At 53.9% G+C, this 57,671-nt stretch carries 45 protein-coding genes; 36 read left to right on the plus strand and 9 right to left on the minus strand.

What is annotated here, in order from left to right; genetic code table 11:
- The first annotated feature begins 241 nt into the window (after positions 1-241).
- Positions 242-565 (plus strand): sel1 repeat family protein, encoded by a 324-nt coding sequence (locus tag QFW87_RS08795; protein WP_080931979.1) that lies wholly within the window; start codon positions 242-244, stop codon positions 563-565.
- Positions 566-740: 175 nt separating this feature from the next.
- Complete coding sequence (rmuC, locus tag QFW87_RS08800; RefSeq protein ID WP_283184536.1) at positions 741-2,105, plus strand: DNA recombination protein RmuC; 1,365 nt, start codon at positions 741-743, stop codon at positions 2,103-2,105.
- 129 nt (positions 2,106-2,234) lie between these two features.
- On the opposite strand, the gene QFW87_RS08805 is transcribed toward rmuC, so the two are convergent.
- Both QFW87_RS08805 and QFW87_RS08810 read right to left on the minus strand, forming a co-directional pair.
- Positions 2,235-5,705 (minus strand): NahK/ErcS family hybrid sensor histidine kinase/response regulator, encoded by a 3,471-nt coding sequence (locus QFW87_RS08805; protein WP_283190283.1) that lies wholly within the window; start codon positions 5,703-5,705, stop codon positions 2,235-2,237.
- A gap of 249 nt (positions 5,706-5,954) precedes the next feature.
- Positions 5,955-6,494 carry a TetR/AcrR family transcriptional regulator gene (locus QFW87_RS08810; protein ID WP_283190284.1) on the minus strand — a complete coding sequence of 180 codons (540 nt, stop codon included), beginning with the start codon at positions 6,492-6,494 and terminating at the stop codon, positions 5,955-5,957.
- A 91-nt stretch (positions 6,495-6,585) separates the two neighbouring features.
- On the opposite strand from QFW87_RS08810, the gene QFW87_RS08815 reads away from it, so the two are divergent.
- The 4 genes from QFW87_RS08815 (at position 6,586) to QFW87_RS08830 (ending at position 11,373) form a co-directional block, all read left to right on the plus strand.
- Positions 6,586-7,779: an MFS transporter gene (locus tag QFW87_RS08815; protein ID WP_283190285.1), complete on the plus strand. Its 1,194-nt coding sequence runs from the start codon at positions 6,586-6,588 to the stop codon at positions 7,777-7,779.
- Positions 7,780-7,821: 42 nt separating this feature from the next.
- The gene (locus tag QFW87_RS08820) at positions 7,822-8,133 is read left to right on the plus strand and encodes a cupin domain-containing protein (protein ID WP_140681821.1); all 312 of its coding nucleotides are present in this window, start codon (positions 7,822-7,824) and stop codon (positions 8,131-8,133) included.
- Positions 8,134-8,238: 105 nt separating this feature from the next.
- Complete coding sequence (locus QFW87_RS08825) at positions 8,239-9,390, plus strand: TDT family transporter (RefSeq protein WP_283190286.1); 1,152 nt, start codon at positions 8,239-8,241, stop codon at positions 9,388-9,390.
- A gap of 108 nt (positions 9,391-9,498) precedes the next feature.
- Positions 9,499-11,373 (plus strand): MFS transporter, encoded by a 1,875-nt coding sequence (locus QFW87_RS08830; protein WP_283190287.1) that lies wholly within the window; start codon positions 9,499-9,501, stop codon positions 11,371-11,373.
- Between the two features lie 46 nt (positions 11,374-11,419).
- Here QFW87_RS08830 and QFW87_RS08835 read toward each other — a convergent pair whose 3' ends face one another.
- The 5 genes from QFW87_RS08835 to QFW87_RS08855 form a co-directional block, all read right to left on the minus strand.
- Positions 11,420-12,346: a GGDEF domain-containing protein gene (locus tag QFW87_RS08835; RefSeq protein ID WP_283190288.1), complete on the minus strand. Its 927-nt coding sequence runs from the start codon at positions 12,344-12,346 to the stop codon at positions 11,420-11,422.
- A 374-nt stretch (positions 12,347-12,720) separates the two neighbouring features.
- Positions 12,721-13,461 (minus strand): YciK family oxidoreductase, encoded by a 741-nt coding sequence (locus tag QFW87_RS08840; protein ID WP_283190289.1) that lies wholly within the window; start codon positions 13,459-13,461, stop codon positions 12,721-12,723.
- 108 nt (positions 13,462-13,569) lie between these two features.
- Positions 13,570-14,241 (minus strand): N-acetylmuramic acid 6-phosphate phosphatase MupP, encoded by a 672-nt coding sequence (gene mupP / locus QFW87_RS08845; RefSeq protein ID WP_283183652.1) that lies wholly within the window; start codon positions 14,239-14,241, stop codon positions 13,570-13,572.
- 4 nt (positions 14,242-14,245) lie between these two features.
- Positions 14,246-14,944, minus strand: a complete 699-nt coding sequence (gene ubiG, locus QFW87_RS08850; protein ID WP_123364644.1) for a bifunctional 2-polyprenyl-6-hydroxyphenol methylase/3-demethylubiquinol 3-O-methyltransferase UbiG — start codon at positions 14,942-14,944, stop codon at positions 14,246-14,248.
- A gap of 56 nt (positions 14,945-15,000) precedes the next feature.
- Positions 15,001-16,335, minus strand: a complete 1,335-nt coding sequence (locus QFW87_RS08855) for a TRZ/ATZ family hydrolase (protein WP_283190290.1) — start codon at positions 16,333-16,335, stop codon at positions 15,001-15,003.
- Positions 16,336-16,443: 108 nt separating this feature from the next.
- Here QFW87_RS08855 and mtnA point away from each other — a divergent pair, with 108 nt between their 5' ends.
- The 30 genes from mtnA (at position 16,444) to QFW87_RS09005 (ending at position 54,034) form a co-directional block, all read left to right on the plus strand.
- Positions 16,444-17,520 (plus strand): S-methyl-5-thioribose-1-phosphate isomerase, encoded by a 1,077-nt coding sequence (mtnA, locus tag QFW87_RS08860; protein WP_283183654.1) that lies wholly within the window; start codon positions 16,444-16,446, stop codon positions 17,518-17,520.
- A 429-nt stretch (positions 17,521-17,949) separates the two neighbouring features.
- Positions 17,950-20,607 carry a DNA gyrase subunit A gene (gyrA, locus tag QFW87_RS08865; protein WP_283190291.1) on the plus strand — a complete coding sequence of 886 codons (2,658 nt, stop codon included), beginning with the start codon at positions 17,950-17,952 and terminating at the stop codon, positions 20,605-20,607.
- A 249-nt stretch (positions 20,608-20,856) separates the two neighbouring features.
- Complete coding sequence (gene serC / locus QFW87_RS08870; RefSeq protein ID WP_056744078.1) at positions 20,857-21,942, plus strand: 3-phosphoserine/phosphohydroxythreonine transaminase; 1,086 nt, start codon at positions 20,857-20,859, stop codon at positions 21,940-21,942.
- On the plus strand, positions 21,942-23,036 hold the full coding sequence (gene pheA, locus QFW87_RS08875) for a prephenate dehydratase (protein WP_283190292.1): 1,095 nt from the start codon (positions 21,942-21,944) through the stop codon (positions 23,034-23,036). Before serC ends, pheA begins: the two co-directional genes overlap by 1 nt.
- Positions 23,037-23,048: 12 nt before the next feature.
- Positions 23,049-24,161: a histidinol-phosphate transaminase gene (hisC, locus tag QFW87_RS08880; protein ID WP_283190293.1), complete on the plus strand. Its 1,113-nt coding sequence runs from the start codon at positions 23,049-23,051 to the stop codon at positions 24,159-24,161.
- A gap of 28 nt (positions 24,162-24,189) precedes the next feature.
- Positions 24,190-26,397 carry a bifunctional prephenate dehydrogenase/3-phosphoshikimate 1-carboxyvinyltransferase gene (locus tag QFW87_RS08885; RefSeq protein WP_283190891.1) on the plus strand — a complete coding sequence of 736 codons (2,208 nt, stop codon included), beginning with the start codon at positions 24,190-24,192 and terminating at the stop codon, positions 26,395-26,397.
- Positions 26,394-27,083 (plus strand): (d)CMP kinase, encoded by a 690-nt coding sequence (gene cmk, locus QFW87_RS08890; protein WP_008148720.1) that lies wholly within the window; start codon positions 26,394-26,396, stop codon positions 27,081-27,083. The genes QFW87_RS08885 and cmk overlap by 4 nt, the downstream gene beginning before the upstream one ends.
- 120 nt (positions 27,084-27,203) lie before the next feature.
- Positions 27,204-28,895 (plus strand): 30S ribosomal protein S1, encoded by a 1,692-nt coding sequence (gene rpsA, locus QFW87_RS08895; RefSeq protein WP_283183659.1) that lies wholly within the window; start codon positions 27,204-27,206, stop codon positions 28,893-28,895.
- Between the two features lie 217 nt (positions 28,896-29,112).
- Positions 29,113-29,391, plus strand: a complete 279-nt coding sequence (locus tag QFW87_RS08900) for a hypothetical protein (RefSeq protein ID WP_134422176.1) — start codon at positions 29,113-29,115, stop codon at positions 29,389-29,391.
- Positions 29,392-29,544: 153 nt separating this feature from the next.
- On the plus strand, positions 29,545-29,841 hold the full coding sequence (gene ihfB / locus QFW87_RS08905) for an integration host factor subunit beta (RefSeq protein ID WP_003369729.1): 297 nt from the start codon (positions 29,545-29,547) through the stop codon (positions 29,839-29,841).
- A gap of 27 nt (positions 29,842-29,868) precedes the next feature.
- Positions 29,869-30,108 (plus strand): LapA family protein, encoded by a 240-nt coding sequence (locus tag QFW87_RS08910; protein ID WP_283190294.1) that lies wholly within the window; start codon positions 29,869-29,871, stop codon positions 30,106-30,108.
- A gap of 230 nt (positions 30,109-30,338) precedes the next feature.
- The gene (rfbB, locus tag QFW87_RS08915) at positions 30,339-31,415 is read left to right on the plus strand and encodes a dTDP-glucose 4,6-dehydratase (protein WP_283190295.1); all 1,077 of its coding nucleotides are present in this window, start codon (positions 30,339-30,341) and stop codon (positions 31,413-31,415) included.
- Positions 31,412-32,305 (plus strand): dTDP-4-dehydrorhamnose reductase, encoded by an 894-nt coding sequence (rfbD, locus tag QFW87_RS08920; protein WP_283190296.1) that lies wholly within the window; start codon positions 31,412-31,414, stop codon positions 32,303-32,305. Before rfbB ends, rfbD begins: the two co-directional genes overlap by 4 nt.
- Entirely contained in the window at positions 32,302-33,201 is a 900-nt protein-coding gene (gene rfbA / locus QFW87_RS08925; protein WP_283190297.1) for a glucose-1-phosphate thymidylyltransferase RfbA, read from the plus strand. The genes rfbD and rfbA overlap by 4 nt, the downstream gene beginning before the upstream one ends.
- A gap of 106 nt (positions 33,202-33,307) precedes the next feature.
- Complete coding sequence (locus tag QFW87_RS08930; RefSeq protein ID WP_283190298.1) at positions 33,308-34,357, plus strand: Wzz/FepE/Etk N-terminal domain-containing protein; 1,050 nt, start codon at positions 33,308-33,310, stop codon at positions 34,355-34,357.
- Between the two features lie 385 nt (positions 34,358-34,742).
- Complete coding sequence (locus QFW87_RS08935; RefSeq protein WP_283190892.1) at positions 34,743-35,243, plus strand: transcriptional activator RfaH; 501 nt, start codon at positions 34,743-34,745, stop codon at positions 35,241-35,243.
- A 222-nt stretch (positions 35,244-35,465) separates the two neighbouring features.
- Positions 35,466-36,608: a UDP-N-acetylglucosamine 2-epimerase (non-hydrolyzing) gene (gene wecB / locus QFW87_RS08940; protein WP_283190299.1), complete on the plus strand. Its 1,143-nt coding sequence runs from the start codon at positions 35,466-35,468 to the stop codon at positions 36,606-36,608.
- Between the two features lie 46 nt (positions 36,609-36,654).
- Positions 36,655-37,923, plus strand: coding sequence for a UDP-N-acetyl-D-mannosamine dehydrogenase (wecC, locus tag QFW87_RS08945; RefSeq protein WP_283190893.1), 1,269 nt, complete (start codon positions 36,655-36,657; stop codon positions 37,921-37,923).
- 187 nt (positions 37,924-38,110) lie between these two features.
- Positions 38,111-39,376, plus strand: coding sequence for an oligosaccharide flippase family protein (locus QFW87_RS08950; RefSeq protein WP_283190300.1), 1,266 nt, complete (start codon positions 38,111-38,113; stop codon positions 39,374-39,376).
- A gap of 71 nt (positions 39,377-39,447) precedes the next feature.
- On the plus strand, positions 39,448-40,587 hold the full coding sequence (locus tag QFW87_RS08955) for an N-acetyl sugar amidotransferase (protein ID WP_283190301.1): 1,140 nt from the start codon (positions 39,448-39,450) through the stop codon (positions 40,585-40,587).
- Entirely contained in the window at positions 40,584-41,189 is a 606-nt protein-coding gene (gene hisH / locus QFW87_RS08960) for an imidazole glycerol phosphate synthase subunit HisH (protein ID WP_283190302.1), read from the plus strand. The genes QFW87_RS08955 and hisH overlap by 4 nt, the downstream gene beginning before the upstream one ends.
- A 3-nt stretch (positions 41,190-41,192) precedes the next feature.
- On the plus strand, positions 41,193-41,972 hold the full coding sequence (locus tag QFW87_RS08965; RefSeq protein ID WP_283190303.1) for an AglZ/HisF2 family acetamidino modification protein: 780 nt from the start codon (positions 41,193-41,195) through the stop codon (positions 41,970-41,972).
- 63 nt (positions 41,973-42,035) lie between these two features.
- Complete coding sequence (locus QFW87_RS08970) at positions 42,036-42,854, plus strand: glycosyltransferase (protein ID WP_283190304.1); 819 nt, start codon at positions 42,036-42,038, stop codon at positions 42,852-42,854.
- A gap of 10 nt (positions 42,855-42,864) precedes the next feature.
- The gene (locus tag QFW87_RS08975; protein ID WP_283190305.1) at positions 42,865-45,000 is read left to right on the plus strand and encodes a bi-domain-containing oxidoreductase; all 2,136 of its coding nucleotides are present in this window, start codon (positions 42,865-42,867) and stop codon (positions 44,998-45,000) included.
- The gene (locus QFW87_RS08980; protein WP_283190306.1) at positions 45,000-46,829 is read left to right on the plus strand and encodes an alginate lyase family protein; all 1,830 of its coding nucleotides are present in this window, start codon (positions 45,000-45,002) and stop codon (positions 46,827-46,829) included. Before QFW87_RS08975 ends, QFW87_RS08980 begins: the two co-directional genes overlap by 1 nt.
- Positions 46,826-48,043 carry a glycosyltransferase family 4 protein gene (locus QFW87_RS08985; protein WP_283190307.1) on the plus strand — a complete coding sequence of 406 codons (1,218 nt, stop codon included), beginning with the start codon at positions 46,826-46,828 and terminating at the stop codon, positions 48,041-48,043. The genes QFW87_RS08980 and QFW87_RS08985 overlap by 4 nt, the downstream gene beginning before the upstream one ends.
- Positions 48,040-48,633 (plus strand): sugar transferase, encoded by a 594-nt coding sequence (locus QFW87_RS08990; RefSeq protein WP_283190308.1) that lies wholly within the window; start codon positions 48,040-48,042, stop codon positions 48,631-48,633. Before QFW87_RS08985 ends, QFW87_RS08990 begins: the two co-directional genes overlap by 4 nt.
- A gap of 138 nt (positions 48,634-48,771) precedes the next feature.
- The gene (locus tag QFW87_RS08995) at positions 48,772-49,947 is read left to right on the plus strand and encodes a DegT/DnrJ/EryC1/StrS aminotransferase family protein (RefSeq protein WP_283190309.1); all 1,176 of its coding nucleotides are present in this window, start codon (positions 48,772-48,774) and stop codon (positions 49,945-49,947) included.
- Positions 49,948-50,087: 140 nt separating this feature from the next.
- The gene (locus tag QFW87_RS09000) at positions 50,088-52,097 is read left to right on the plus strand and encodes a nucleoside-diphosphate sugar epimerase/dehydratase (RefSeq protein WP_283190310.1); all 2,010 of its coding nucleotides are present in this window, start codon (positions 50,088-50,090) and stop codon (positions 52,095-52,097) included.
- A 191-nt stretch (positions 52,098-52,288) separates the two neighbouring features.
- On the plus strand, positions 52,289-54,034 hold the full coding sequence (locus QFW87_RS09005) for an alpha-L-rhamnosidase C-terminal domain-containing protein (protein ID WP_283190311.1): 1,746 nt from the start codon (positions 52,289-52,291) through the stop codon (positions 54,032-54,034).
- Between the two features lie 68 nt (positions 54,035-54,102).
- On the opposite strand, the gene QFW87_RS09010 is transcribed toward QFW87_RS09005, so the two are convergent.
- Together QFW87_RS09010 and QFW87_RS09015 are read right to left on the minus strand one after the other, a co-directional pair.
- On the minus strand, positions 54,103-55,452 hold the full coding sequence (locus QFW87_RS09010) for an O-antigen polymerase (RefSeq protein ID WP_283190312.1): 1,350 nt from the start codon (positions 55,450-55,452) through the stop codon (positions 54,103-54,105).
- A gap of 182 nt (positions 55,453-55,634) precedes the next feature.
- Positions 55,635-57,647 carry an acyltransferase family protein gene (locus QFW87_RS09015; RefSeq protein WP_283190313.1) on the minus strand — a complete coding sequence of 671 codons (2,013 nt, stop codon included), beginning with the start codon at positions 57,645-57,647 and terminating at the stop codon, positions 55,635-55,637.
- Between the last annotated feature and the right edge of the window lie 24 nt (positions 57,648-57,671).

The raw sequence follows: 57,671 nt of genomic DNA on the forward strand, positions 1-57,671 counted from the left end.
ATTTAAGTCAATGAAAAACATCGCTTTTTTTTACTGGTGAAAAAATCGTCAGTTTGACTGCGAGCCCCATTCCATACGGCTTTGCGAGAGTTCAAGGGCGGTTGTCCACTGAGTTATCCACAGCTTCTGTGGATTGTCCCGAGCGCTTGCTCTAGTACGGGCGTGCCGGGTTTTTTTAGGCTTTACCTGTAAGAAAAAAAGAGTAGAGTGGCGCGCCTTTCGATCTGCCCCACAGTGCTTTATGAAGTTTCGCTCAGTATCAGTCTCTGCAACCTCCACACCTCCCAGCGTTACCCCGCCCAAGCGCTTTTCGATGCGTGTGGCCGAGTGGCTGCTCGACAGCCCGCGTCTGGGCGAAAACCCCAACGTCAAACACTTCGCCGGACGTTTGCTCAAGCAGCCAGCCCGTGAAGGGGTCGTGGCCGCGCAAAGCCGTCTAGGTCAGCTGATGTGCCGTGAATGCGGGAATGCCCGGGATCGCCGTATCGGCCAGGACCTTTTGCGTTCGGCTGCGCGGGCAGGGGATCGGCGCGCTCAGCAGGAACTGGGTCTGATCGAAGACTGAGCTGTCCAAGACCTGACGCCTTGGTTAACCTTCAAGCTTTATTTCATTGGCAGGAGTGGCTATGGCTATGGACTTGACCAGCGCATTGCTCGGTCTGGCGGGCGCTGCGCTGCCTTTACTGGTACTGGCCTGGCAACTTCAGCGGCGAGCGAGCGCCACGCAGTCAGAGGTTGCACTGCTGGAAGAGCGTCTGGCCACGGCCCATCTGGCTCAGGATGGATTGAACGCGCAACTCGAAGCCTGTCGCGATGAAATGGGTGATCTGGGCCAGGCCAACGCCGCCAAACAAGCAGACCTGGCCGCCGTACGCCGTGAAGTCGAACTGCTGCAGATCGAACGTGACGACGCACGCGACGCCGCCCACGCCTGGAATCTGGAACGCGCCGGCAAAGAGGCTGAGTTGCGTCGTCTGGACGCCCAGGCCGCTTCGCTCAACGCCGAGCTGCGCGAGCAGCAGGAAAGCCATCAGCAGCGCCTTAACGACCTGCAGGGCTCGCGAGACGAGTTGCGAGCGCAGTTCGCGGAGCTGGCTGGCAAGATCTTCGACGAGCGCGAGCAGCGCTTTGCCGAAACCAGTCAACAACGCCTCGGTCAGTTGCTCGATCCGTTGAAAGAACGCATCCAGTCCTTCGAAAAACGCGTCGAGGAAAGCTATCAGGCTGAAGCCCGCGAACGTTTTTCCCTGGCCAAGGAACTGGAGCGGCTGCAACAGCTGAACCTGCGCCTGAGCGACGAAGCCACCAACCTGACCCGCGCCTTGAAAGGGCAGAAAACCCAAGGTAACTGGGGCGAGCTGATTCTTGAGCGAGTGCTTGAACACGCGGGTCTGGAGAAGGGGCGCGAGTACCAGACCCAGGTCAACCTCAAGGGGCCGGACGGTGAGCGTTTCCAGCCGGACGTGATCATTTATCTGCCGGGCGACAAACAGGTGGTGGTCGACTCCAAGGTCAGCCTCACGGCCTATCAGCAATACGTCGCGGCCGAAGACGATGCCATCGGCCAGATTGCCATCAAGCAGCACGTGCTGTCCTTGCGCACTCACGTCAAAGGGCTCGCCGGCAAGGATTACAAGCGTCTCGACGGTTTGCACAGCCTGGATTTCGTCCTGCTCTTCGTACCGATCGAAGCCGCGTTTTCCGCCGCATTGCAGGCTGAGCCGACGCTGTTCCAAGAGGCCTTCGACCGCAACATCGTGATCGTCAGCCCGACCACTTTGCTGGCGACCCTACGCGTCATCGACAGCCTGTGGAAGCAGGAGCGCCAAAGCCAGAATGCCCGAGAAATCGCCGAGCGGGCCGGGTGGCTGTACGACAAGTTCGTGTTGTTCATCCAGGATCTGGATGAAGTCGGCAATCGATTACAGCAACTGGATAAAGCCTACAGCTCGGCGCGTAATAAGCTGACGGAAGGCCGTGGCAACCTCGTCAGCCGCAGTGAGCAGCTCAAGTTGCTTGGCGCGCGGGCGAGCAAGAGCCTGCCCGCAGACTTGCTGGAGCGGGCAATGACGGATGTGGACGGGTTGGCGGAATTGCCGGAGTAAGCCGAAAAGCTTCGCGAGCAAGCCCGCTCACACATTGAACCGCATTCCATCTGGATGAACTCGGTCCAATGTGTGGGCTTGCTCGCGAAGGTGGCAGTTGCTCCACCACAAGACTCAAACGCTGCCGGGTTACAACGGCAAATGCCGACTCAGCAACGCCCGCAACGCCGCCGGTTTCACCGGTTTGGCCAGATAATCCAGCCCCGCCGCATGCACTTGGGCCACCGTCTCCGGCCGCCCATCGGCGCTGATCACTACCCCTGGCACTGGCTCACCCAATCGGGTGCGCAGCCATGCCATCAGTTCGGTCCCTGTCTCGCCATCGTCCAGGTGGTAATCCACCAGCGCCAATTGCGGTCGCATCCCATCGCTGAGCAGCGCCGCGCATTCATCGCGGTTGCGCGCGGTCCAGACCTGACAACCCCAGCGCGTGAGCAAGCTGTTCATGCCGATCAGGATGCTGTCTTCGTTGTCGATGCACAGTACTTGCGCGCCGCTCAGCAATTTGCCATTGAGTTCGACGACCTTGGTCGGGGTCGCGGACTGCGCCTGAGCCAACGGCACACTGACGCTGAACACGCTGCCGCGCCCCGGCCAGGAGCGTACGCGCAAGGTATGACCCAGCACGCGACACAGCCCGTCGGCGATTGCCAGGCCTAGCCCCAGGCCTTTCTCTGCGCGCGTCTGGTGGCTATCGAGGCGTTTGAATTCTTCGAAAATGACCTGCTGTTTATCCACAGGAATGCCCGGACCTCGGTCCCAGACTTCCAGGCACAGCTCGCCCTTGCGTCGGCGAACCCCCAGCAGCACCGGCCCTTTGGCGTAGCGGAAGGCATTGGTCAGGAAGTTCTGCAGGATACGTCGCAGCAGTTTGATGTCGCTGTCGACGCGCAACGTACTGCCCCTGACACGGAATTTCAGCCCTTGGTCGCAGGCCAGCGCCTTGAACTCGGCACCGAGGACATCGAACATCTCATTGAGCACGAACGGTTTGGGATCAGGGTTGATCTTGCCGTTTTCCAGACGGGAAATGTCCAGCAGGTCGCTGATCAAGTCCTCGGCCGAGCGCAGTGACGTGTCCAGATGATGGACCAGTTTCTGCGCCTCACCGGAGAGGCCGTCGTCTTGGTGGGAAAGGGCGGCCGAGAACAGTCGCGCAGCGTTCAACGGTTGCATCAAGTCGTGACTGACCGCCGCCAGGAAACGGGTTTTAGACTGGTTGGCCGACTCTGCGGTGCCCTTGGCTTCGGTCAGGGCGACGTTGAGTTGCGACAGTTCGTGGGTCCGCTCGGTGACCCGTCGCTCCAGGCCCTCGTTGGCTTCGGTCAGCGCTTGCTCAGCCTCGCGGAAGGCGCTGATGTCGGTGAAACTCATGACAAAACCGCCGCCCGGCATCGGGTTGCCGATCAGCTCGATCACACGGCCATTGGGGAAAAGTCTTTCAGAAGTATGGGCGCGGCCCTGACGCATCCAGTGCAAGCGCCGTGCGACGTGCACTTCAGCTTCGCCGGGACCACACAGGCCGCGCTCGGCGTTGTAGCGAATGATGTCGGCAATCGGGCGGCCAAGCCTGATCAGCCCATCCGGGTAGTTGAACAGCTCCAGATAGCGCCGGTTCCAGGCCACCAGTTTCAGCGACTGGTCGACCACACTGATGCCTTGGGTGATGTTCTCGATCGCACCTTGCAGCAGTGCGCGGTTGAATTGCAGCACTTCCGAGGCTTCGTCGGCGATTCGGACGACGTCTTCGAGTTGCATTTCCCGACCTTCGATGGCGGCTTTTACCACCGCCCGCGTCGAAGAAGCACCGAGCACACCGGCCAGCAAGCGTTCAGTGTGGGCGATCCATTCACCGTCGGCGTTCTGGTTCGGGTTGAAGCCTTTGCCCTGACGGTAGGCGAAGCGGATAAAGCTTTGACGGGCGCGTTCTTCGCCGACGAAGCGTGCGGCCAGCTGCAACAAATCGTCGATCTGCACCGACAGCATCGAACGGGCGCTGGGGCGGGCGCTGATTTCCTGACCGATGAAGCGACCCGCCTGCCAATGTTCCGAAACCCTTGTACGCGACAGCACCGACACCCAGGCGAACAGCGTGAAGTTGGCTGCAAGCGACAACACCACTCCTTGTGTCAACGGGGTGAGCGGCAATTTCAGCGGGTTGCTGTGCAACCAGGCCAGCCCCGGGGAACTGCTCAAGGACAAACCGAGGCTTTGGGCGGCAATCGGCAGGATCAAGGTGTAGAACCACAGGAACGTCCCGGCGGCGAGGCCGGCGAATACTCCCCGGCGATTGGCTTGTTTCCAGTACAGCGCGCCGAGCATGGCCGGGGCCAGCTGGGTCACGGCGGCGAAGGCGATCTGGCCGATGGTCGCCAGACTCGCCGTCGAGCCGAGCAGGCGATAACTGACGTAGGCCAACAGCAGAATCACCACAATGCTCACTCGGCGCACCGAGAGCATCCATTGGCGGAACACTTCGAACGGCCGCTCGGCGTTGTTGCGCCGCAGCAGCCATGGCAACAGCATGTCGTTGGAGACCATGGTCGACAACGCCACGCTGGCGACAATCACCATGCCGGTCGCCGCCGAGGCGCCCCCGATAAACGCCAGCATCGCCAACGCAGGATGGGATTGGGCCAGCGGCAGGCTGATGACAAACGAGTCCGGCAGCACCGAGCTCGGCAGCAGCATCTGGCCGGCGAGGGCGATGGGAACGACGAACAGCGCCGCCAGCGCCAGATAGGCTGGAAACACCCATTTGGCCAGGCGCAGATCCTGAGGATCGATGTTCTCCACCACGGTCACGTGGAACTGCCGGGGCAGGCAGATGATTGCCATCATTGCCACGCCGGTCTGCACCACCATCGACGGCCAGTTGATGGTTTCCTTCCAGTATTCTTCCAGACGCGGGGCGAGCATGGCCTGGTCGAACAGGTCTTCGAAACCGTCGTACAGGCCGTAGGTCACGAACGCGCCTACCGCGAGAAACGCGAACAACTTGACCAGCGATTCGAACGCAATCGCCAGCACCATACCGCGGTGGTGTTCCGTGGCGTCGAGGTTGCGGGTACCGAAGACGATGGTGAACAGCGCCAGCACCAGCGACACGATCAGCGCCGTGTCCTGGGCGCGCGTGCCCATGGCGTCGGCACCGGCGCCGATCAGCAAGTTCACCCCGAGCACGATGCCCTTCAGTTGCAACGCGATGTAGGGCAACACGCCGACCAGGCAGATCAGCGCCACCACCACCGCCAGCGACTGGGATTTGCCATAACGCGCGGCGATGAAGTCGGCAATCGAGGTGATGTTCTCCTGCTTGCTGATCATCACCATTTTTTGCAGGACCCACGGCGCGCACACCAGCAGCAGGATCGGTCCGAGGTAGATCGGCAGGAAAGACCAGAGTTGTTCGGCGGCCTGGCCCACGGCGCCAAAGAAGGTCCAGCTGGTGCAGTAGACGGCCAGCGACAGGCTGTACACCCAGGCACGCACTCGCGGCGGCAACGGCGTGCTGCGACGGTCGCCGTAGAAGGCGATGGCGAACAGGATGGCCATATAGGCCAGGGCGACGGCGGCGATCAGCCCGCTGGACAGCGACATGGGAACTCCAGACAAAAGACACCCGGGACTCCCGCCCGGACAGACAGTCTCGCACGATGGCAGGGGTTAGTCAGTGTCGACCAAGGTCGCGGCGCGGCGGGGTGTCGCAGGGCGCTTGTCAGTTGCATCTTGGGTGTTTTGCAGGCCCCTTCGCGAGCAGGCTCGCTCCCACATTGGATCTATGTTGGGCACAAATTACGTGTCCCCTGAAGATCACCTGTGGGAGTGAGCCTGCTCGCGATGGCGGTATCACTGACTCAACGCAATCTCGATCAACCGATGCAATTCCTCAACCTCCAGCGGCGCCGCTGAAAACAGGATACGAAACGCCGTCGGCGCCGCCACCAGGTTGATCAGCCGATCAACGTTCGGCTTCGGCTGATCGGGGTATCGATCCAGAATCGTCTGCAGCTGCCCGCCAATGATCGTCGCGCAAAGGGCTGGCGTGGTGCTGCATTGCACGTCGCGCAACATGTTGCGGCCGGGCTCGGAACTCATCTCGTCCAGATACTGCTCGGCCCAGGCGCGCACGTCACCGTGCAGGCTGCCGGTATGGGCCGGCTCGCTCTCGGGGCGCATGCGGGCGAGGGCGACATCCGCCAGCAACACCGACAGATCGCCCCAGCGCCGGTAGATGGTCGACGGCGTGACGCCGGCGCGCGCGGCGATTTGCGGGACGGTCACGGTGGTGCGGTCCTGCTCTTCGAGAAGATCGCGGACTGCCGAATGAACCGACTCTTGCACCCGGGCACTCCGGCCGCCAGGGCGTAAACCTTCTTTAATAGCCATGCATCGGACCTTAACACAAAGAATTTGCTTTAAGCGCCAGCCAGTAGCACACTCCGCAAAAGCAAAAAGTTAGCTTTTGCGGAGTGTATTTATGTCCAGTTCAACGTCTAATCGTTCAAGCCTGTGGTTTCTGGCAATCACCTTACTCAGTTTTCTTGCCGCTTCCACCGCGCCGACGCCGTTGTATCACTTGTACCAGGAACACCTGCAATTCTCGGCAGCGACCCTGACCCTGATTTTCGGCGTGTACGCCATCAGCTTGCTGGCGGCGTTGCTCACGGTCGGTTCGCTCTCGGATTACCTGGGTCGCAAGCCTGTAATTTTTACCGCTGTGATGTTGAACATGCTAGCGATGCTGCTGTTTATCAATGCAGACAGTGTCGCCTGGTTGATCAGCGCACGCGTGCTTCAAGGTTTTGCTACGGGGATGGCCACTGCCGTACTGAGTGCGGCGCTGCTGGACACCGATCGCCAGCAAGGGCCGCTGGTCAACAGTGTGGCGCCGTTGCTGGGCATGGCGTCGGGTGCCATGGGCTGCGGCTTGTTGGCTGAGTTCGCACCACTGCCATTGCAGTTGACCTATTGGGTGCTGTTCGCGCTGTTTGTGATGCAAGCGCTGTACGTTTGGCGTTTGCCGGAAAGCGTCAGTCCCCAACCGGGAGCCTGGGCCTCGCTGCGCCCGACACTGCATGTGCCAATCCAGGCGCGGCGTGCGTTGTGGCTGGTGCTGCCGATCAACATCGCGGTGTGGGCACTCGGTGGCTTTTACGCTTCTTTGGCGCCGTCTCTGGTGCGCACGGCCACCGGATCGACCTCAAATCTGATTGGCGGTGCGACGGTGGCTGTGTTGACGGTGACCGGCGCGTTGATGATCTACACCTTGCGCGATCGGCCGGCCGACCAGGTTTTGCGATTGGGCGGCAGTCTGCTGCCTGCCGGCGTCGCGCTGATTCTGATGGCGGTACACAGTGCCAGTCTTACGCTGTTTTTCGTCGGGACGCTGGTGGCCGGATGCGGTTTCGGCGCCGGTTTCCTTGGTGCATTGCGCAGCGTCGTGCCGCTGGCCTTACCCCATGAACGGGCAGGGTTGATGTCGGCTTACTACGTGCTCAGTTATCTGGCTTTCTGCTTGCCGTCGTTGCTGGCCGGAAACTTGACCCGGACCTTCGGGCTGGTGGCCACCACCGATGGTTACGGCGCGGTGCTGATTATTCTCTCGGTCGGCGCTCTGCTCGCGTTGATGCGTCAGCAGTCCATGAAAGTCTGTGGCGTCGATGTTCGATGACCGTTAGCCTTGGCGCCGCCATACATTTCGACGGGCCGACGCATGAAAATCATCCGCAGCAAATCCTTCACCGCTGACCGTGCCTGGGGCGCTTTGGATATCGCCAACATGAACGGCATCACCACGCGTTTGCACTGGACCGATCAGCCCTATAAATGGCACATCAATGATGGGCAAGAAGTGTTCGTGGTGTTGGATGGTCAAGTGCAGATGCGTTATCGCGAAGAAGGACAGGAGAAAGAAGTGATGTTGGGTGTAGGCGATATCTTCTATGCCGACGTCGGTACCGAACACGTTGCCCATCCGCAGGGTGCGGCAAGAATTCTGGTGATCGAGACTGAAGGCAGCGTTTGACGCTGTATCTGCAAAACAGATAACAGTTACAGATATTACCCGTTATATCGATATTCGATTCGGATCTACCATGAGCTCCACCTCAACAGAGGACAGGAGTTCACCATGACATGCCCCAACACTGCCCCAGCCGGTTTCAAACCCTTCAGTCATTTGCAGCACCCGCGTGAAGTCATCCGCCAGTTCACGCCGAACTGGTTCGCCGCCACCATGGGCACCGGTGTGCTGGCGTTGGCGCTGGCGCAGCTGCCGGGCGCAAATGCCGGTTTACACGCGATTGCCGAAGCCCTTTGGCTGTTCAATATTGTGCTGTTTGTTTTATTCACGGTTATGTATGCAGCGCGTTGGGCGCTGTTTTTCGATGAGGCGCGGCGGATTTTCGGTCACTCCACGGTCTCGATGTTTTTTGGCACCATCCCCATGGGCCTGGCGACCATCATTAATGGTTTCCTGGTGTTCGGTCTGCCGCGTTGGGGCGAGGGCGTGATTGATGTCGCCGAGGCGCTGTGGTGGCTGGACGTGGCGATGTCTGTGGCGTGCGGCGTGCTGATTCCCTACCTGATGTTCACCCGTCAGGAACACAGCATCGACCAGATGACCGCCGTCTGGCTGTTGCCGGTGGTGGCGGCGGAAGTGGCAGCCGCCAGCGGTGGTCTGCTGGCGCCGCACCTGGCCGATGCCCATTCGCAACTGGTGGTGCTGGTGACCAGCTACGTGCTCTGGGCCTTTTCCCTGCCGGTTGCGTTCAGCATTCTGACCATTCTGTTGCTGCGCATGGCACTGCATAAATTGCCCCACGAAAACATGGCCGCCTCCAGCTGGCTGGCGCTCGGCCCGATCGGCACCGGGGCGCTGGGCATGTTGCTGCTGGGAGCGGACGCGCCGGCGATCTTCGCGGACAACGGTCTGCCGGGCATCGGTGAAATCGCCGCAGGGCTGGGGTTGGTGGCCGGGATCACCCTGTGGGGTTTTGGTTTGTGGTGGATGCTGATCGCGGTGCTCATCACCCTGCGTTACCTGCGCGCCGGTATCCCTTTCAATCTCGGCTGGTGGGGTTTTACCTTCCCGTTGGGCGTCTATTCTCTGGCGACGTTGAAACTGGCCAGCACCTTGAACCTGACGTTTTTCAGTGCTTTCGGCTGTGTGCTGGTGGTGTTGCTGGCGGTGATGTGGCTGATCGTCGCCAAACGTACGGTGCAAGGGGCGTGGCGGGGCGAGTTATTTGTCTCGCCGTGCATAGCCGGATTGAAGAAATAACCGGCGAAGATAGGTAATGTGTGGCCTGGATCGTCGTTCGATATTCCAATAACGGTATCCACGCCACTCTCTACCCACTCTTTTATGCAAATCAGGGACACATGGAAGATGAGTCACCCCTCACAGTTCACCTTGCTTCGCACCCGGCGCTTCCTGCCATTCTTCGTCACACAGTCGCTCGGGGCATTCAACGACAACATCTTCAAGCAGTCGCTGATCCTCGCCATTCTCTACAAGTTGACCATCGACGGTGACCGCTCGATCTGGGTCAACCTGTGTGCGCTGCTGTTCATCCTGCCGTTCTTTCTGTTCTCGGCGCTGGCCGGGCAGTTCGGTGAAAAGTTCGCCAAGGACGCGTTGATTCGTCTGATCAAGCTCGGGGAGATCGCCATCATGGCGGTCGGCGCGGTCGGTTTCATGTTCGATCACCTGTCGCTGATGCTAATGGCGCTGTTTGCCATGGGCACTCACTCGGCGCTGTTCGGGCCGGTGAAATACTCGATCCTGCCCCAGGCCTTGCGTGATGAAGAGCTGGTGGGTGGCAACGGCCTGGTGGAAATGGGCACCTTCCTGGCGATCCTCGCCGGGACCATCGGTGCCGGGATCATGATGTCCTCCAGTCATTACGCGCCGATCGTCTCCACGGCGATCATCGGTGTTGCGGTGCTCGGCTATCTGGCCAGTCGCAGCATTCCACGGGCTGCGGCCGCCTCCCCGGAAATGCGCCTGAACTGGAACATTTTCAGCCAGTCCTGGGCCACATTGAAACTGGGCTTGGGGCAGACGCCAGCGGTGTCACGCTCGATTGTCGGCAACTCGTGGTTCTGGTTTGTCGGGGCGATTTATCTGACGCAGATCCCGGCCTATGCCAAGGAGTGGATGCACGGCGACGAAACCGTGGTGACGCTGATTCTTACGGTGTTCTCGGTCGGCATCGCGCTCGGTTCGATGCTTTGCGAGAAACTGTCCGGACGTAAAGTCGAGATCGGGCTGGTGCCGTTCGGCTCGTTTGGTCTGACCGTGTTTGGTTTACTGCTGTGGTGGCATTCCGGTGGAATTCCGGACAGCGTCACAGGTCATGGCTGGATCGAAGTCCTGAGTTTCGGCCACGCCTGGCTGGTGTTGATCGACATTCTGGGGCTTGGGGTTTTCGGCGGTTTCTATATCGTGCCGCTGTACGCGCTGATTCAGTCTCGTACCCCCGAGAATGAGCGGGCGCGGGTGATTGCCGCCAACAATATTCTCAACGCGCTGTTCATGGTGGTCTCGGCGATTGTCTCGATCGTCTTGCTGAGCATGGTCAAGCTATCGATCCCGCAGCTATTCCTGGTGGTGTCGCTGCTGAACATTGGCGTCAACGCCTACATCTTCAGCATCGTCCCCGAGTTCAGCATGCGCTTCATGATCTGGCTGCTCAGCCATTCCATGTACCGCGTGGAGCATCGCAATCTGCAGCTGATTCCCGATGAAGGCGCGGCGTTGCTGGTGTGCAATCACGTGTCCTTCGTCGACGCCTTGCTGATTGGCGGCGCGGTGCGTCGGCCGATTCGCTTTGTGATGTATTACAAGATCTACAACTTGCCGGTGCTGAACTTTATCTTTCGCACGGCCGGGACCATTCCGATCGCGGGGCGTCAGGAAGACATTCAGATCTACGAAAAAGCCTTCACGCACATTGCTCAGTATCTGAAGGACGGTGAATTGGTGTGCATCTTCCCTGAGGGCAAATTGACTGCCGATGGCGAGATCAACGAGTTCAAGGGCGGGCTGACGCGGATTCTCGAAGAGACGCCGGTGCCGGTGATTCCGTTGGCATTGCAGGGTTTGTGGGGGAGCTTCTTCAGCCGCGATCCGCAAAAGGGCGTGTTTCGCCGGTTGTGGTCACGGGTGACGCTGGTGGCAGGGCCAGCGGTATCGGTTGAGGTGGCAGAGCCAGCCAGGTTGCAAGGGATGGTAGGGGAATTGCGCGGCGCTGTGCGCTAATTCCTTTCGTTGCGGGCCGCTAACCAAGCGTGCCCGCTCCGGGCATTCAACCCGCCATCGCCAACCGGTTACGTCCCTCGCGCTTGGCCACATACAACGCACTGTCGGCCCGTCGCAACAGGCTCTCGGCGGACTCGCCGGGCAATAGCGTCGAGCAGCCAAGGCTGACCGTCAGCTCGATCGCATCGCCGTCGGCCGAATATTCCTCTGCCTGCACTGCAAATCGTAACCGTTCGCCAACCATGGCTGCCGCCTCACGACTCGTGTTGGAAAGCAGGATCAGGAACTCTTCGCCACCAAAGCGGAAGACCATGTCCACGTTGCGTAACTGGTTCTTGATCGAGGCTGCAACGGCCTTGAGCACGTCATCGCCGGCGCTGTGTCCGTGGTTGTCGTTGATGCGTTTGAAGTGATCGATGTCCAGCATCAGCAGCGACAAGGGTTGCAGATGCCGACGCGACATCTCTGTTTCCCGTTGCAGGGTCTGATCCATGGCGATGCGGTTGCCGGTGTCCGTGAGCGGATCGCGCAAGGCACTTTGGGTGGCGGCGCGGTAGAGCAGGGCATTGCGCATTGGATACAGCAATGCGGACAGCAGTGACTCGAGGTTGCCTTGTTCCTGCTCACTGAAGCGCTGATTGCGGCGGAATACCAGGTCGCCCAGGTGCTCGCCTTCATGGCTGAGGCTGTAGCTGATCGAATGATGGCCGCGCAGGCCGAACACCAGGCGCAAGTTGCTGGACGTGTGCTCGTACGTCAAGGCGTCAAGCGGTACAAGTCGCTGAATCTCGCGGAAGAAGAGCCCGAGAATGCGTTGCGGCTCAAGACTGGTTTGCAGCTGCAGGCTCAGTTGCTGGCGCAGTTGCGCAAGGCTGACGGACCTCTCGATGAGGGTAGGCTGCTGACCAAAGCCCAGGCGTTGCAATTTGGCGCTATCGAAGTCAATTGCGTTGGTCTGGGAAGGTGATTTCATATGGCGTGCGCCCCTAAGCAGTAAGGCTGTCTTACAGGCTGGGTGAGAGCGGCTTTGGGCTGCGCGTCATACTGGTCCATCAGTCCCGTAGGACATTTGGCGCAAGTTTAGTCCGCTTTGCCGACGATAAGTAACCTGTCGGCTCAGGCGTCCGCCCTGTCTGCTTTCACACTGCGTGTCTGAGCAAATTTAGAGCGAAAGTCGTGCCATTCAGTTCAGTCGGATAAAAATCGTTCTAAATCAAAGTATTGAAGCGTCGTTGAAGAGCGTTGTTGCGTTCGGTGACAGTTGTTTGACTTGTGGCGGGGGTGGTTGCGACGCACTTTGGGTGCCGCGACGGGAAGCCGTCGCGGCACAAAAGCGACGTGCGGACGTTACTGAGCGTTGAACGCCTGGCCGTTGATGCCGGTACTGTCTGGACCCATCAGGTAGAGGTAGACCGGCATGATCTCCTCGGGCGTCGGGTTGTTCAGCGGGTTTTCACCCGGGTAAGCCTGGGCGCGCATGCTGGTGCGGGTGGCGCCCGGGTTGATGCTGTTGGAGCGCACCGGTGCCACGGTGTCGACTTCGTCAGCGAGGGTTTGCATCAAGCCTTCGGTGGCGAATTTGGACACGCCATAAGCGCCCCAATACGCACGCCCCTTGCGGCCGACGCTGCTGGAGGTGAACACCACCGAAGCATCCTGCGACAGCTTGAGCAGCGGCAACAGGGTGCTGGTGAGCATGAACATGGCGTTGACGTTGACGTGCATGACCCGCATGAAGTTTTCGCCGGACAGCTGCTCGATTGGCGTACGCGGGCCAATGATCGACGCGTTGTGCAGCAAACCGTCGAGGTGGCCGAATTCGGTTTCGATCATCGCTGCCAGCTCATCGTATTGATGGGGCAGGGCGGTTTCCAGGTTGAACGGGATCACGGCCGGTTGTGGATGGCCGGCGGCTTCGATTTCGTCGTAGATCTGAGTCAGGTTGGCTTCGGTCTTGCCCAGCAACAGCACGGTGGCGCCGTGTGCAGCGAAGGTTTTTGCGGCGGCAGCACCGATGCCACGGCCAGCGCCGGTGACCAGGATGACCCGGTCCTTGAGCGATTCTGGGCGGGCGGAATAATCAAACATAAGAAACCTCAACAAATCAGAAAGCGGACCCTGTAGGAGCACGGCTTGCCTGCGATGGCGTTTTCAGAATCGCTATCGCCGGCAAGCCGTGCTCCTACGAAAAGCGGCTCAGCAACTACACAGCGCGCTATCGAGCACTTTGCGCAACTCCAGCGGATGGTCGACCACCACATCCGCGCCCCAATGCCGCGGGTTATCGTCCGGATGAATGTAGCCATAGGTCACGGCGGCCGTCTTGGTGCCGGCATCGCGACCGGATTCGATATCGCGCAGGTCATCACCCACAAACAGCACGCTGGCCGGGTCCAGGTCGAGCATCTTGCACGCCAGGATCAACGGCTCGGGGTCCGGTTTGCTGTTCTTCACATGGTCCGGGCAGATCAACAACGCCGAGCGCTCGGCCAGGCCAAGCTGCTGCATGATCGGCTCGGCGAACCGCAGCGGCTTGTTGGTGACCACGCCCCAGATCAGGTTGGCCTTCTCGATGTCGGCCAACAGTTCGCCCATGCCGTCGAAGAGTTTGCTGTGAACCGCGCAACCGGCGAGGTAACGCTCCAGGAACTCCAGGCGCAACGCCTCGAAACCCGGTGATTCCGGGTCCATGGAGAAGGTCACGGCGACCATTGCCTTGGCGCCGCCGGAGATCTCGTCGCGAATGTGTTTGTCGTTCATCGGCGGCAAGCCGCGATCGGCGCGCATCGCCTGACAAATCGCAATGAAGTCCGGCGCGGTGTCGAGCAGAGTGCCGTCCATGTCGAAAAGAACTGCTCTGATACGCATCGGCTTACTCCTCGCGCAGGGTCTGGATCATGTAGTTGACGTCCACGTCGGAGGCCAGCTTGTAGTGCTTGGTCAGCGGGTTGTAGGTCAGGCCGATGATGTCCTTGACGGTCAGGCCGGCCATGCGGCTCCAGGCACCCAGCTCGGACGGGCGGATGAATTTCTTGAAGTCGTGAGTGCCGCGCGGCAGCAGCTTCATGATGTATTCCGCGCCGACGATGGCGAACAGGTACGCCTTCGGGTTGCGGTTGATGGTGGAGAAGAACACCTGGCCGCCGGGTTTGACCATGCGGAAACAGGCGCGGATCACCGAGGACGGGTCCGGCACGTGTTCAAGCATTTCCAGGCAGGTGACCACGTCGAACTGCTCAGGCATTTCTTCGGCCAGCCCTTCGGCGGTGATCTGCCGGTATTCGACACTCACGCCGGATTCCAGCTGATGCAGTTGCGCGACCGCCAGCGGCGCTTCGCCCATGTCGATGCCCATGACGGTAGCGCCGCGCTGGGCCATGGCTTCGCTGAGAATGCCGCCGCCGCAACCGACGTCGAGGACTTTCTTGCCGGCCAGGTTGACCCGTTCGTCAATCCAGTTGACCCGCAGCGGGTTGATGTCGTGCAGCGGTTTGAACTCGCTTTCGCGGTCCCACCAGCGATGGGCCAGGGCTTCGAATTTGGCGATTTCGGCGTAGTCGACGTTGCTCATGTTAAGTCCTCTAAAACTTGAAAAATCCTGTTGCCCCGGTGGTAAGTCCGGGGTGCTTACGATTCGGTATGGCCGCTGATGCGCTGGCCCCAGGCCTTGGCGGTGGTGCAGAGCTGTTCTTCATCCAGGCGAGTCAGGCGACGGTCGTCGAGCAGTTGCTTGCCGGCGACCCAAAGGTGTTTCACGCAATCGCGGCCGGTGGCATATATAAGTTGCGAAACCGGGTCGTAGACCGGTTGCTGCGCCAGGCCGGAGAGGTCGAATGCGACGATGTCTGCTGCTTTGCCGACTTCCAGCGATCCCACTTCGGATTCAATGCCCAGCGCGCGGGCGCCGTTGAGCGTGGCCATGCGCAGGGCGCGATGGGCGTCCAGCGCGGTGGCCGAGCCGGCGACGGCTTTGGCCAGTAAAGCGGCGGTGCGGGTTTCGCCGAGCAGGTCCAGGTCGTTGTTGCTGGCCGCGCCATCGGTGCCGATCGCCACATTGACGCCAGCCTGCCACAAACGCTCCACCGGGCAGAACCCGCTGGCCAGCTTCAGGTTCGACTCCGGGCAATGAATCACGTTGGTGTTACTTTCTACCAGCAACACCAGGTCTTCGTCGCTGATCTGAGTCATGTGCACCGCCTGGAAGCGCGGCCCCAACAAACCCAGGCGCCCGAGTCGGGCCAGCGGGCGTTCACCGCGCTGCTCGACGGACTGCTGCACTTCATAAGCGGTTTCATGCACGTGCATATGGATCGAGGCGTCCAGTTCTTCGGCGATCACCCGGATTTTCTCCAGGTTCTCGTCGCCCACGGTGTAGGGTGCGTGGGGACCGAAGGTGACTTTGATGCGCTCGTGGTGCTTGAGATCGCCAAACAATTCGACGCCCTGACGAATGGCGTCGTCCGCCGTGCTGGCGCCCGGGATCGGGAAATCGAGGATCGGAATCACGATTTGCGCGCGAATGCCGCTGTTATGGACGCGCTCGCTGGCAACCTTCGGGAAGAAATACATGTCAGAGAAGCAGGTGATGCCACCTTTGATCTGTTCGGCGATTGCAAGGTCGGTGCCGTCACGTACGAAAGCTTCATCGACCCACTTGGCTTCGGCCGGCCAAATGTGGTCTTCCAGCCAGGTCATCAGGGGCAGATCATCGGCCAGGCCACGGAACAGCGTCATCGCCGCATGACCGTGGGCATTGATCAAGCCAGGGCAGAGCAACATGTCCGGCAGTTCGCGGACCTCGGTTGCATTAAGCTTGAGCGCAGCCGAACGTGGGCCGATGAATACGATGCGTCCGTCGCGGATACCCAGGGCGTGCTCTTTGAGGACAACGCCAGCGGGTTCGACGGGTACCAGCCAGGTCGGCAGCAATAGCAAGTCGAGCGCAGCGGCAGTGTTCGGCATCGAGAGTCGGTTCCAGAGCTTTTGTAAAGGATGGCGAAGTATACCCGAGCGTCTTCGCAGGGGGATCGCTATAATCGACGGCTTTTGTTCATGAGTACGGGGTGACGGATGCGCGATCGACTGTTGGCTGCGGAGAAGGTGAAGGCCATCGATTGGCGTGATGGCGCCCTTTGCCTGCTGGATCAGCGTATTTTGCCGTTCGAGGAAACCTGGATCGCCTACACAAGCGCTGCTGGCGTGGCCGAGGCCATTCGTTCGATGGTGGTGCGCGGTGCGCCGGCGATTGGCATCACTGCCGCGTATGCCATGGTCCTGTCAGCCCGGGCGCGAATTGCCGAGGGCGGTGACTGGCAGGCCGCATGGGAGGAGGATTACGCATTGTTGGCCGATTCTCGTCCAACGGCGGTGAATCTGTTCTGGGCCTTGAGTCGCATGCGTGACCGCCTGGATCGTCTCAAGGGTGATGCAGACCCTCTGGCGGCGCTGGAAGCCGAGGCCATCGCCATTCATGAAAGCGATCGCGAAGCCAACCTGACGATGGCGCAACTGGGCGTGGACCTGATCCGCAAGCACCAGGGCAACGCCCAGGCGATTCTGACCCACTGCAACACCGGCGCGCTGGCCACCGGCGGCTTTGGCACGGCGCTTGGCGTCATTCGTGGCGCTTTCATTGAAGGCATGGTCGAGCGCGTCTATGTCGACGAAACCCGTCCATGGCTGCAAGGTTCGCGGTTGACCGCATGGGAATTGGCCAACGAAGGCATTCCCGTCACGCTCAACGCGGATTCCGCCGCTGCCCACATCATGAAGACCAAAGGCATTACCTGGGTGATCGTCGGCGCTGACCGGATCACCGCCAATGGCGACGTGGCCAACAAGATCGGCACCTATCAGCTGGCGGTGAACGCCATGCACCATGGCGTGCGCTTCATGGTGGTGGCGCCGAGTTCGACCATCGACATGAACCTGGCCAGCGGTGATGACATCCCGATTGAAGAGCGCGATGGTCGCGAGTTGCTGGAAGTCGGCGGCAAGCGGGTCGGGGCGGATGTCGATGCGTTTAACCCGGTGTTCGACGTGACCCCGGCGGACTTGATCGACGCGATCGTTACCGAAAAAGGCATCGTCGAGCGCCCGGACACCGCGAAAATGGCGCAGTTGATGTGTCGTAAGCGTCTGCATTGATGATCTCTGTCGCCAGTTAGAAAGCCTTCGCGAGCAGGCTCGCTCCCACAGGGGATTTGTGGATGACGCACATCCAATGTGGGAGCGAGCCTGCTCGCGAAGGGGTCATAACAGTCACCGAACTCCCCCCATTCACCCCGTAATTCTTCATTCAAAAGGGCTCTAAGCCTCTCTCGTCCCCTTCAAGCCTGTCACCGGTCAACTAACTATGCTCCATGCGCATCAGGGGGATAGGTGCGTGGCGGCTCTTGTGATAACATCCGGCGGTTTCCAAGGTAGCCCGATGTGGCTGCCTTTACTGCGCAGATCCATGGCATAACTCGTTGATTTGTCGTAAGTCGGTGCATGGCACTCAGCCTGCAGCGGCGAGCTTCGTTCGTCCCATATGGATGTGACGAAGTTTCACCAGAAAAAGGAATCAGGCTTCTCATGGGCGAACTGGCCAAAGAAATCCTACCGGTCAATATCGAAGACGAGCTGAAGCAGTCCTACCTCGACTACGCGATGAGCGTAATTGTCGGGCGGGCACTGCCGGATGCGCGCGATGGCTTGAAGCCCGTGCACCGGCGTGTGCTGTTCGCGATGAGCGAGCTGGGCAACGACTTCAACAAGCCGTACAAGAAATCTGCCCGTGTTGTCGGTGACGTGATCGGTAAGTATCACCCTCACGGTGATACCGCGGTGTACGACACCATCGTTCGGATGGCGCAGCCATTCTCGCTGCGTTACCTGCTGGTAGACGGTCAAGGCAACTTCGGTTCCGTGGACGGCGACAACGCCGCCGCCATGCGATACACCGAAGTGCGCATGACCAAGCTGGCGCACGAGCTGCTGGCTGACCTGCACAAAGAAACCGTGGACTGGGTGCCGAACTACGACGGCACCGAAATGATCCCGGCGGTCATGCCGACCCGTATTCCCAACCTGTTGGTCAACGGCTCCAGCGGTATCGCCGTGGGCATGGCGACCAACATCCCGCCGCACAACCTCGGTGAAGTCATCGACGGTTGCCTGGCACTCATCGACAACCCTGAGTTGACCATCGATGAGCTGATGCAACACATCCCCGGTCCGGACTTCCCGACCGCCGCGATCATCAACGGTCGCGCCGGCATCATCGAAGCCTACCGCACCGGTCGTGGCCGCATTTACATGCGCGCCCGCTCGATGATCGAAGACATCGACAAGGTCGGTGGCCGTCAGCAGATCGTCATCACCGAACTCCCTTACCAGCTGAACAAGGCCCGTCTGATCGAGAAAATCGCCGAGCTGGTAAAAGAGAAGAAGCTTGAAGGCATCACCGAACTGCGCGACGAGTCCGACAAGGACGGTATGCGCGTCGTGATCGAACTGCGTCGCGGCGAAGTGCCTGAGGTGATCCTCAACAACCTCTACGCCCAGACCCAGCTGCAAGCGGTGTTCGGTATCAACATCGTCGCGCTGATCGACGGCCGTCCGCGGATCCTGAACCTCAAAGACCTGCTGGAAGCCTTCGTTCGTCACCGTCGCGAAGTTGTTACCCGCCGTACCGTATTCGAACTGCGTAAAGCCCGCGAACGTGGCCACATTCTGGAAGGTCAAGCGGTTGCCCTGTCGAACATCGACCCGGTCATCGCCCTGATCAAAGCCTCGCCAACGCCGTCGGAAGCCAAGGAAGCGCTGATCAAGACTGCGTGGGAATCTTCCGCCGTGGTCGCGATGGTTGAACGCGCTGGCGCTGACTCGTGCCGTCCAGAGACCCTGGACCCGCAATACGGTCTGCGCGAAGGCAAGTACTTCCTGTCGCCGGAACAGGCACAAGCGATTCTGGAACTGCGTCTGCACCGTCTGACCGGCCTGGAACACGAAAAGCTGCTGGCCGAGTATCAAGAGATCCTCAACCAGATCGGCGAACTGATCCGCATCCTCAGCAGCGCTACGCGTCTGATGGAAGTGATCCGCGAAGAGCTGGAAGTGATCCGCGCCGAATACGGCGACGTGCGCCGCACCGAGATTCTCGATGCCCGTCTCGACCTGACCCTGGGTGACATGATCCCGGAAGAAGAGCGCGTCGTGACCATTTCCCACGGTGGCTACGCCAAGACCCAGCCATTGGCTGCGTACCAGGCTCAGCGTCGTGGCGGTAAAGGCAAATCGGCTACTGGCGTGAAGGATGAGGATTACATCGCTCACCTGCTGGTCGCCAACAGCCACACCACGCTGCTGCTGTTCTCCAGCAAAGGCAAAGTGTACTGGCTCAAAACCTACGAAATCCCGGAGGCTTCCCGCGCTGCCCGTGGTCGTCCGCTGGTCAACCTGCTGCCGCTGGACAGTGATGAATACATCACCACCATGCTGCCGGTCGACGAATACACCGAAGGTCACTTCATCTTCATGGCCACTGCCAAAGGCACCGTGAAGAAGACCCCGCTGGAATCCTTCAGCCGTCAACGCAGCGTTGGCCTGATCGCGCTGGAACTGGATGAAGGTGACGTACTGATCTCTGCCGCCATTACCGATGGCGAGCGCGAAGTCATGCTGTTCTCCGACGGCGGCAAGGTCACTCGCTTCAAAGAAACCGACGTTCGCGCCATGGGTCGTACCGCTCGCGGTGTCCGCGGCATGCGTCTGCCGGAAGGTCAGAAGCTGATTTCGATGTTGATCCCGGAAGAAGGCAGCCAGATCCTGACCGCTTCGGCCCGTGGTTTCGGCAAGCGCACGGCGATCACCGAGTTCCCTGAGTACAAACGTGGTGGTCAGGGCGTTATCGCCATGGTCAGCAACGACCGTAACGGCCGTCTGGTCGGTGCAGTCCAGGTGCTCGACGGCGAGGAAATCATGCTGATTTCCGACCAGGGCACGCTGGTTCGTACTCGCGTCGACGAAGTCTCCAGTCTGGGTCGTAACACCCAGGGCGTGACCCTTATCAAACTGGCCAGCGATGAAACGCTGGTAGGTCTGGAGCGGGTTCAGGAGCCGTCGGAAGTCGAAGGTGAAGAGCTGGAAGAAGGTGAAGAGGGTGCAGTGTTCGACGGCGAAGTCGTAATCGACGACATTGTTGAAGATCAGCAACTCGACGCCGCAGCCGACGAAGAACCGCAGGAGTAAGCGGACAGACAGGGGGCGGATAAGAATTCGCCCCCTTGTTGTTTGTCCGTAATGAAATATCGACACCACTGGAGATCCCTTGTGGGAGCGAGCCTGCTCGCGATGCAGGCGCCGCGTTGCGTCTGATGTATCGCGGTGATGCAATCGCGAGCAGGCTCGCTCCCACTAATCTCTGTTTCAGCAGGGACCCGGTGTCGGCTGATAATGCGATTTACTGCGTGATACCACCAAATCAGAGCGAGATTGGATGTGAGCAAGAGAGCCTATAACTTCTGTGCCGGTCCTGCGGCACTTCCCGAAGCTGTCCTGCAGCGCGCCCAGGGTGAACTCCTTGATTGGCACGGCAAGGGCCTGTCGGTCATGGAAATGAGCCATCGCAGTGATGAGTTCGTGTCCATCGCCACCAAGGCCGAGCAGGATCTGCGTGATCTGCTGAATATCCCCTCGAACTATAAAGTGCTGTTTCTGCAAGGTGGCGCCAGCCAGCAATTTGCTCAGATTCCTCTGAACCTGTTACCGGAAAGCGGCACCGCCGACTATATCGACACCGGTATCTGGTCGCAGAAAGCCATCGAAGAAGCTTCGCGCTACGGAAACGTCAACGTTGCCGCTACCGCCAAGCCTTACGACTATTTCGCTATTCCCGGTCAGAACGAATGGAACCTGTCGAAAGACGCGGCCTACGTTCACTACGCGCCGAACGAAACCATCGGCGGTCTGGAATTCAACTGGGTCCCGGAAACCGGTGATGTCCCGCTGGTCGCCGACATGTCTTCCGACATTCTCTCGCGTCCGATCGATGTTTCGCGCTTCGGCATGATCTACGCCGGCGCCCAGAAGAACATCGGTCCGAGCGGCATCGTCGTCAACATCGTTCGCGAAGACCTGCTGGGTCACGCCCGTTCCCTGTGCCCGACCATGCTCAACTACAAGGTCGCGGCCGACAACGGCTCGATGTACAACACTCCGCCAACCCTGGCCTGGTACCTCTCGGGTCTGGTATTCGAGTGGCTGAAAGAGCAGGGTGGTGTTGAAGCCATCGGCAAGCTCAATGAAGTGAAACAGCGCACGCTGTACGACTTCATCGACGCCAGCGGCTTGTACAGCAACCCGATCAACAAGTCGGATCGCTCGTGGATGAACGTACCGTTTCGCTTGGCTGACGACCGTCTCGACAAGCCATTCCTGGTCGGTGCCGAAGAGCGTGGCCTGTTGAATCTCAAGGGTCACCGTTCCGTGGGTGGCATGCGTGCCTCCATCTATAACGCCGTCGACATCGTTGCGGTCAACGCACTGATTTCGTACATGGCAGAGTTCGAGAAGGAACACGGCTAATGTCTGAGCAAGAACTCAAGGCACTGCGCCTGCGCATTGATGCCCTGGACGAGAAAGTCCTGGAGCTGATCAGTGAGCGCGCACGCTGCGCCCAGGAAGTTGCGCGAGTAAAGATGGCCTCGCTGGCCGAAGGCGAAGTGCCGGTGTTCTATCGTCCTGAGCGTGAAGCTCAGGTGCTCAAACGCGTCATGGAGCGTAACCAGGGGCCGCTGGGCAACGAAGAGATGGCGCGGTTGTTCCGCGAAATTATGTCCTCGTGCCTGGCCCTCGAGCAGCCATTGAAAGTGGCTTACCTCGGCCCTGAAGGTACCTTCACCCAAGCGGCGGCCATGAAGCACTTCGGTCACGCGGTGATCAGCAAGCCGATGGCGGCAATCGACGAAGTGTTCCGCGAAGTGGCAGCCGGTGCGGTGAACTTTGGCGTGGTTCCGGTGGAAAACTCCACCGAGGGCGCGGTCAACCACACCCTCGACAGCTTCCTCGAACACGACATGGTGATCTGTGGCGAAGTCGAGCTGCGGATTCACCACCACCTGTTGGTCGGTGAAAACACCAAGACCGACAGCATCAGCCGCATCTATTCTCACGCCCAGTCCCTGGCCCAGTGCCGCAAGTGGCTGGACGCGCATTACCCGAATGTCGAGCGCGTGGCGGTGTCCAGCAACGCCGAAGCGGCCAAGCGGGTCAAGGGTGAGTGGAACTCGGCGGCGATTGCCGGCGACATGGCCGCAGGCTTGTACGGGCTGACCCACCTGGCCGAGAAAATCGAGGATCGCCCGGACAACTCCACGCGATTCCTGATGATTGGCAGCCAGGAAGTGCCGCCGACCGGCGACGACAAGACGTCGATCATCGTCTCCATGAGCAACAAGCCCGGCGCACTTCACGAGTTGCTGGTGCCGTTCCACGACAACGGCATCGACCTGACGCGAATCGAGACGCGTCCGTCGCGCAGCGGTAAATGGACCTACGTGTTCTTCATCGACTTCGTCGGCCACCACCGCGACCCACTGGTCAAAGGTGTGTTGGAAAAGATCAGTCAGGAAGCAGTGGCACTCAAAGTGCTGGGTTCCTACCCGAAAGCAGTTCTCTAAGGGCGGTAGCAAATGAGTGGTGACTTCCTCGCTCTGGCACAGTCGGGCGTGCAACAACTTTCGCCTTACGTTCCGGGCAAGCCCGTGGACGAACTGGCGCGCGAGCTGAACATCGATCCGGCCAGCATCGTCAAACTGGCCAGCAACGAAAACCCGCTGGGCGCCAGTCCCAAGGCTCTGGCGGCGATTCGCGAAGGATTGGCCGAGCTGACCCGCTATCCAGACGGCAACGGTTTTGCGCTCAAGACCCTGCTGGCCGATCAGTGCCGCGTCGAGCTCAATCAGGTGACGCTGGGCAACGGTTCCAATGACATTCTGGAGCTGGTCGCCCGTGCCTATCTGGCGCCAGGTCTGAACGCCGTGTTTAGCGAACATGCGTTTGCGGTCTATCCAATCGTCACGCAAGCCGTCGGCGCTACGGCCAAAGTGATTCCGGCCAAAGACTGGGGCCATGATCTGTCGGCCATGCTGGCCGCGATCGATGCCGATACCCGCGTGGTCTTTATCGCCAATCCGAACAACCCGACCGGGACCTGGTTTGGCGCCGAGGCTCTGGACGAATTCCTGCAGGACGTACCGGAACACGTGCTGGTGGTGCTGGACGAGGCCTATATCGAATACGCTGAAGGCAGCGACTTGCCGGACGGTCTGGACTACCTGGCGGCTTACCCGAACCTGCTTGTTTCGCGCACGTTCTCCAAGGCCTATGGTCTGGCGGCGTTGCGGGTCGGTTATGGCTTGTCCACTTCGGTGGTCGCGGATGTGCTAAACCGCGTCCGTCAACCGTTTAACGTTAACAGCCTGGCCCTGGCTGCTGCATGCGCTGCGCTGCAAGACGCCGAGTACCTGACTGAAAGCCGTCGCCTGAACGAATCCGGCATGCAGCAACTGGAAGCGGGTTTCCGTGAGCTGGGGTTGAGCTGGATTCCGTCCAAGGGCAACTTCATCTGCGTCGATCTGAGCCGTGTTGCGGCACCGGTCTTCCAGGGCTTATTGCGCGAAGGCGTGATCGTGCGTCCGGTGGCCAATTACGGCATGCCGAACCACCTGCGCATCACCATCGGTCTGCCGGCGGAAAACAGCCGCTTCCTCGAAGCGCTGACCAAGGTTCTGGCTCGTGGTTGATGTCACTGCACTGCAATCTGCTGAACCTATGATCGGTCGCCTGGTGGTGGTCGGTCTGGGGCTGATCGGCGGTTCGTTTGCCAAGGGTTTGCGTGAAAGTGGCTTGTGCCGCGAAGTGGTCGGGGTCGATCTCGACCCGCAGTCGCGCAAACTGGCGGTTGAATTGGGTGTGGTGGATCGCTGCGAAGAAGACCTGGTCACCGCATGCCAGGGCGCTGACGTGATTCAGCTGGCCGTACCGATCCTCGCCATGGAAAAAATGCTCGGCCAATTGGCCGGCATGGATTTGGGGCAAGCGATTCTGACTGACGTCGGCAGCGCCAAAGGCAATGTGGTGCGGGCAGCAACCGAGGCGTTTGGCGGCATTCCGTCGCGATTCGTGCCGGGGCATCCGATTGCCGGTTCCGAGCAGAGCGGGGTGGAAGCCTCTAACTCAGAGCTGTTCCGTCGCCATAAAGTGATTCTGACACCGCTGGATCAGACTGATCCGGCAGCCCTGGCAGTGGTCGACCGGTTGTGGCGCGAATTGGGCGCCGATGTCGAGCGCATGCAGGTCGAGCGTCATGACGAAGTGTTGGCGGCGACCAGCCATTTGCCGCACTTGTTGGCGTTCGGTTTGGTCGATTCGTTGGCCAAGCGCAATGAAAACCTTGAGATCTTCCGTTACGCTGCGGGCGGTTTCCGTGATTTCACAAGAATCGCGGGTAGCGACCCGGTCATGTGGCACGACATCTTCCTCGCCAACCGCGAAGCTGTCCTGCGCACACTCGATACATTTCGCAGCGACCTCGACGCCTTGCGCGACGCGGTCGATGCAGGGGATGGGCACCAATTGTTGGGCGTGTTTACGCGCGCCCGGGTTGCCCGCGAACATTTCAGTAAAATCCTGGCCCGCCGGGCTTATGTGGACGCTATGAATTCCAACGACCTGATTTTCCTGGCACAACCTGGTGGCCGCCTGACTGGGCGGATTCGCGTACCGGGCGACAAATCAATTTCCCACCGTTCGATCATGCTCGGCTCCCTGGCTGAAGGCGTCACCGAAGTGGAAGGTTTTCTCGAGGGCGAAGACGCCCTGGCAACCTTGCAGGCCTTCCGCGACATGGGCGTCGTGATCGAAGGTCCGCACCACGGTCGCGTGACCATTCACGGCGTCGGCCTGCATGGCTTGAAACCTGCGCCGGGCCCGATCTATCTGGGCAACTCCGGCACTTCGATGCGTCTGCTGTCTGGCCTGTTGGCTGCGCAGAACTTCGACAGCACGCTGACGGGCGATGCTTCGCTGTCCAAGCGTCCGATGAATCGCGTGGCCAATCCACTTCGTGAAATGGGCGCCGTGATCGAGACTGCTGCTGAAGGTCGTCCGCCGATGACCATTCGTGGCGGCAACAAGCTCAAAGGCTTGACCTACACCATGCCGATGGCCAGTGCCCAGGTTAAATCCTGCCTGTTGCTGGCGGGTTTGTACGCCGAAGGCAAAACCACCGTCACCGAGCCGGCTCCAACCCGCGACCACACCGAGCGCATGCTGCGTGGCTTCGGCTACCCGGTTTCCGTCAACGGTGCGACCGCTTCGGTCGAGTCCGGCCACAAGCTGACCGCGACCCACATTGAAGTGCCGGGCGACATCTCGTCTTCCGCGTTCTTCCTGGTGGCGGCATCGATTGCCGAAGGTTCGGAGCTGGTGCTTGAGCACGTCGGCATCAACCCGACCCGTACCGGCGTGATCGACATCCTGCGTCTGATGGGCGCTGACATCACCCTGGAAAACCAGCGTGAAGTGGGTGGCGAGCCAGTAGCTGATCTGCGCGTACGTGCAGCTAAACTCAAAGGTATCGAGATTCCCGAAGCGCTGGTTCCGCTGGCCATCGACGAATTCCCGGTGCTGTTCGTGGCTGCCGCCTGTGCCGAAGGGCGCACCATCCTGCGTGGCGCGGAAGAGCTGCGGGTTAAAGAGTCGGACCGGATTCAGGTCATGGCGGATGGCTTGCTGGCGCTGGGCGTCAAATGCGAACCGACTCCGGACGGCATCATCATCGACGGCGGCCAGATCGGCGGCGGCGAAGTGCACGGTCACGGCGATCACCGGATTGCCATGGCCTTCAGCGTGGCATCGCTGCGCGCCACTGCACCGATCCGCATTCATGATTGCGCCAACGTCGCGACGTCGTTCCCGAACTTCCTCGCGCTGTGCGCGCAGGTCGGTATCCGTGTTGCACAAGAGGCTCAGTCGTGATTATCAAGCCACCGGTCATCACCATCGACGGGCCTAGCGGTTCGGGCAAGGGCACTATTGCCGGAATTCTGGCCAAGCGCCTGGGCTGGTGCCTGCTGGATTCCGGTGCGCTGTACCGTCTGCTGGCATTCGCCGCGCGTAACCATGGCGTCGATCTGACCAATGAAGAGTCGCTGAAGCTGCTGGCCGCTCATCTGGATGTGCAGTTCGTCGGTGCGACCGAAGGTCATCCGCAGCGGATCATTCTCGAAGGTGACGATGTCACTGATGATTTGCGCAACGAACAAGTTGGCGCCTGGGCTTCCCAGGTCGCTGCACTGCCGGCGGTGCGTGATGCGCTGCTCCAGCGCCAGCGGGCGTTTCAGGAGGCTCCGGGTCTGGTGGCCGATGGCCGCGACATGGGCACGGTGGTTTTCCCGGATGCACCGCTGAAGATATTCCTCACTGCCAGTGCCGAGGAGCGTGCGCGCCGTCGATACTTGCAGTTGAAGGGCAAAGTCGATGGTGTTAGTCTGTCGAGTCTGCTAGATGAGATACGTGTCCGCGATGAGCGTGACACCCAGCGAGCGGTAGCCCCGCTCAAGCCGGCGGCTGACGCCATACAGCTGGATTCCACGGAATTATCCATCGATCAGGTGCTGGAACGCATCATGAGCGAGATCGCCATTCGCGATATCGCCGGGTGACCAAGAAACTCCGTAGGGGACCAGTCATAGTCTTGCGGTGTTTCTTCTAATGAACATAACCCACGTCGTCTGGGACGTGGAGATGGGCGTATCCTTCGCCCTTATTCAACAGGAATTAAAATGAGCGAAAGCTTTGCGGAACTCTTTGAAGAAAGCCTAAAAACCCTGAACCTTCAGGCAGGCTCCATCATCACCGGTGTTATCGTTGATATCGATTACCAAGCTCGCTGGGTAACCGTTCACGCTGGCCTGAAGTCTGAAGCACTCATCCCGCTTGAGCAGTTCTACAACGATGCTGGCGAACTGACTATCAACGTCGGTGACGAAGTTCACGTTGCTCTGGACTCGGTTGAAGACGGCTTTGGTGAAACCAAGCTGTCCCGTGAAAAAGCCAAGCGCGCTGAATGCTGGATTGTTCTGGAAGCAGCCTTCGCAGCCGAAGAAGTGGTCAAGGGCGTTATCAACGGTAAGGTTAAAGGCGGCTTCACTGTCGACGTTAACGGCATCCGTGCGTTCCTGCCAGGTTCTCTGGTTGACGTCCGTCCTGTGCGCGACACCACGCACCTGGAAGGCAAAGAGCTGGAATTCAAGGTCATCAAGCTTGACCAGAAACGCAACAACGTTGTCGTTTCCCGTCGTAGCGTCCTCGAAGCCGAGAACTCCGCTGAGCGTGAAGCTCTGCTGGAATCCCTGCAGGAAGGTCAACAAGTCAAAGGTATCGTCAAAAACCTCACCGATTACGGCGCATTCGTCGATCTGGGTGGCGTCGATGGCCTGCTGCACATTACCGACATGGCTTGGAAGCGTATCAAGCATCCTTCCGAAATCGTCAACGTTGGCGACGAGATCGATGTCAAGGTTCTGAAGTACGATCGCGAACGCAATCGTGTTTCCCTGGGCCTCAAGCAACTGGGCGAAGATCCATGGGTTGCTATCAAAGCCCGTTACCCAGAAAGCACTCGCGTTACCGCTCGTGTAACCAACCTGACCGACTACGGCTGCTTCGCTGAGCTGGAAGAAGGCGTTGAAGGCCTGGTACACGTTTCCGAAATGGACTGGACCAACAAGAACATCCACCCTTCGAAAGTCGTACAAGTCGGCGACGAAGTGGAAGTTATGGTTCTGGACATCGACGAAGAGCGTCGTCGTATCTCCCTCGGCATCAAGCAGTGCAAATCTAACCCATGGGAAGATTTCTCTGGCCAGTTCAACAAGGGCGATAAAATCTCCGGCACCATCAAGTCGATCACCGATTTCGGTATCTTCATTGGTCTGGACGGCGGCATCGACGGTCTGGTTCACCTGTCCGACATCTCCTGGAACGAAGTGGGCGAAGAAGCCGTTCGCCGCTTCAAGAAGGGCGACGAGCTGGACACCGTTATCCTGTCGGTTGACCCAGAGCGCGAGCGCATCTCCCTGGGTATCAAGCAACTGGAAAGCGATCCGTTCTCCGAGTACGTTCAAGAGAACGACAAAGGCGCAATCGTTAAAGGCATCGTGAAAGAAGTTGACGCTAAAGGCGCCATCATCACTCTGGCCGACGATATCGAAGCGACTCTGAAAGCCTCCGAAATCAGCCGTGACCGCGTTGAAGACGCGCGCAACGTTCTGAAAGAAGGCCAGGAAGTAGAAGCCAAGATCATCAGCGTTGACCGCAAGAGCCGCGTAATCCAGCTCTCCATCAAGTCGAAAGACGATGCTGAAGAGAAAGAAGCAATCCAGAGCTTGAAAGACAAGCCTACGGATAGCATCGCTGCTGGTCCTACCACTCTGGGCGACCTGTTGCGTGCACAAATGGAAAAACAGAACTAAGTTCTGTCAGACCATAAAAAAGGGCGACTTCGGTCGCCCTTTTTTGCGTCTGCGATTTGGTGATTCTGATAGTTTCGCGGCGCTGCGATTGTTTGCCGTGAAACCAATCCTCCCGACAAGTTGTCTCTTTCTTTAATCGGATCAATCGTTTATTTGCAGCTAGTCTTTAGCTTGAAGCGAACGACCGTCGGGCGGCGTGTCCGGCCTAAGGAAGCGAATGAACAAGCTCATTGTCGTGATAGCAGTACTGACACTGGCAGGCTGTACCACTAATGCCAAGACTCACGCGGTGCGTGGGGTCAGTGGTATCGAGATCGATTGTTCGGGGCTGGGGTCGGGATGGGAGAAGTGTCGCAAGCGAGCGAACAAGGAGTGCAAGGCGGCTGGCTACAAAGTTGTAGCCAGATCCGATGATGCCAAAGACGAGGATGAGTACCCCTTTGGCTTTAATCCCGCGGGCTATCTGACGCGCACCATGCTGGTCATCTGCAGATGAGTGAGTAATGGCGCGACGGTGTTTCAGAGCCCTTCGTGTCCAGCATCCCGATGCTGGCAGATATACGTCAAAACATGGGCTGTTCAAATTCCTCCGGTCATGCTAAAACCTTGATAGCGATTTTCCTAGCTGCTTGAAAAAGAAGGGAAAAATATGACGAAGTCGGAGTTGATCGAACGAATTGTCACCCATCAGGGGCTGCTCTCATCCAAGGATGTGGAGCTGGCCATCAAGACTATGCTCGAGCAAATGTCTCAATGCTTGGCCACCGGGGATCGCATTGAGATTCGTGGGTTTGGCAGCTTCTCCTTGCACTACCGCGCGCCGCGGGTGGGGCGTAATCCGAAGACCGGTCAGTCGGTCAGCCTCGACGGCAAGTTCGTGCCGCATTTCAAGCCAGGCAAAGAATTGCGCGATCGTGTGAACGAGGATGAGGAGGAAGGGCTTTGACGGCTACCGCAATTAAAGGAACCGCTCATGCGTAACCTCAAGCGTATACTGCTCGCCGTAATCGTCCTGTTGCTGGCTTTGGCGATCCTGGCGTTCGTTCTCGAGAATCAGCAATCGGTTTCCCTGCTGTTCCTGGGTTGGGCGGGGCCGCAACTACCGGTATCGCTGGTCATGGTTGTTGCGTTGCTGATTGGGATGGTGATCGGGCCGATTCTTGGCTGGTTTCTGGGACGTACGTCCAGAGTTTCACGCAAGCGCCTTGTCTGATTGCGACATGACGTGCAAGGCGCACTAAGCTTTAGCCACAGCTTGTCTATATCCATTAGTAAAACCGTCATTAAGCTGTAAAATGCTGCGCTTGTCCGATAGTGGCGTATGCCCACGTCGGTTCAAACTGACTCTGTCAGAGGCCTCAGCTGACTTGATGGCTTCTGCATTCATGGATTAGACAGTGCTCGGTTGGCGGCCCTGTCAGTAACTCAAGGGTATGGTTTCGCGTGAAAATTCTAGTAACCGGCGGCGCCGGGTTTATCGGCTCGGCAGTCATCCGTCATATCATCTCCAACACTAATGACTCTGTCGTAAACGTCGACAAGCTGACTTACGCCGGTAACCTTGAATCATTGGCCGAAGTTAGCCAGAACTCGCGTTACGTGTTCGAGCGCGTCGACATCTGCGACCGCGATCAGGTTGACCGCGTCCTGCGTGAACACCAACCAGATGCGATCATGCACCTGGCCGCTGAGTCCCACGTTGATCGCTCGATCTCTGGTCCGTCTGAGTTCATCCAGACCAACATCATCGGCACTTACACCCTGTTGGAAGCTGCGCGCCACTATTGGGCTGCGCTGGATGATGCGCGTAAAGCCAACTTCCGCTTTCACCATATTTCAACTGACGAAGTTTACGGAGACCTCGAAGGTCCGGAAGACCTCTTCACCGAAACCACACCGTATCAGCCAAGCTCGCCATACTCCGCCAGCAAGGCCAGTTCCGATCACCTGGTTCGCGCCTGGAGCCGAACTTACGGCTTGCCGACCCTGGTCACCAACTGCTCGAACAACTACGGTCCATGCCATTTCCCTGAGAAGTTGATCCCGTTGATCATTCTCAATGCACTGGAAGGCAAGCCGCTGCCGGTCTACGGCAAAGGTAATCAGGTCCGCGATTGGCTCTACGTCGAAGATCACGCCCGCGCACTGTACAAAGTCGTGACCGAAGGCGTTATCGGCGAGACGTACAACATCGGTGGTCATAACGAAAAGCAAAACATCGAAGTGGTGTATACCCTGTGCGCACTGCTCGACGAACTACGTCCCAATTCTGCTCACCGTCCACATGCCAGCCTGATCACCTATGTTCAGGATCGCCCGGGCCATGACCAGCGCTACGCAATCGACGCCAGCAAAATCCAGCGTGAACTGGGTTGGACGCCGGAAGAAACCTTTGAAACCGGCATCCGCAAAACGGTCGAGTGGTACCTCAACAATACTGAATGGGTAGCCCACGTGAAGAGCGGTAGCTACCAGCAGTGGATCGACCAGAACTACGCTGATCGTTCGAACAAAGTATGAAAATCCTTCTGCTTGGAAAAAACGGCCAGGTAGGCTGGGAGCTGCAGCGCTCCCTCGCACCACTGGGTGAGTTAATCGCCCTGGATCGCCATGCGGTCGATGGATTGTGCGGCGATCTGTCTGATCTCGACGCCTTGCGCGCAACGATCCGTCAGGTTAAACCCGACGTCATCGTCAACGCTGCGGCCTACACCGCCGTCGATAAAGCCGAGTCCGAGACCGAGCTGGCCAACCGTGTGAACGGTCAGGCAAGCCAGGTCATGGCCGAAGAGGCCGCGACTCTGGGTGCTTGGCTGATCCATTACTCGACTGACTACGTCTTCAGCGGCCAGGGTTCTGCACCGTGGCAAGAGTCAGATGCAGTCGCCCCGGTGAATCACTACGGCGCCAGTAAACTGGCCGGCGAACAAGCAATTACCGCATCGGGATGCAAACACCTGATCTTCCGCACTAGCTGGGTCTATGGCGCTCGCGGCAACAACTTCGCCAAGACCATGCTGCGTCTGGCCACGGATCGCGAAACCTTGAGCGTTATCGCTGACCAGATCGGAGCTCCGACGGGGGCGGACCTGATTGCCGACGTGAGCGCGTTGGCCATTCAGCAAGTTCTGCAACGTCCCGAGCTGTCGGGCTTGTATCACTTGGCGGCCAGTGGCGAAGTGTCCTGGCACGGCTATGCTAGCCATGTGATCGGTTTCGCCCAAGACAACGGCGAGCAGCTCGCCGTAACGGCGATCTATCCGATTGAAACGACGGCTTATCCAACACCTGCGCGCCGCCCTCTGAATTCGCGTTTGAATACTCAGAAGCTGCGTGACAACTTTTCTCTACACTTGCCGGATTGGCAAAGTGGCGTAACCCGAATGCTTAGGGAAGTTCTGAATAAATGAGCACGACAAATCGTAAAGGCATCATCCTCGCTGGCGGTTCGGGCACGCGTTTGCACCCGTTGACCCTCGGTGTGTCCAAGCAGATGCTGCCAATCTACGACAAGCCGATGATCTTTTATCCGCTGTCGGTACTGATGCTCGCGGGTATGCGTGAAATTCTGATCATCTCCACCCCGGAAGACCTGCCGTGCTTCCGAAAGTTGCTGGGAGACGGCAGTTTGTACGGCATCAAGTTGACCTACGCCGAGCAGCCTAGTCCGGACGGCTTGGCACAAGCCTTCATTATTGGCGAAGAGTTCATCGGTAAGGATCCTTGCTGTCTGATCCTGGGTGACAACATCTTTTACGGTCAGCACTTCTCTGACAACTTGCGGTCGGCCAGCAGCCAACAAACCGGCGCTACCGTATTCGGTTATCACGTGTCCGATCCGGAGCGTTTCGGGGTCGTTGAATTCGACGCATCGGGACGTGCCTTGAGTATCGAGGAGAAACCACTCAAGCCAAAGTCCAACTACGCCGTTACGGGGTTGTACTTTTACGATAATCGGGTCGTGGAGATAGCGAAGGGTATCTCGCCATCTGCCCGAGGCGAGCTGGAAATTACCGACGTTAATCGTGCCTATCTGGAGCAGGGGGTTCTCAATGTCGAGATGTTGGGTCGAGGCTTTGCTTGGTTAGACACGGGTACACATGATTCTCTGCTTGAAGCCAGCCATTTCGTCCATACGATCGAAAAGCGTCAAGGCTTGAAGGTCGCGTGCCTTGAAGAGATCGCATTCAATAATGGATGGATCACTATTGAAGAATTGCTCTTGCAGGCTGATCGATTGAAAAAAACGGGGTATGGGCATTATCTGCAGACCCTTGCGCAATCAGCGTCAGGCCACGGTGAATAGTTTTTGTCGTCACAAACTCTAGCTGTTTGAGCCATAGCGACATCAAATTAGGACCTTATCGAACGTCTTGATAGGTTTTCAAAATTAATAAAAGGTCAGTTTCTTTATGCAAAATAGTCCCGTGAATCCTAGTGCATCACAGGAGATCGATTTCGGGAGTGTTCTCAGAATATTGTGGGAACAAAAGTGGATGGTGATAGGTGTGGCTGCTATTACAACCGCACTTGCAGCGGTTTATGCATACACGAGCACACCTGTCTATGAGGCACGTGCATATGTGATACCCCCAACACAAAATGATATTGCCAACTTTAACTATGGTCGTTCCAAGGAAGCAGAGCTTTCGCCTTATAAAGTCAAAGACGTCTACGGTATTTTTGTCCGGAACTTGCAGGCTGAGTCCCTGCGGCGAAAGTTTTACGAGGAAAAGTACCTTCCGATGTTGAGTAGCAGCGAACGTGAAGGTCCGCAGGATGTGCTTTACTCACAATTCAGTAAGAAGATTGTAGTGCTGCCGCCAAGTAAAGACGCACCTGATCGCTATTTGATTATTGCTCAAAATAAAGACCCGGTGGTTGCGAAAGAATGGGTTGATATCTATATCGAACGTGCGGGCGAACGCGCAGAAAACGAAATGTTCAAAAACGTGTCTCGTGAAGCCGAAGTGCGAGCTCGTAATCTTGCGCAGCAAATTGATTCCTTGCGCGAAACCGGTAAACAGAACCGCGAAGACGCGATCACCAAACTGCGTGAGGCTAGGGAAGTCGCTAGCGCGATTAAACTCGAAAAACCGCCGATCATCACTGGTAACCCAGCTGTAGAAATTGCAGGAAGCATGGATGGGCAGTTGATTTACATGCGCGGTACCAAGGCGCTTGAGGCGGAGATCAAAAATCTGGAAGCTCGGGTTTCTGATGATCCGTTCATCGGCCGTCTCAGAGAACTTCAAGCGAAGTACAGCTTTTTCAAAGAGCTGCAAGCTCGCACTCGAGACGTCGCGGTCTACCGTGTTGACGGTGCAGTCGAGCTACCTGATACGCCAGTCAAGCCTAAAAAGGTGGTTATCACATTGCTTGGATTGTTGTGTGGTCTCGTGCTTGGCTGTATGGCAGCAGTGGCGTACCAGATCTTTGTCAGACGAGAAATTAAGCACTGATTTTCCAGCCCGGCTTTAAACTGCTTGATTAGCAAAATATTCGGCGCACTGGCTGGTGCCAACTGCACCCTTGGCCTCTACGAAAACTCTCGTTTTTGCCTTGCCTGGGTAGGGGGAGCGCTAGAAATCTGGCGGACCAGACCACACTCATCGTTTTCGTAATGAGCACCCGTTGCAGGTAGAATGTTGAACAAATCTACAGGCTTGAGTTCGGAGAACGATTGCCTGGTCCCGCGTCACGTTGTTTGCTTGCTACCGCGGGGTTCCGTCTGAGCTCACCTGCCGTCAACATAAATGGGCTAGGACTGGTCAAACTGAATGCATTATTGGTAGTGCCGGGCGTATGGCTGACCAAGAAACGACTATTTTTGATATGTGTATGGATATGAAGATTCATGATGCGAGGAGCGACTTAAGCGCTCCTCGGCAGCAAACGTGGTATCTCATTCAATGCAAACCTCGCCAGGATGGACGCGCCGAGGAGCATTTGATTCGTCAGGGCTATCAATGCTCGCGGCCTACCTGCCTTCGAGAAAAAACGGTAAGAGGGCAGCGTCAGTGGCTTACTGAATCTCTTTTTCCGGGGTATCTGTTTATCAATCTCCCTGACGATGCAAATTGGGTTCCTTTGCGTTCGACTCGAGGTGTCGCCAGAGTGGTAGGTTTTGGCGGTACACCTTTGCCTGTCAGTGACTCTCTCGTCGTTGAGCTTCAGGATCGTTCTGCGCAAACCCTCAAGTCAACGCTTGGCGACGATGATAAACTGAGCAGTCAAGGCAGCGCCTTTCCTGAATTGGACGCCATTTTCATGACGGCGGATGTAGATCAGCGCGCATTGCTTTTCATCGATTTAGTTACTCGCCAACGGAGCTACCCAGGAAACTGACGGGTGACAGGTCCGATTAAGGCTTGCTCGAATTAAAAAGAGACGAGTGGGCTTGACATGATTGTGTACATCGTTCTCAGGAAGCTGACGTTAAATCCTGGGGCGGTAGCGTGTTTTAAAATCTGTGCAGTGCCAGTTCGATCCAAAAATTTTGAAGTCAGCCTCGATAATCTAGATCGTCTGCATGAATGAATATCAATTTTCCTCAGCGTTGGTAAAAAAATGCCCTTAAAAGTACTTTCTGTATTTGGAACCAGGCCAGAAGCTATAAAAATGGCTCCTCTCGCGCTGGCGCTCGCAGAGGACGATCGTTTCGAGTCGAAAGTTTGTGTCACTGCTCAACACCGACAAATGCTGGATCAGGTGCTGGATCTGTTTGAGTTAAAACCAGACTATGATCTGAATATCATGCAGCCTGGCCAGGATCTGAACGGGGTGACGACCGCGATCCTGCAGGGCATAAAAGAAGTTTTTGAAGATTTCAAACCCGATATCGTGCTGGTCCACGGCGATACTGCGACGACATTTGCAACTGCCCTGGCAGCCTATTATCAGCAAATTCCCGTCGCCCATGTTGAAGCCGGTTTGAGAACAGGAAATCTTTATTCTCCCTGGCCCGAAGAGGGTAACCGCAAGCTCACCGGTGCGTTGGCTGCACTGCATTTTGCTCCGACAGAAAACTCCCGTTCCAATCTTCTGAACGAAGGTATCAAACCTGAGTTTGTGCATGTAACAGGCAACACAGTCATTGACGCGTTGCTGGACGTTGTCAAAAAACTGGAAGCATCAAGCTCGTTAAAAACGGCTCTGGAAAATCAGTTCTCATTTATCCGTAACGCCGAGAAACTGATTCTGGTTACCGGTCATCGTCGCGAAAGTTTCGGTGGCGGTTTCGAGCGTATTTGCCAAGCGCTTGTGGATACCGCCAAGGCATTTCCAGATGTCGAAATTGTCTATCCCGTGCATCTGAATCCTAATGTCAGAGAGCCAATCAACCGTCTGTTGTCGGGTATTGACAATATTCACTTGATTGAGCCATTGGACTATTTGCCTTTCGTTTATTTGATGAATCAGTCATTTATCATTCTGACCGACTCCGGTGGTATTCAGGAAGAGGCACCTTCGCTAGGCAAGCCTGTGCTCGTCATGCGTGAGACCACCGAACGTCCCGAAGCTGTCGAAGCAGGAACGGTCAAACTGGTAGGCACCGAAAGAAACGCGATTGCCGAGAATTTGAAGTTACTGCTGACAGATACCGCGGCCTACGAAAGCATGAGTTTTGCTCATAATCCATACGGTGATGGCAAAGCTTGCCAACGTATAATCGAAGTGCTGGCCGACTATACCGTCGCTGTAAAAAATTAATTTATCGGAATCGGGAGATTTAACTCCCAGGAATTGAAGGGCGGGCATCGTGTTTAAAACTATTTCAGTTATCGGCTTGGGCTATATCGGCCTACCTACCGCAGCGGTTTTCGCATCGCGGAAAATCAAGGTAGTTGGGGTGGACGTGAACAAGCTCGCTGTTGATACCATCAACAAAGGCATGATTCATATCGTTGAGCCGGAACTCGATATCGTTGTTCATGCCGCGGTAACAGAAGGCTACCTGCGCGCGACCCAGACCCCAGAGCCTGCGGACGCATTTCTGATCGCGGTGCCAACCCCATTCAAGGGCGACCACGAGCCCGATCTTTCGTACATCGAATCTGCATGCCGGGCCATTGCTCCGGTATTGAAGTCCGGCGACTTGGTGATTCTGGAATCGACCTCGCCTGTAGGCGCCACGGAGCAGGTAGCTCAGTGGCTGGCTGAAACGCGCACTGATCTTACATTTCCCCAGAGTCATGGAGAGTCGTCTGACATTCGGGTTGCCCACTGTCCAGAGCGCGTCCTGCCTGGGCACGTTCTGCGAGAACTGGTTCAGAATGATCGCGTGATTGGTGGCATGACCGCCAAGTGTTCCGAGCGCGCGACCAAGCTTTACAAGCTTTTTGTGGAGGGGGAGTGTGTCATCACTAACGCTCGGACCGCGGAGATGTGCAAACTCACCGAAAACAGCTTTCGCGATGTGAACATCGCGTTTGCCAACGAGCTTTCGATGATCTGCGATAAGTTGGACATCAATGTCTGGGAACTGATTCGGTTGGCTAACCGCCACCCAAGGGTAAATATTCTTCAACCGGGGCCAGGTGTTGGTGGACATTGCATTGCTGTCGACCCGTGGTTCATCGTGAGCAAAACTCCAGAAGTAGCCAAGATCATTCGATGCGCACGGGAGGTGAACGATTCGAAGCCTGAGTGGGTCATCGACAAGGTCAAGCTGGCTGTTGCAGAGCATCTTCAAGCCAATCCAGATAAAACAGCAAAAGAAGTGACAGTTGCTTGTTTCGGTCTCGCGTTCAAGCCAGACATCGACGATTTGCGCGAAAGCCCTGCGGTGGCGATTACTAAACGTATCGCGCACGAACATCCTGGACGTGTATTTGCGGTAGAGCCCAACATATCGGAGCTACCGGCGGCCCTTGGCGAGCAGGTGGAATTCAAGTCGATAGATGAAGCATTGAGAGAAGCAACAATTGTCTTGCTGCTAGTTGATCATAAAGCCTTCAAAGAGTTGGATGAATCTCGATTCGAAACAGTTAGTTTGATTGATACGCGTGGTGTGTGGGGTAAATAATAAGCCATTTGTTGCTTAGTTTTAATCTCATGGCGCAACTTGTATTGTGCTTGCAAGCAGCTCCTCGCTGGGTGCTGCTTCTTGCTATTTATAGTATTAAGTGAGGAAGGTGCTTGATTTAATTGTAGAGGAGGAAGTAGCCACCGGTAAAAATTAACGATCGAACTTATTAAAGTGAGAGTTAAAATTGTTGCGAAAAGATCTGACAAATATAGTCTCGCTAGCGTGTATTCAAGGAGCAAACGCAGCGCTACCCATTTTGATATTTCCCTACGTCTTGCATTTGTTTGGTTCGGCCAAGTATGCAGATCTTGTAGTGTCAGAAGCTGTGTCGCTAATCGTATTGGCTATCGTGCTTTACAGTTATGAGATCAACGGAGTTTCGCGAGTTGTCAGTTCATATGCACGCGGTGGGATGGCCCTGGCCTCGCAGGTATACTGGGAAGTGCTTGTTTCACGGGTTGTAATTTGGATTGCATGCTTAGGTGTTGTTTTAGTTTCTGGACTTTTTCTCCGTGCTCAATTTTTCTTTTCTTTATTGTGTTGGATGTTGGTGCCGCTTAGCTTTATCTTTCAGTCGACATATTTTTATCAGTCGATAGAAAATAACCTTCCAGTTGCGTTTTTTTCTTTGCTAAGTCGCCTGGCGTGCTGCATAGCTGTATTTCTTATTATAAAGCCTGAAACACCGGTCTACGTTTTACCGTTAATCGTAGGCGGCTGCTATCTCGTAGGGGGGCTTGCCTCATCAATTTATTTGAGAGCGGTACTGGGATTGCAGTATGTAAGCGTTTCGGTTGCTCGCCTAAGGGAGTGCCTGCTTGAAGGGAAAGAGATTTTTTTTGGCAATATCGCGGTGGTTCTTTTCCGGGATTCAAATTTGTTAGTGTTAAGTCTTTTCTCTGTAAATCCTTTGGCTATAGCGAGCTATTCAGTCGTAGAGAAATTTATCAAGGCGTTCCAAGCGTTGATCAGACCGCTCAATCAGTTTTTTTTCACGCGGGCCATTCAAGCATTGCGTGACGAAGTAGTACCCACTCCGCTGGCGCTTGTTAAAATTATGAGATTTACATGGGTGCAATTGCTCGCTCTTGCGATCGTTCTTGTATGCATTGTGATCGGATGGCTGCTATTTAATGACTTTTTTGAGTTTTTGAAGTCCTATCCAAACAAAAATTTTATGGCTGGGCTCTTTTTGTTCATGGCAATTGGCGTATTTTTTGGTGTTGCCAATTTCATGTTGGGAACGGCAGGCCTAAATAACCTGAATTCCAAAAAATACTTCGCCACAATATTGATATTGACAGGCGTCACGACAGTATCCCTCTGTTTGGTACTTAGCAAGATATGGGGCGTTTACGGTGCCGCGACCAGTTTTGTTCTCGGTGAGTTAATTCTTTTCACCCTGATTCTAACCCGATATTTGAAAGTTAAAATTGGGAGTGGGGAATGATAAATATTGCCCTGCTTTCTAAAAAAATTTAGACACCTTGAGTGTCAATGATTAATATACCCGGAGCTAGTATGAGTAAAAGACCCTATCAAATTTGCACGAACTGTGTGATGGACACTACAGACGAAAATATTGTATTTGATGACAAAGGGGTTTGTGATCACTGTAACGGCTACTATCGTGACCTGCTACCTCACTGGGATACCGGGCCCAAGGGTCGGCAGCAGATCACTGAAATTTTCGACAAGATCAAGGCCGAGAATAAAGGTAAGCCATTTGATTGCATAATGGGCATGAGCGGAGGCCTGGATAGCTCATACTTGCTGCATATCGCCGTTAAAGAATTCGGTCTTCGCCCGTTAGTATTTCATGTTGATGGCGGTTGGAATTCCCAGTTGGCGGTACATAACATCGAAGTGATCGTCGAGAAGTTGGGGCTCGACTTGTACACTGAGGTAATTAACTGGGAGGAGATGAAGGACTTCCAACGTGCATTCTTCAAGGCATCTGTTCCGCATATTGATATTCCTCAGGATCACGCTTTTATTGCAACGCTTTACCATTTTGCGAATAAGCACGGAATCAAATATATTCTGAACGGCGGCAACTATTCTACAGAGTGTGTGAGGAATCCGTTGGAGTGGATGTATTACGGCACTGACATGTGGCAGTTGAAAGATATTCATAAAAAGTTTGGTGAGCGTCCTCTTGTTGATTACCCGCTGAGTAGTATCTGGTTTCACAAGGTTTATTTGCGTTTTCTCAAAGGCGTCAAGGTCGTTAAACCTTTGAACTACGTCCCCTACATCCGATCAGAAGCCATAGAAACACTGTCGAAAGAGTACGGCTGGAAGTCGTATCCGCGTAAACATGACGAGTCGCGTTTCACCAAGTTCTATGAAGGCTATTGGTTGCCAACGAAGTTCGGCTACGATACCCGGAAAATTCAGTACTCAAGTTTGATTCTAACTGGGCAAATGACTCGCGAAGAAGCTCTGAGCAATCTGGCCCAGCCGGCATACGATAAAGAAACTATCGAGCAAGATTTCGAATACATCGCGAATAAGTTAGACATGACAGTTGCAGAACTTACAGCGTTGATGAAGTTGCCGAACAAGTCATACCGTGACTACAAATCTCAACGCTATCTATTCGACCTCGGTGCCAAGGTTATGCACATGCTGGGTATGGAGAGGGCCGTCAAGAGATGATCACCGTCATTGATTATGGGATTGGGAACATTTTGTCGTTTATAAATCTTTATAAGCGCCTCAATATCGAATGCCGAGTGGCGACCTCTCATCGAGATCTTGTCGGATCCACTAAACTAATTCTTCCAGGCGTTGGTTCCTTTGACCATGCAATGATCAGCTTGGATCGCTCGGGAATGCGCGAAGGGTTGGATGACCTGGTTCTAAACCAAAAGGTGCCGGTACTGGGTATCTGTGTCGGAATGCAAATGCTTGCCAACTTTAGCGATGAAGGCGAGCTTCCCGGCTTGGGCTGGGTGCCCGGGACCGTCAAGAAGTTTGACTTGGCTAAAGTAAAGCAACTACCCCATATGGGGTGGAATGATGTAGTGCCTTTGAACGAAGGGGGGTTATTCAAAGATTTTCTGGAACCCCCTAAATACTATTTTCTGCATTCTTACTATTTTGAATGTGCGGATCAAAAGCACGCATTAGCTTCTTCGATCTACGGTGAAGAATTTACCTGTGCGGTCAACGCTGGGTCAGTGTATGGGGTGCAATTTCACCCGGAAAAGAGTCATCACTTTGGCGTAAACTTATTAAAGAATTTTTCGGAGTTATAATAAATGCTGCGGCCCAGAATAATTCCGTGTTTGCTCATTCGAAATAAAGGTCTTGTCAAAACTGTAAAGTTTAAAGAATCAAAATATATTGGGGATCCTCTCAATGCAGTAAAAATATTTAACGAGAAAGAAGTCGATGAACTGATCGTTCTCGATATCGATGCCTCGGCGGAAGGTCGCGAACCGGATTATGCGCTTATAAAAAAAATGGCAATGGAATGTCGAATGCCTTTTTGTTATGGCGGTGGTATATCTACGGTTGAGCAAGCGCGCAAAATAATTGGGCTAGGCGTCGAGAAAATTGCGATCAGCTCGGCGGCGATCCAAAATCCTGCTCTGGTTAGAGAAATCGCGCAAGAAATTGGAAGTCAAAGTGTCGTTGTTGTTCTCGACGTCAAGAAAAAACTGTTGGGTGGTCGATACGACGTATGGATCAATAACGGTAAAAAGAACACCGGCAAATGCCTCCTGGAGATGTGTAACGAACTCCAGGAGCAAGGTGTGGGCGAGATTGTTATCAACTCCATCGACTACGATGGTGTAATGAAAGGTTATAATTTTGATGTTGCTGATAAAGTACACCAAAAGGTCCATGTCCCTCTGACGATTCTGGGTGGAGCTGGCTCGTTGGAAGATGTGGGCGCACTGATCAGTAAGTTTGGAGTAGTGGGCGCTGCAGCGGGGAGCCTTTTTGTATTCAAAGGTGTGTATAAAGCTGTGCTAATCAACTACCCAACATTCTCGGAGCGAGATTCGTTGTTGGCGCGATATTTTTCGGCATGATTTTAATTTTTTCTCATTATGTGCGAATCAAACTCGTCGGAAACTTTAATTGTGCAGGTTGATATGAAAGTAGCGATAGTTTGTGTTTGTTATAATGCGTACGATCATTTGCTAAGGTTTGCGGCTTCCCTTAAAGAGTCTTTTGATCAGTCGGCAGGAATTGAATTTACATTTGTTGTTGTCGATAACTCGACAAAAGAAGCGAACCAAAAGGTCTTGGCGGACATCTCAGGAATGGGCTTCAATACTCACTATTTGAAATCTGAGAATGTTGGTTATTTTCCAGGATTCAAGAAAGGAGCGGAGTTGCTTGGTTCATTAAGTGAATTTGATTGCGTCGCGATTTCAAATGTCGATCTAACTGTGCGCGCAGACTTTTTTAAGTCATTGAAAGCTCAAATAGCGACGGTATCTGAACAGGTAGGCATTATCGCGCCTGCGATCCTTTCCAAGGAACGGGGGGGGGATTTAAATCCAAAGACTTTGTTCAGACCCACACGCTACTCTTTGTTGAAAAATATTTTCATCTTCAAGCGACTATGGTTGTTCAAGATTTATCGTAAACTTTCGGACCTGAAAGTTAAAAGTGCTATCGGCACAGTAGCTCCAGGTGAATTTTTTTACTCTCCTCATGGATCATTTATTTTATTCACTAACCGGTATTTCGTACAGGGTGGTTCAGTAGACTACCCTCAGTTTTTATTTGGCGAAGAAGACTTTGTAGCCGAACAATGTCTAAGGATCGGATTAAAGGTCCAGTACCAGCCAAGTATAGCGATCGTTGATGATGACCACGGATCTACTTCCCGCGAGAAGCTCGAGTTCATCGCGAGCGAGCATGTAAAGTCCTTGAAATATATTGTCGATACTTATCATTCTTGATGGTGGTTTTATGAAACAGATTTTGCAGGACATGGCGAAAGGCGGAACCACTATTACCGAGGCTCCTGCTCCCCAAGTCTCTCGCGGTAACCTTATTATCCATACCCGAGTATCGCTGATTTCGGCTGGTACTGAACGTATGTTGGTGGGTTTTGGTAAGGCTTCTTATTTAGAGAAGGCCCGCCAGCAGCCCGAAAAAGTCAAAATGGTACTAGAGAAAATTCAGACTGACGGGCTTGTTACTACTCTTGAGGCTGTCCAGTCAAAATTGGCCCAACCATTGCTATTGGGCTATTGCAACGTCGGCGTTATCCATGAGGTTGGCGCAGGTGTAGATGGCTTTAAAGTGGGTGACCGGGTTGTCTCTAATGGTGCTCATTCTGACGTAGTCAAAGTTCCAAATAAGCTATGCGCCCTTATTCCTGATGAAGTTGATGACATCGACGCTTCGTTTACCGTAGTTGCAAGTATCGGTCTACAGGGTATCAGGCTTGCTGAACCCACGCTTGGAGAGGCATTTGTCGTCATCGGCGCGGGATTGATCGGTCTGCTAACCGTCCAATTGTTACGCGCGCAGGGTTGCAGGGTACTGGCGATCGATTTTGATGAATCAAAACTTACTCTGGCTCGTCAGTTTGGTGCGAGTACATGTAATCCAGCCAAAGGTGAGGATCCGGTTGCAGCAGGGATGGCATTCAGTCGTGGTCACGGTGTTGACGGAGTCATCATTACCGCCTCTACCAAGTCTAGCGATCCTGTCACCCATGCGGCAAAGATGTCTCGTAAGCGCGGTCGTATCGTGCTGGTGGGTGTGACAGGACTCGAGCTTAATCGTGCTGATTTCTATGAGAAAGAACTGAGCTTTCAGGTTTCATGCTCGTATGGCCCGGGCCGTTATGATCCATCGTATGAAGACAAGGGCCAGGATTACCCGATTGGATTTGTTCGTTGGACTGAGCAGCGAAACTTTGAAGCGATTCTCGATATGCTTGCCTCGCGGCAGTTGGACGTCAAACCACTTGTCAGCCAGCGGTTTGCATTCGAAGATGCTGCCAAAGCTTACAGCATGCTCACCGAAGATAAGTCCGGATTAGGCATATGCCTGGATTACACATCCGATGTTGCAGAGAGAACGAACAAGAGTGTCGTTCTTCACTCTGCAAGCACCTTCAATGCTCAACGCCCGGTATTGGGTTTCATCGGCGCTGGAAACTATGCTTCGCGGGTTTTGATTCCAGCCTTTAAAACTGCTGGTGCGCAGTTTCATACCATCGTTACTGCTGGTGGTGTGAGTGGAGTCATACACGGTGCTAAATCTGGTTTTGCAGTCGCTTCCACAGATGTCGACGGGATGCTGGCTGACTCGTCGATAAATACCGTAGCAATCGTTACTCGCCATGATAGTCATGCCTATTTCGTGGGTAAGGCATTGGCTGCCGGGAAAAACGTTTTCGTAGAAAAGCCACTGGCAATTACTCACTTGGAATTGGATGAGGTGCAGGCTGCCTACGCTAATGCTCATTCCGGTGATAAGGGGCCGCAATTGATGGTTGGTTTTAACCGTCGATTCGCCCCACATATTGTAAAAATGAAAGAGCTTTTAAGCTCGGTTAAAGAGCCTAAGACGTTCCTGATGACAATGAACGCGGGCGCCATACCATCGAATCATTGGACTCAGGACAACAATGTTGGTGGTGGTCGAATCATTGGCGAAGCGTGCCACTTTATCGACCTCATGCGCTTTCTTGCAGGCAGCAAGATCATTTCGGTACAAGCTCGCCGGATGGGTGATGCTCCCGGCGTAGAGATTACTGAAGATAAAGCGTCTATGACTTTAGGTTTTGAAGACGGCTCCTTCGGTACGATCATTTACACGGCGAGCGGTGCTTCGAGTTTTGCCAAAGAGCGTGTTGAAGTGTTCACCGCCGGTCGTGTTCTTCAGTTGGATAACTTCCGTAAGCTACGTGGTTTCGGCTGGCCTGGATTTAAGAAGCTTAATCTTTGGAAGCAAGATAAAGGTCAGAATGCTTGTGCGGCTAGCTTCATGGGTGCTATTCAGGCTGGTAACGCTGCAATACCTGCTGAAGAAGTTTTCGAGGTCGCTCGAGTTTCCATTGAAATTGCAACGCTATTGCGCAATCAATAATGCGTTTTTTAACAAAAATATCTTCTATTCTTGCACTGGGAGTTCCGAATCTCATTCGGGTTTTCCAGTACAGAATGGGACTTAAATTAGGCCTCAGTTCTGCAATGCATCTTCAAGGTGTTGCGCAGAGTGGGCCTTTCTTTGTTGATCGCGATTATTCCGCAGTGGAGATGGCGCCACCAATTCAGTGGGAGGAGGCCGCGCTGCTTTTCGGCCATTGGGAGTATTCGGTAACGAGCGCTCCGCCTGATTGGCATTGCAACCCGCTGACAGGTGCACGTGTCGACCAGCCCCAACGGAATTGGTGGGAGATACCCGATTTTGACGCTCAGCTTGGTGATATCAAGCTAGTTTGGGAGTTGTCTCGCCTCGACTGGTTGCTGGCATTTGCGCAGCGATTCAAGGCGGGAGACAACCAGTATCACGTACGTCTCGAAAGCTGGCTTACGGACTGGTGTGCTAACAATCCTCCTTACAAGGGCGTTAATTGGAAATGCGGTCAGGAAGCTTCTATCCGGGTCATGCATTTGATAATGGCTTCGCTGATTCTGGAGCAGACAGGCGAGGCGACTCCTGCGCTGCTTGAACTTATCAATCAACATCTCAGAAGAATTGCACCAACAGTTAGTTATGCGATGGCTCAGGATAATAATCATGGCACTTCGGAGGCGGCCGCACTTTATATTGGTGGGAGCTTCCTCGCTCATAACGGGCGTGCGGAAGGTGTCGAATGGGCTCATCAAGGATCCCGTTGGCTGGAAAACCGAGCGCAACGATTGATCGGAGTTGATGGCAGCTTTAGCCAATATTCCCTCAACTATCATCGGTTGATGCTTGATACATTCAGTATGGTCGAGGTCTGGCGCAGGCACCTGAGCCTTCCGCGGTTTTCTGATTCCTGGTACTCGCGAGCCGCGGCAGCTACGAACTGGCTTCGATCGATGGTCAGAGATGAGAATGGTGAAGCCCCGAATCTTGGGGCTAATGACGGCGCTCGGTTGTTACAGTTGGGTCGATCGGACTACCGTGACTTTCGTCCGAGTGTTCAACTTGCCATGAATCTTTTCTGGGGGCGAAAGGGGTTCGGTGCAGGCCGCTGGGACGAGCCCATTCGATGGCTGGGGCTAAAAGAGTCGAGCGAAACAGCCGTTTCGCAAGGTAGCCAGGTTTTCGACGAGGGTGGTTTCGCCGTCCTGCGCAATGCTAATGCCATGGCAATGTTACGGTTTCCTCGTTTTCGGTTCAGACCGAGCCAGGCGGATGCGTTGCACGTTGACCTTTGGGTGGGAGCAGACAATCTGTTGCGTGATGCCGGGACCTATTCTTATAACACTGAGGCCAAGTGGCTCAACTATTTTCCCGGTACAGCGGCTCATAATACTGTCCAGTTCGACGGGCGCGACCAGATGCCAAGGATCAGTCGATTCTTGTTCGGTCGATGGCTGAAGACATCTCATCTGGAGCCACTTCAGATGATAGGTGCGACCGTCAGCTTTGCAGCTGGCTACAAGGATGCATCGAGAGCCGAACACAAACGCAAAATAGTGTTGGGCGAAGACTCTCTTATGGTTGTCGACGATATTTCTGGAGTCAGGAAGAGCGCGGTTCTTCGTTGGCGTCTGAGGCCAGGGGAGTGGCAGTTGGAGGGCAATCGGCTTAGCTGTGGTGATCATGTCATTGAGGTTCTCGGCACGATGCCCATTATCCGGCTTGAGTTGGTCGAAGGCTGGGAGTCTCTCTATTATCTCGACAAGACTCAGGTTCCAATTTTGGAATTGGAAGTCAGTCAGTCAGGTTCATTGACGACAAAGTACAGTTGGAGCTTATGAATATTCTTTATTTTCACCAGCATTTTTCTACGCCCAAGGGAAGTGTTGGTACTCGATCTTATGAAATGGCCCAACGTCTTATTGAGCGTGGTCACACGGTGACTATGGTATGTGGGAGCTATGGTGGAGGGGACACTGGCCTGACCAGCCCCTTTGTCAACTCGCGTCGTACCGGCGTTGTAGATGGAATCAACATTATCGAAGTTGATATTTCATATTCAAACAGTGACGGCTTTTTGAAGCGAGCCCTGACGTTTGTGAAGTTTGCGCTGGTAAGTGTGCGCATTGCCCTAGTTGAAAAATATGATGTGGTGTTCGCCACGACTACACCGTTGACTGCAGGGATACCGGGGATTTTTGCTCGTTGGTTGCGAGGTAAACCCTTTGTTTTTGAGGTAAGAGATTTATGGCCTGAATTGCCAAAAGCCATGGGTGTTATTACCAACCCTGTTGTATTAGCCGCGATGTCTGCACTCGAGTGGGTGACTTACCATTCTGCTCATCGACTGATCGGTCTTTCGCCTGGCATTGTCGACGGTATCGTGCATAAGGGCATCTCCAAGGCCAAAGTCGAATTAGTACCTAATGGCTGCGACTTGAAGCTTTTTAATCAAGATGTGCAGGCATGGCGTCCGCTGGGGGTTGCCGAAACCGATTTGCTTGCAATTTTTGCTGGAACTCATGGTATCGCCAATGGCCTTGATGCATTACTGGATACCGCAGCTGAACTGAAGCGCCGCGGTCGGTCCGACATCAAGTTGCTTTTGATCGGCCAAGGTAAATTAAAACCAGCGCTGATGGCTCGAGCCGAGTCGGAACAGCTAGATAACGTTATTTTTCATGAGCCGATCAATAAGGCAAAATTGTCCGGGCTTATGGCCAGTGCCGATATAGGTTTGCAGCTTTTGGCTAACATTCCAGCTTTTTATTTTGGTACCTCACCTAATAAGTTTTTCGATTATATTTCTGCGGGATTGCCAGTGCTCAATAATTACCCAGGCTGGCTGGCCGGTATGATTACCAAGCACAAATGCGGTTTTGCTGTGCCTCCGCAAGATGCCAACGCTTTCGCTACGGCACTTGAAATTGCCTCCGACGATAAGGATGCGTTAACGGTGATGGGCCAGAACGCACTGCGGCTGGCTGAGGGGGAATTTGATCGGACACTGCTGTCCAATCGTTTTGTGGATTGGCTGGAAGGGGCTAAAGCTTGATCAAGAGAATGTTCGATATCGTCGCGTCTGTCATAGGGCTGGTCTTGCTATCGCCGGTAATCGTCATTACCGCTTGGCAGATCAAACGCAAACTCGGATCACCTGTCCTCTTTCGCCAAACCCGTCCGGGCGTCAATGGTGTTCCCTTCGAAATGGTTAAATTTCGAACCATGAGAGATGCGCTGGATGGTGATGGCAATCCGTTACCTGACGCGGAGCGGATGACGCCATTTGGAAGTTTTTTACGTTCGACGAGCCTGGACGAGTTACCGGAACTCTTAAACGTTTTGAAGGGCGACATGAGCCTGGTTGGTCCAAGGCCTCTCTTGATGGAGTACTTGCCGCTCTATAGCGCCGAACAATATCGCCGGCATGAGGTTCGGCCAGGGGTGACGGGGTGGGCCCAGATCAATGGTCGCAACGCGCTGAGCTGGAAAGAGAAATTTGCTCTGGATGTCTGGTATGTGGACAACCAATCATTTTTGCTGGATGTGAAGATTATTTTCAGAACTGTGCGTAAGGTTCTTGTCCGGGACGGCATCAGTGCCGATGGTGAGGTTTCTATGTCAAAATTCACCGGCAATGAGTAAGTTGGCCCAGACGGCCCGGTGACAACCCGCCTGAAAAACCTAGCAGGTGCAACTGTACGGAGACTCACCGGTGATGTTCGTGAGATCCATCTGTCAGGGGCCCAGCTCACCTACCTATAAAATTTGGACCTAATAACCATGTTGAACACTCCATTTGCTCCCTGGCCTTCTTTCTCCAATGAGGAAGCTGATGCTGTCCGTGACGTGATTCTTTCCAATAAAGTAAATTATTGGACAGGACAAGAGTGTCGGGAGTTTGAGAAGGAATTCGCAGTATGGAGTGCAACCCAATATGCAGTAGCCGTTGCTAACGGCACTGTTGCTTTGGACTTGGCTTTCAAAGCTTTGAAAATCGGCGAAGGCGATGAAGTCGTTGTCACCTCCAGAACGTTTCTGGCCTCGGTGTCCAGTATCGTGAACACTGGGGCGATTCCCGTTTTCGCTGATGTTGATCGTGAATCGCAAAATATTACTGCCGAAACTATTCGTGCTGTTTGCAGCCCTCGGACCAAGGCGATTGTCTGCGTGCACCTTGCTGGCTGGCCATGTGATATGGATCCAATCATGGCGCTGGCCGATGAATTGGAGCTCAAGGTCATTGAGGATTGCGCGCAAGCCCATGGCGCAAAGTACAAAGGTTCCCCTGTCGGTAGTATAGGTCACATCGGGGCGTGGTCTTTCTGCCAGGATAAAATCATGACCACAGGAGGGGAGGGCGGCATGGTCACAACGAATGATCGAGATCTTTGGGCGGCTATGTGGGCTTACAAGGATCACGGCAAGAGTTGGAGTGCAGTATATGAGAAGGAACACCAACCGGGATTCCGCTGGCTGCATGAGAGCTTCGGTACAAACTGGCGGATGCTCGAGGTTCAGGCTGTGTTGGGGCGAATACAGTTGCGTCAGATGGCAGACTGGACTGCACGAAGACTAGCGAATTCGAATCGGATCTGGGAAAGCGCCAGGCTGCTGAAAGGGCTGCGGGTACCGGAAATTCCAAGTGACTGTTCCCATGCTGCTTATAAATGCTATGTGTTCCTGAAACCTGAAACGTTGAAAGAAGGCTGGTCACGCGACAGGATTCTTGCAGAGATCACCTCGCGTGGTGTGCCTTGTTTTTCCGGTTCATGTTCTGAAGTATATTTGGAAAAGGCTTTTGACAATACTGGATGGCGCCCTGCCAAGCGGCTTGAGGTCGCGGTTGAACTGGGTGAAACGAGTATTATGTTTATGGTTCATCCAACGCTACTGGACTCTGAAATAACTAAAACCTGTGATGTGCTTTCGGAAGTGATGCGGAAGGCGACGCAGTAAAGCAGTCGGCTCGATTGCCACAATGTTAGGCCTGATAAACTGCCTGAAATATGGCAGTTTTGTGTTATTTTGAGATGTTGGCAAAAGTTATTTTTGCATAAGCCTCAGTAATTTTGTGCTCATCGTTGGAGGTTTGCGCGGTGTTTGAGAAGGGAGTAGAAGGGTTGAGAGGTTTCTTGCTGGGTTTACCGCGCCGAAAAAAACGTGCCTTTCAGCTGACCGCAGATGTAATTTTAGTTTGGGTCGCACTCTGGATGTCATTTATCGTTCGTCTCGGTATCGACGAAATGATAAATCCCTTTAAAGAGCACTTCTGGTTATTTCTTGTTGCTCCTGTTGTAGCTATTCCTATTTTTATTCGATGTGGCATGTACCGTGCCGTGATGCGTTATTTTGGTAATGATGCCCTAATTGTAATTATCAAGGCTGTAACGCTTTCTGCGTTGATACTAGGCTTCATAGTTTACTGGTACAGTAATCATCAACATGTAGTGCCTCGCTCCATTATGTTTAACTACTGGTGGCTGAGCCTGATAATGATCGGTGGGCTGCGATTGTCCATGCGCCAGTATTTTCTGGGTGACTGGTTTGCTGCTGTTCAACATGTGCCTTTTGCTAACAGGGATGATGGAATTCCTAAAGTTGCCATCTATGGTGCGGGCGCGGCAGGTAACCAACTTGTTGCCGCACTTCGAATGGGTAAGTTGATGCGACCTGTCGCATTTATTGATGATGATCATAGCCTTTCAAAGAGTGTCATTGCCGGTTTGCAGGTGTATAAACCTAAACACATTAAACGCATGATGGATGTAACAGGGGTTCAAGAAATTCTTTTAGCTATCCCGTCGTCGACGCGTGCCCGGCGCCGAGAGATTCTTACCTTCCTGGAAGGTTTTCCATTACACGTTAGAAGCGTACCTGGCTTTATGGATCTGGCAAGCGGACGGGTCAAGGTAGATGATATCCAGGAAGTTGATATAGCAGACTTGCTGGGGCGCGATTCTGTTCCAGCAAAGGAGAACTTACTGGAACATTGCATCAAAGGTAAAGTGGTACTTGTAACCGGTGCGGGTGGCTCCATCGGATCTGAACTTTGTAGGCAAATTCTTTCGCAGAACCCAACCACACTTTTGTTATTTGAGCATAGTGAGTTCAATCTATACGAAATTACTTCGGAACTGGAGCGGCGAATTTTTAAGGAGTCACTTCCAGTTAAATTGTTGCCAATACTTGGTTCAATTCGAAATCAAGATAAGCTGCTAGAAGTTATGAAAGCCTGGCGGGTGGAAACTGTTTACCACGCTGCGGCTTATAAGCATGTGCCCATGGTGGAACATAATATTTCAGAAGGTATCTTGAATAATGTTATCGGTACCTTGAATACAGCGGAGGCTGCATTAAGGTCTGGTGTTTCGAATTTTGTACTCGTATCAACAGACAAGGCTGTTCGGCCGACGAACGTAATGGGAAGCACGAAGCGCTTGGCTGAAATGATATTGCAAGCCTTGAGTCACGAACTTGCACCGGTGTTATTCAGTGATAGCAGCAATATTTCCAATGTTAACAAAACTCGCTTTACTATGGTCAGGTTTGGAAATGTGTTGGGGTCGTCTGGGTCTGTGATACCACTGTTTCACAAGCAAATTAAGAGTGGTGGTCCGTTAACTGTTACGCATCCAAAAATAACTCGCTATTTCATGACTATTCCTGAAGCCGCCCAGTTAGTTATTCAGGCCGGCTCTATGGGACTTGGCGGTGATGTATTTGTTCTTGATATGGGAGAGCCCGTCAAGATCATTGAACTTGCAAAAAAGATGATCCACTTGTCGGGCATGAGCGTACGCTCTGAATCAAATCCGCATGGAGATATTGCTATTGAGTTCTCTGGCCTGCGTCCAGGTGAGAAGCTATACGAAGAGCTATTGATTGGTGACAACGTTGTAACAACCGAACATCCGATGATCATGAGTGCTAATGAGGCCTATATTCCCTGGGAGCATTTGAAAACTCACTTGACTGAGCTAAAGCTAGCGGTCGTCGCTGATGACTATACTAGAGTTCGGCAATTGCTTCGTGAAACAGTCAGTGGCTACACTCCCGATGGGGAGATCGTAGACTGGTTTTACCAACAGCGTCGTTTAGAACCGTAATATCTTTGGATTGATTGCGTATTATTTTATGCGCGTCTTCTACGATCGTTGCTCTAACAGCTATTTCTCGATAAACAACTGGCGAGCCTCGAAGACTGAGGCTTTGATCAAGTATATATCTCTGGAATGCTAAAATCATTTTTGCATGTTTTGGCAAAAATTGATCGAGAAAGTAAGGCGAGGAATCACAAATGAAGTTGTTCGTTAAATTTTTTTTTGCTTTCTTTTGTTTGTCGGCATCTGCAGCAGAGCAGCCTCGTCCGATTGGTATAGAAGGATCTGTCGTATTGTCGAAAGTCTCGCCGATAGACTTGAAGTTCAGTGAAAACAAGATCACGGTTGATTATGGGAAGGTGTATTTTTCAAAGGTAACTATTAACCCTAATTCAGAAAACATAGGTAACACCGTTACTATTAAACTGAGAGAAAGCAGCGAACCGGATCCGCTCCCCAGCACCGGACCAGAAAAAATTGGCGTCCGTTATTTGAGTCAGGAAATTATTTTGGGCAAAAGTCCCCAAGATGTACCGCTACCTGAGTCGGATAAAAGATTGATGCCTGCCAGTATTGGCGCGGTAATGCCGTTCCGCTACATCGATATTTACGGATGGAAGGGGGAGTTTTCTGAAAAGTTCCTAAACGTCGAATTTGCTCGCTCTTCCAAATATAAAAAACAAGGTACGACCAGTTTCTCCGGTGGCTCCACGGCCGAAGAACTCAACAAAATTCTTGAGCTATCGAATCATACAATTGAAGCCACCAGTTTTGCTGGAGTTTTCATTGATGGCGATAGAGAGCGCCTCCCTTATGAGGCCGATGCTTATATCAATATGCTCGGCTGGTTTGCCAATGTAAACGATTTATCAGTACCTCGCCGCACATTCGAGTTCCTGGTTGAACATCCAAGTTGGCCAACAGAATGGCAGGCGCACATGATATTCATGGCGTGGGCCGATTACTTGCAGTCCGGAGATGTTGATTTTTTAAGGAAGCATTATAAGTGGCTGAAAACCATAAGTTTGGCTGAGGGGGTTTCTGACACGGGCATGGTTGATGTTACAAAGTTTTCTGAGTCTCTTAAGACTAAACTCAAGGTTACCTATCCTCTTGGGGATTTAGTAGATTGGCCCCCCTCCCAACGAGATGGTCATGAAATGCTTGCGAATAATACTGTTACAAACGCCTTTATTTATAAAGGCTTCGTTCGCATGGCGGATATTGCTCGAGTACTGGGAGAAGACGCTGATAATAAGATGTTCAAGAAACTGTCCGGTAATTTGAAGGCAGCGATGGATAGTAAGGTAAAGGGAAGTAACGGTACCTACGTGGATGGGATAGGCTCCAACCATACCTCGGCGCTAAGCCTGTTCATACCGCTCGCATTTGGCATGGTTGATAGTGGTCAACGCGATACGGTTGTTGAAAAGCTGAATTCAAAGGTTCAAGAGTATGGCGGTGGCTTTCCAAGTTCGGTATTCACCGCCCAGTATCTTTTGGAAGCATTATTTGAATCCGAAGCGGATGATCTAGCGCTGTCGTTAATGCTGAACAAGACCCAGCGCGGCTGGATGAATATGATCAATAAGTATGATGCCACCATAACTCACGAAGCATGGGATGTGCAGTTCAAGGACAACGAAGACTGGACACATGCGTGGGGCGCGGCGCCAGCAAATATTATTCCTCGGTTTATACTTGGAGTAAGTCCTAGTGCGCCAGGATGGGATCGCTGGCAAATAAAACCATCACGAGTATTACAGTTTTCTGCAAAGTCGACGATACCAACGCCTCATGGGGTGATAAGTATTGTTTTCGATTACCCGAATCGAAAAATAACATTTACTGTTCCGAAAGGAACAATCGCAGAACTAGTGACTGGCGGGAAAGCACAACAGTTCAAACAAGGTAACCATGAAGCGGTTTGGGGTGTCGAGTAAAGCATTTCTGTAAGTTGCAGAACAAAAAAAGCGCTTACGTTCGGTAAGCGCTTTTTTGTTGTGGTTAGTTAAGTTTTTGTTGGGTTTGTATTTCGTCTATTTTGGTAAATGTTGTTGGCATATAGGGCGAAGGTGAGAAAGAAAAATAGCACAAATATGCTATTCCAAACCATTATGCTAATGATGAATGAAGTGTAGATATATCCGGCCATGCAAATATAGATTGCGACTGAGATGACAGGGTTTTTCTCGGATAGTATTTTAATGTAAGCAATGTTGAATACCGTGCCCGTGATTAACATGTAGAGTAGTGTGCCGGGAATTCCAAAGTCTTGTATGGCACCTCTATATATGGTGTATATATTGGTCTGCAAAAGTTCTTGATACTTAAAATACTCGTCATAATAGCCATCTGGGACTAGTGTTAGATCCCCCAAGACCCTGAATAGTGCCATAAAGGTTGAAAATCCAAAGGTTAAGCCATCATCGTGGCGGTAGTATTGTAGCGAGGGGTTGGAAAGGTAGCTTGAGAACCAGTCTGAAAAGGCGTACAGATGACCAAACGCATAAGACGATAAGTAATAGCTTAACTTTTCGACCATGTCACCAGTATCAGTGCTTTCTATGCCTCTTGCTATAAAGGAGGAAGTAAGTACAGGCATTAACAATAGAAACGCGCCGAACAGGATTTTGTTCGTCGCTTTATTTGTGAGTGCCGTATCACCTTTCCTTAACCGACTTATAATTACTCCGCCGTAGAATAGAGAGGCGCAAAGAAAGAGGGTGCCCTTGTCTGCATATATAATCATATGCAATGCAGCAGGTACGAAGCTAAGAACCAAAATAAATAATTTAGCCAGGTTCTTTCTTTTTGAATTCAAGATAAGGCCGCCTAGACAGACAGCGGTGTAATTTAAAGCAACACCTAGTTGTGCATATATATTTGGATCTAGCTGTCCGGAGTAACGCAGGGCTAAATATCGGTTGGCGGTACCAAATAGGTCTGAGACAAAGTCTGTAGGACTAAAGCCCTGTATAGACAGGTTGATCAATATGCATAATAACGTGATGACTTGCATGCTGACGAAGGTATAGGTCAGAAACGGACCGGAATAGTAGCCCAGGGAATCCTGTTTATTTCGGGAGTTAAGTTCAAGTGTCGTACTTAGGCCTGAGGCCAGTCCCGGGAGGCCAAACATGAAAACACAACTTGCTATAAAAAAAGTTGCCCAAGGGTTGGCTGGGACGTTGAACATAACGGTCAGCGGAAAAAACGTGAATAAAAACCAGAATAAAGCAAAGATAACGCCTGGCGTAACCCACGACCGAGATTTATGCTTGAGAATAAGAGCGTATCCTAGAATGCTCAAGCTGAATGAAATCGCCAGCAGTTTTTCAAGAGTTGTTGCTTCGTCCATCTTTTTTCCTTAACCTCTTCAGCCCAACCACATCATTACGGTTATATTCTCACCGGAAAGCATTTTAGTCCATGATCGACACCATTCTTCCGTTTTGTAAGCTGGCACTTCATGGGTCGTGAAATTCATTTTGCTACACAATATGTGCTTTCTAATTCAGCAGGGGAAAGCAGACTAGTCTGCTAAAGTGGTTTTTGAGTTATAGATAAATTTTTAAAAACCTCCCGAAACAGTGGAGAGATGATTCTGGAACCACGCTCACTTAAGTGATTATCATCGTAGTATATGGGCCAGTCACCCTGTGAGCCATAGCATCGCCCGTCATGGCAAAGGTAAGGTAGGGGGTCGAGAATTTTTATATTGCACTTTTGCCGAGCGGCATCCTGCGCCTCCCAAGCAAAATCATTTCGCTTGTGATATTCCTCCAGACTAATAGACGTACCGCTGGTCTTTCCAAGTAAAAATGCTCGCGCAGTAGTAGCAGGTACGGAGGACTTCATTTCCGGAATGGGGCGTACTATAAACACCGGATGATGTTTTGCAATTTCGCAAGCGGCGTCAATAAGGCTTTCACGAAGTTCCTGTAAATACTTTGGGGATCGCTCGTCGTATTGTTTCTTAAAGTACACTGTCGGTTTTTGCCCTTCAGAAAAACCGTGAACGTAGGCTGAAGTCTCGTTCATAATTATTACTGGTACATTGCTTGGAAGGGCTTTTTGTTTTTCCAATGCCCAGCTAACAAAGTCTGCACATGCGGTATTAGGCTGTTTCACTCCCATGAACGTCGGACACGCACTGAAGGTCCAGTGCAGCACGTTTAATCTTTTATCAGGAAGCGCATTTTCAACGGCGGTCATAATTGAGGCCGCGTGACTATCCCCGATAACAATAACGCCAAGTTGATCCCCGCCATAAGTACATTCAGGAGTTTTCATCATACCCCCCACATGACACTCTCCCCGGCGTGGATGCATGTTTTGGGCTTCTTTCAGAATCTGCACGTATTTTTCAGGCAACCGTGCAGGAGATCCCTCATTTGCTATAACAGCTTTCCCTATCATGACAGGCGCACTAACAGCGATAATTAAAATAGTTGTGGATATAGTTGGGCTAAATGCAGTTAAGGCTTTTTGAGATTTTCGCTCGATAAAATGATAGGAAAAATGCCCCAGGATAATTGTGATGCTGATTCCAACCAAGGCGGCCAACAGATCTAAGTACTCTAGAAAATACAGACCAACGACTACTGGCCAGTGCCAAAGGTAAAGCGAGTAGGAACGGGTTCCAAGCCACTGAGCGAGTGCATTGCTAGTAAAGAGGGAGTCTTGTCGCGCAGCGAGTAGTACAAGCGCTGTGCCTGATACTGGAACCATGGCATAACTACCTGGCCAAGCGGTGTTTTCGTCAAATACGAAGATACTGAGAATAATTAACAATAGACCAGTAAATTCAATGATCCGGTTGTTTCTCGAAGAAAGTTGTAAACGAGCTCCAAGCAAAAACACCAGGCTGCCGGCAAGCATTTCCCACACGCGCGTAGGAAGGAAATAGAAAGCTTTGGTAGGTTGCACGGTGGTGTAATACATAGATGCGCCGAAAGAGGCTATGAACGTCACCGCAATTATTAACGTAATGGGAAGACGGCCTGGTCTTGATTTCCAAGCCGCCAGGAGTACTAAAGGAAAGACGAGATAAAATTGCCATTCCACTGCGAGAGACCATGTATGAAGCAACCACTTTTCATGAGATGCGGAATCGAAATAGCCGGCCTCTTGCTGAAATTCAATATTGGAAAAAAATAGAACTGCACTTGTTACATGCTTACCCAGCGTGATGTATTCCACTGGGCCTAGGCAGAACCATCCGATTACGATTAATGAAAAACACAATGCCAATAATGTTGGCAAAATACGTTTCATTCTTGAAAAGTAAAAATCGCATAATAAAAATATTTTATTCTTGTATTTTTTCTGCTCTAGGTTCTCGATGATTATTTTTGTCATCAGTAACCCGGAGATTACAAAAAAAATGTCCACGCCAGCGAACCCCCCGGTGAAACCTGGGATTTTGAAGTGGAATAGTATTACTGCCACTACGGCCCATGCTCTGAGGCCGTTGATGTCAAGGCTAAATTTCCCGTGATTCTTTGCTGTCGCTGAAGTAAGTGGCACTTGTGTTGCACTCTTTGGTTTCATGCACAAACGTAAGGTTTTCGGACC

Origin of the sequence: Pseudomonas sp. PMCC200344 (assembly GCF_030053095.1) — a bacterium.
Taxonomy (GTDB): Bacteria; Pseudomonadota; Gammaproteobacteria; order Pseudomonadales; family Pseudomonadaceae; genus Aquipseudomonas; species Aquipseudomonas svalbardensis.

What these genes read in the sequence shown, in the direction of transcription:
- rfbA (WP_283190297.1), top strand. Translation starts at nt 32,302, where the DNA reads ATGAGCACGACAAATCGTAAAGGCATCATCCTCGCTGGCGGTTCGGGC.
- hisH (WP_283190302.1), top strand. Translation starts at nt 40,584, where the DNA reads ATGATCACCGTCATTGATTATGGGATTGGGAACATTTTGTCGTTTATA.
- QFW87_RS08810 (WP_283190284.1), bottom strand. Translation starts at nt 6,494, where the DNA reads ATGGCTATTAAAGAAGGTTTACGCCCTGGCGGCCGGAGTGCCCGGGTG.
- QFW87_RS08965 (WP_283190303.1), top strand. Translation starts at nt 41,193, where the DNA reads ATGCTGCGGCCCAGAATAATTCCGTGTTTGCTCATTCGAAATAAAGGT.
- QFW87_RS08980 (WP_283190306.1), top strand. Translation starts at nt 45,000, where the DNA reads ATGCGTTTTTTAACAAAAATATCTTCTATTCTTGCACTGGGAGTTCCG.
- QFW87_RS08995 (WP_283190309.1), top strand. Translation starts at nt 48,772, where the DNA reads ATGTTGAACACTCCATTTGCTCCCTGGCCTTCTTTCTCCAATGAGGAA.
- QFW87_RS09005 (WP_283190311.1), top strand. Translation starts at nt 52,289, where the DNA reads ATGAAGTTGTTCGTTAAATTTTTTTTTGCTTTCTTTTGTTTGTCGGCA.
- QFW87_RS08900 (WP_134422176.1), top strand. Translation starts at nt 29,113, where the DNA reads ATGAACAAGCTCATTGTCGTGATAGCAGTACTGACACTGGCAGGCTGT.
- wecB (WP_283190299.1), top strand. Translation starts at nt 35,466, where the DNA reads ATGCCCTTAAAAGTACTTTCTGTATTTGGAACCAGGCCAGAAGCTATA.
- mtnA (WP_283183654.1), top strand. Translation starts at nt 16,444, where the DNA reads ATGCGCGATCGACTGTTGGCTGCGGAGAAGGTGAAGGCCATCGATTGG.
- QFW87_RS08855 (WP_283190290.1), bottom strand. Translation starts at nt 16,335, where the DNA reads ATGCCGAACACTGCCGCTGCGCTCGACTTGCTATTGCTGCCGACCTGG.
- QFW87_RS08935 (WP_283190892.1), top strand. Translation starts at nt 34,743, where the DNA reads ATGAAGATTCATGATGCGAGGAGCGACTTAAGCGCTCCTCGGCAGCAA.
- QFW87_RS08830 (WP_283190287.1), top strand. Translation starts at nt 9,499, where the DNA reads ATGAGTCACCCCTCACAGTTCACCTTGCTTCGCACCCGGCGCTTCCTG.
- QFW87_RS08885 (WP_283190891.1), top strand. Translation starts at nt 24,190, where the DNA reads ATGATCGGTCGCCTGGTGGTGGTCGGTCTGGGGCTGATCGGCGGTTCG.
- QFW87_RS08815 (WP_283190285.1), top strand. Translation starts at nt 6,586, where the DNA reads ATGTCCAGTTCAACGTCTAATCGTTCAAGCCTGTGGTTTCTGGCAATC.
- QFW87_RS08825 (WP_283190286.1), top strand. Translation starts at nt 8,239, where the DNA reads ATGACATGCCCCAACACTGCCCCAGCCGGTTTCAAACCCTTCAGTCAT.
- mupP (WP_283183652.1), bottom strand. Translation starts at nt 14,241, where the DNA reads ATGCGTATCAGAGCAGTTCTTTTCGACATGGACGGCACTCTGCTCGAC.
- ihfB (WP_003369729.1), top strand. Translation starts at nt 29,545, where the DNA reads ATGACGAAGTCGGAGTTGATCGAACGAATTGTCACCCATCAGGGGCTG.
- QFW87_RS08975 (WP_283190305.1), top strand. Translation starts at nt 42,865, where the DNA reads ATGAAACAGATTTTGCAGGACATGGCGAAAGGCGGAACCACTATTACC.
- rfbD (WP_283190296.1), top strand. Translation starts at nt 31,412, where the DNA reads ATGAAAATCCTTCTGCTTGGAAAAAACGGCCAGGTAGGCTGGGAGCTG.
- QFW87_RS08820 (WP_140681821.1), top strand. Translation starts at nt 7,822, where the DNA reads ATGAAAATCATCCGCAGCAAATCCTTCACCGCTGACCGTGCCTGGGGC.
- QFW87_RS08955 (WP_283190301.1), top strand. Translation starts at nt 39,448, where the DNA reads ATGAGTAAAAGACCCTATCAAATTTGCACGAACTGTGTGATGGACACT.
- hisC (WP_283190293.1), top strand. Translation starts at nt 23,049, where the DNA reads ATGAGTGGTGACTTCCTCGCTCTGGCACAGTCGGGCGTGCAACAACTT.
- QFW87_RS08795 (WP_080931979.1), top strand. Translation starts at nt 242, where the DNA reads ATGAAGTTTCGCTCAGTATCAGTCTCTGCAACCTCCACACCTCCCAGC.
- gyrA (WP_283190291.1), top strand. Translation starts at nt 17,950, where the DNA reads ATGGGCGAACTGGCCAAAGAAATCCTACCGGTCAATATCGAAGACGAG.
- pheA (WP_283190292.1), top strand. Translation starts at nt 21,942, where the DNA reads ATGTCTGAGCAAGAACTCAAGGCACTGCGCCTGCGCATTGATGCCCTG.
- QFW87_RS08985 (WP_283190307.1), top strand. Translation starts at nt 46,826, where the DNA reads ATGAATATTCTTTATTTTCACCAGCATTTTTCTACGCCCAAGGGAAGT.
- ubiG (WP_123364644.1), bottom strand. Translation starts at nt 14,944, where the DNA reads ATGAGCAACGTCGACTACGCCGAAATCGCCAAATTCGAAGCCCTGGCC.
- rpsA (WP_283183659.1), top strand. Translation starts at nt 27,204, where the DNA reads ATGAGCGAAAGCTTTGCGGAACTCTTTGAAGAAAGCCTAAAAACCCTG.
- QFW87_RS09010 (WP_283190312.1), bottom strand. Translation starts at nt 55,452, where the DNA reads ATGGACGAAGCAACAACTCTTGAAAAACTGCTGGCGATTTCATTCAGC.
- QFW87_RS08970 (WP_283190304.1), top strand. Translation starts at nt 42,036, where the DNA reads ATGAAAGTAGCGATAGTTTGTGTTTGTTATAATGCGTACGATCATTTG.
- QFW87_RS08910 (WP_283190294.1), top strand. Translation starts at nt 29,869, where the DNA reads ATGCGTAACCTCAAGCGTATACTGCTCGCCGTAATCGTCCTGTTGCTG.
- QFW87_RS08840 (WP_283190289.1), bottom strand. Translation starts at nt 13,461, where the DNA reads ATGTTTGATTATTCCGCCCGCCCAGAATCGCTCAAGGACCGGGTCATC.
- QFW87_RS08835 (WP_283190288.1), bottom strand. Translation starts at nt 12,346, where the DNA reads ATGAAATCACCTTCCCAGACCAACGCAATTGACTTCGATAGCGCCAAA.
- QFW87_RS08930 (WP_283190298.1), top strand. Translation starts at nt 33,308, where the DNA reads ATGCAAAATAGTCCCGTGAATCCTAGTGCATCACAGGAGATCGATTTC.
- QFW87_RS08805 (WP_283190283.1), bottom strand. Translation starts at nt 5,705, where the DNA reads ATGTCGCTGTCCAGCGGGCTGATCGCCGCCGTCGCCCTGGCCTATATG.
- QFW87_RS09015 (WP_283190313.1), bottom strand. Translation starts at nt 57,647, where the DNA reads ATGAAACCAAAGAGTGCAACACAAGTGCCACTTACTTCAGCGACAGCA.